Origin of the sequence: Rhizobium sp. WCS2018Hpa-16 (assembly GCF_031843705.1) — a bacterium.
GTDB classification, from domain to species: domain Bacteria; phylum Pseudomonadota; class Alphaproteobacteria; order Rhizobiales; family Rhizobiaceae; genus Agrobacterium; species Agrobacterium tumefaciens_C.
The window spans coordinates 1-57,671 of record NZ_JAVTIX010000014.1 but is presented as its reverse complement, the minus strand read 5'-3'; the positions used below and the strand labels follow the sequence as shown (position 1 = coordinate 57,671).

General features: G+C 55.2%; 43 protein-coding genes and 6 pseudogenes (1 of these 49 running past the window's edge). 31 read left to right on the top strand and 18 right to left on the bottom strand.

The features are described from left to right. Positions 1 to 1,308, bottom strand: the 5' portion of a protein-coding gene (locus RQI55_RS23655) for a hypothetical protein (protein WP_311273706.1). It extends 213 nt beyond the left edge of the window; the window shows 1,308 of its 1,521 coding nt (coding positions 1-1,308); its start codon is at positions 1,306 to 1,308; its stop codon lies beyond the left edge, outside the window. Positions 1,309 to 2,271: 963 nt separating this feature from the next. Between RQI55_RS23655 and RQI55_RS23650 the strand changes: the two genes are divergently transcribed. The 4 genes and pseudogenes from RQI55_RS23650 to RQI55_RS23635 all read left to right on the top strand — a co-directional run bounded on the left by RQI55_RS23650 (position 2,272) and on the right by RQI55_RS23635 (position 6,141). Further along, the gene (locus RQI55_RS23650) at positions 2,272 to 2,667 is read left to right on the top strand and encodes a hypothetical protein (RefSeq protein WP_311273707.1); all 396 of its coding nucleotides are present in this window, start codon (positions 2,272 to 2,274) and stop codon (positions 2,665 to 2,667) included. A 189-nt stretch (positions 2,668 to 2,856) separates the two neighbouring features. Beyond that, on the top strand, positions 2,857 to 3,294 hold the full coding sequence (locus RQI55_RS23645; RefSeq protein ID WP_311273708.1) for a hypothetical protein: 438 nt from the start codon (positions 2,857 to 2,859) through the stop codon (positions 3,292 to 3,294). Continuing rightward, complete coding sequence (locus tag RQI55_RS23640; protein WP_311273709.1) at positions 3,294 to 4,721, top strand: ImmA/IrrE family metallo-endopeptidase; 1,428 nt, start codon at positions 3,294 to 3,296, stop codon at positions 4,719 to 4,721. The genes RQI55_RS23645 and RQI55_RS23640 overlap by 1 nt, the downstream gene beginning before the upstream one ends. Positions 4,722 to 4,951: 230 nt before the next feature. Continuing rightward, positions 4,952 to 6,141: pseudogene (locus RQI55_RS23635) on the top strand (IS3 family transposase). On the opposite strand, the gene RQI55_RS23630 reads toward RQI55_RS23635, so the two are convergent. From RQI55_RS23630 to RQI55_RS23620, 3 genes are read right to left on the bottom strand one after another with little or no spacing between them, the layout of a single operon-like run. Then, positions 6,128 to 7,294, bottom strand: coding sequence for a tyrosine-type recombinase/integrase (locus tag RQI55_RS23630; RefSeq protein WP_311273661.1), 1,167 nt, complete (start codon positions 7,292 to 7,294; stop codon positions 6,128 to 6,130). The pseudogene RQI55_RS23635 and the gene RQI55_RS23630 sit on opposite strands and share 14 nt — an antisense overlap. Continuing rightward, the gene (locus RQI55_RS23625; RefSeq protein WP_311273662.1) at positions 7,291 to 7,695 is read right to left on the bottom strand and encodes a type II toxin-antitoxin system VapC family toxin; all 405 of its coding nucleotides are present in this window, start codon (positions 7,693 to 7,695) and stop codon (positions 7,291 to 7,293) included. Before RQI55_RS23625 ends, RQI55_RS23630 begins: the two co-directional genes overlap by 4 nt. Next, entirely contained in the window at positions 7,692 to 7,949 is a 258-nt protein-coding gene (locus RQI55_RS23620; RefSeq protein ID WP_311273663.1) for a type II toxin-antitoxin system VapB family antitoxin, read from the bottom strand. Before RQI55_RS23620 ends, RQI55_RS23625 begins: the two co-directional genes overlap by 4 nt. 180 nt (positions 7,950 to 8,129) lie before the next feature. Between RQI55_RS23620 and RQI55_RS23615 the strand changes: the two are divergent. Beyond that, positions 8,130 to 9,284, top strand: a pseudogene (locus tag RQI55_RS23615) (RHE_PE00001 family protein). A 13-nt stretch (positions 9,285 to 9,297) separates the two neighbouring features. Here RQI55_RS23615 and RQI55_RS23610 read toward each other — a convergent pair. Then, a pseudogene (locus tag RQI55_RS23610) lies at positions 9,298 to 9,495 on the bottom strand (hypothetical protein); the annotation flags it as partial. A 357-nt stretch (positions 9,496 to 9,852) separates the two neighbouring features. On the opposite strand from RQI55_RS23610, the gene RQI55_RS23605 reads away from it, so the two are divergent. From RQI55_RS23605 to brxL, 8 genes are read left to right on the top strand one after another with little or no spacing between them, the layout of a single operon-like run. Further along, positions 9,853 to 10,416, top strand: coding sequence for a BrxE family protein (locus tag RQI55_RS23605; protein WP_311273664.1), 564 nt, complete (start codon positions 9,853 to 9,855; stop codon positions 10,414 to 10,416). Further along, on the top strand, positions 10,413 to 11,186 hold the full coding sequence (locus tag RQI55_RS23600; RefSeq protein WP_311273665.1) for a hypothetical protein: 774 nt from the start codon (positions 10,413 to 10,415) through the stop codon (positions 11,184 to 11,186). The genes RQI55_RS23605 and RQI55_RS23600 overlap by 4 nt, the downstream gene beginning before the upstream one ends. Beyond that, entirely contained in the window at positions 11,183 to 11,758 is a 576-nt protein-coding gene (locus RQI55_RS23595; protein WP_311273666.1) for a BREX protein BrxB domain-containing protein, read from the top strand. Before RQI55_RS23600 ends, RQI55_RS23595 begins: the two co-directional genes overlap by 4 nt. 9 nt (positions 11,759 to 11,767) lie before the next feature. Continuing rightward, positions 11,768 to 15,304 carry a BREX system P-loop protein BrxC gene (gene brxC / locus RQI55_RS23590; protein WP_311273667.1) on the top strand — a complete coding sequence of 1,179 codons (3,537 nt, stop codon included), beginning with the start codon at positions 11,768 to 11,770 and terminating at the stop codon, positions 15,302 to 15,304. Beyond that, positions 15,304 to 17,271 (top strand): Eco57I restriction-modification methylase domain-containing protein, encoded by a 1,968-nt coding sequence (locus tag RQI55_RS23585; protein ID WP_311273668.1) that lies wholly within the window; start codon positions 15,304 to 15,306, stop codon positions 17,269 to 17,271. Before brxC ends, RQI55_RS23585 begins: the two co-directional genes overlap by 1 nt. Next, positions 17,268 to 19,277: a hypothetical protein gene (locus tag RQI55_RS23580; protein ID WP_311273669.1), complete on the top strand. Its 2,010-nt coding sequence runs from the start codon at positions 17,268 to 17,270 to the stop codon at positions 19,275 to 19,277. Before RQI55_RS23585 ends, RQI55_RS23580 begins: the two co-directional genes overlap by 4 nt. After that, positions 19,274 to 21,835, top strand: coding sequence for a PglZ domain-containing protein (locus RQI55_RS23575; RefSeq protein WP_311273670.1), 2,562 nt, complete (start codon positions 19,274 to 19,276; stop codon positions 21,833 to 21,835). Before RQI55_RS23580 ends, RQI55_RS23575 begins: the two co-directional genes overlap by 4 nt. Positions 21,836 to 21,837: 2 nt before the next feature. Beyond that, complete coding sequence (gene brxL, locus RQI55_RS23570) at positions 21,838 to 23,871, top strand: protease Lon-related BREX system protein BrxL (protein WP_311273671.1); 2,034 nt, start codon at positions 21,838 to 21,840, stop codon at positions 23,869 to 23,871. Between the two features lie 58 nt (positions 23,872 to 23,929). Here the strand turns inward: brxL and RQI55_RS23565 are convergent, their stop codons facing one another. Continuing rightward, entirely contained in the window at positions 23,930 to 24,838 is a 909-nt protein-coding gene (locus tag RQI55_RS23565; protein ID WP_311273672.1) for a hypothetical protein, read from the bottom strand. A gap of 143 nt (positions 24,839 to 24,981) precedes the next feature. On the opposite strand from RQI55_RS23565, the gene RQI55_RS23560 reads away from it, so the two are divergent. The 7 genes from RQI55_RS23560 to RQI55_RS23530 all read left to right on the top strand — a co-directional run bounded on the left by RQI55_RS23560 (position 24,982) and on the right by RQI55_RS23530 (position 36,108). Beyond that, positions 24,982 to 26,754 carry a DUF262 domain-containing protein gene (locus tag RQI55_RS23560; RefSeq protein ID WP_311273673.1) on the top strand — a complete coding sequence of 591 codons (1,773 nt, stop codon included), beginning with the start codon at positions 24,982 to 24,984 and terminating at the stop codon, positions 26,752 to 26,754. Further along, a complete protein-coding gene (locus RQI55_RS23555) occupies positions 26,751 to 29,078 on the top strand; it encodes a DUF262 domain-containing protein (RefSeq protein ID WP_311273674.1) in 2,328 nt (775 codons plus the stop codon). The genes RQI55_RS23560 and RQI55_RS23555 overlap by 4 nt, the downstream gene beginning before the upstream one ends. 346 nt (positions 29,079 to 29,424) lie before the next feature. Further along, on the top strand, positions 29,425 to 29,901 hold the full coding sequence (locus tag RQI55_RS23550; protein ID WP_311273675.1) for a hypothetical protein: 477 nt from the start codon (positions 29,425 to 29,427) through the stop codon (positions 29,899 to 29,901). Positions 29,902 to 30,013: 112 nt separating this feature from the next. Beyond that, positions 30,014 to 30,697: a hypothetical protein gene (locus RQI55_RS23545; RefSeq protein ID WP_311273676.1), complete on the top strand. Its 684-nt coding sequence runs from the start codon at positions 30,014 to 30,016 to the stop codon at positions 30,695 to 30,697. A gap of 545 nt (positions 30,698 to 31,242) precedes the next feature. Beyond that, a complete protein-coding gene (locus RQI55_RS23540) occupies positions 31,243 to 33,216 on the top strand; it encodes a hypothetical protein (RefSeq protein ID WP_311273677.1) in 1,974 nt (657 codons plus the stop codon). Position 33,217: 1 nt separating this feature from the next. Next, positions 33,218 to 33,589 (top strand): hypothetical protein, encoded by a 372-nt coding sequence (locus tag RQI55_RS23535; RefSeq protein WP_311273678.1) that lies wholly within the window; start codon positions 33,218 to 33,220, stop codon positions 33,587 to 33,589. A 2-nt stretch (positions 33,590 to 33,591) separates the two neighbouring features. Continuing rightward, positions 33,592 to 36,108, top strand: coding sequence for an Hsp70 family protein (locus RQI55_RS23530; protein WP_311273679.1), 2,517 nt, complete (start codon positions 33,592 to 33,594; stop codon positions 36,106 to 36,108). A gap of 40 nt (positions 36,109 to 36,148) precedes the next feature. Here RQI55_RS23530 and RQI55_RS23525 read toward each other — a convergent pair. The 4 genes and pseudogenes from RQI55_RS23525 to traA all read right to left on the bottom strand — a co-directional run. Then, a pseudogene (locus RQI55_RS23525) lies at positions 36,149 to 36,427 on the bottom strand (IS21 family transposase); the annotation flags it as partial. 170 nt (positions 36,428 to 36,597) lie between these two features. Then, positions 36,598 to 37,443, bottom strand: coding sequence for a hypothetical protein (locus tag RQI55_RS23520; RefSeq protein ID WP_311273680.1), 846 nt, complete (start codon positions 37,441 to 37,443; stop codon positions 36,598 to 36,600). Positions 37,444 to 38,264: 821 nt separating this feature from the next. Continuing rightward, the gene (gene ligD, locus RQI55_RS23515) at positions 38,265 to 39,317 is read right to left on the bottom strand and encodes a non-homologous end-joining DNA ligase (protein ID WP_311273681.1); all 1,053 of its coding nucleotides are present in this window, start codon (positions 39,315 to 39,317) and stop codon (positions 38,265 to 38,267) included. A 166-nt stretch (positions 39,318 to 39,483) separates the two neighbouring features. After that, a complete protein-coding gene (gene traA, locus RQI55_RS23510; RefSeq protein WP_311273682.1) occupies positions 39,484 to 43,113 on the bottom strand; it encodes a Ti-type conjugative transfer relaxase TraA in 3,630 nt (1,209 codons plus the stop codon). A 574-nt stretch (positions 43,114 to 43,687) separates the two neighbouring features. On the opposite strand from traA, the gene RQI55_RS23505 reads away from it, so the two are divergent. The 6 genes from RQI55_RS23505 to RQI55_RS23480 all read left to right on the top strand — a co-directional run bounded on the left by RQI55_RS23505 (position 43,688) and on the right by RQI55_RS23480 (position 48,506). Next, positions 43,688 to 44,506: an NYN domain-containing protein gene (locus RQI55_RS23505; protein ID WP_311273683.1), complete on the top strand. Its 819-nt coding sequence runs from the start codon at positions 43,688 to 43,690 to the stop codon at positions 44,504 to 44,506. A gap of 11 nt (positions 44,507 to 44,517) precedes the next feature. Further along, entirely contained in the window at positions 44,518 to 44,826 is a 309-nt protein-coding gene (locus tag RQI55_RS23500; protein WP_311273684.1) for a mobilization protein, read from the top strand. Continuing rightward, positions 44,823 to 46,487: a type IV secretory system conjugative DNA transfer family protein gene (locus RQI55_RS23495; RefSeq protein WP_311273685.1), complete on the top strand. Its 1,665-nt coding sequence runs from the start codon at positions 44,823 to 44,825 to the stop codon at positions 46,485 to 46,487. The genes RQI55_RS23500 and RQI55_RS23495 overlap by 4 nt, the downstream gene beginning before the upstream one ends. Continuing rightward, the gene (locus RQI55_RS23490; protein ID WP_311273686.1) at positions 46,484 to 46,843 is read left to right on the top strand and encodes a hypothetical protein; all 360 of its coding nucleotides are present in this window, start codon (positions 46,484 to 46,486) and stop codon (positions 46,841 to 46,843) included. Before RQI55_RS23495 ends, RQI55_RS23490 begins: the two co-directional genes overlap by 4 nt. 407 nt (positions 46,844 to 47,250) lie before the next feature. After that, positions 47,251 to 47,970 carry a hypothetical protein gene (locus RQI55_RS23485; RefSeq protein ID WP_311273687.1) on the top strand — a complete coding sequence of 240 codons (720 nt, stop codon included), beginning with the start codon at positions 47,251 to 47,253 and terminating at the stop codon, positions 47,968 to 47,970. 233 nt (positions 47,971 to 48,203) lie between these two features. Continuing rightward, positions 48,204 to 48,506, top strand: coding sequence for a hypothetical protein (locus RQI55_RS23480; RefSeq protein ID WP_311273688.1), 303 nt, complete (start codon positions 48,204 to 48,206; stop codon positions 48,504 to 48,506). 346 nt (positions 48,507 to 48,852) lie between these two features. Here RQI55_RS23480 and RQI55_RS23475 read toward each other — a convergent pair whose 3' ends face one another. Then, entirely contained in the window at positions 48,853 to 49,305 is a 453-nt protein-coding gene (locus RQI55_RS23475) for a hypothetical protein (RefSeq protein WP_311273689.1), read from the bottom strand. A 509-nt stretch (positions 49,306 to 49,814) separates the two neighbouring features. Between RQI55_RS23475 and RQI55_RS23470 the strand changes: the two genes are divergently transcribed. The 3 genes from RQI55_RS23470 to RQI55_RS23460 all read left to right on the top strand — a co-directional run bounded on the left by RQI55_RS23470 (position 49,815) and on the right by RQI55_RS23460 (position 51,923). Continuing rightward, entirely contained in the window at positions 49,815 to 50,522 is a 708-nt protein-coding gene (locus tag RQI55_RS23470; RefSeq protein WP_311273690.1) for a DUF6088 family protein, read from the top strand. After that, complete coding sequence (locus RQI55_RS23465; RefSeq protein ID WP_192067648.1) at positions 50,503 to 51,594, top strand: nucleotidyl transferase AbiEii/AbiGii toxin family protein; 1,092 nt, start codon at positions 50,503 to 50,505, stop codon at positions 51,592 to 51,594. The genes RQI55_RS23470 and RQI55_RS23465 overlap by 20 nt, the downstream gene beginning before the upstream one ends. Positions 51,595 to 51,719: 125 nt before the next feature. Beyond that, positions 51,720 to 51,923 (top strand): cold-shock protein, encoded by a 204-nt coding sequence (locus RQI55_RS23460; RefSeq protein ID WP_067653483.1) that lies wholly within the window; start codon positions 51,720 to 51,722, stop codon positions 51,921 to 51,923. Positions 51,924 to 52,118: 195 nt separating this feature from the next. On the opposite strand, the pseudogene RQI55_RS23455 reads toward RQI55_RS23460, so the two are convergent. The 3 genes and pseudogenes from RQI55_RS23455 to RQI55_RS23445 form a co-directional block, all read right to left on the bottom strand. Beyond that, positions 52,119 to 52,232: pseudogene (locus RQI55_RS23455) on the bottom strand (transcriptional regulator); the annotation flags it as partial. Positions 52,233 to 52,464: 232 nt separating this feature from the next. After that, positions 52,465 to 52,908: a type II toxin-antitoxin system VapC family toxin gene (locus tag RQI55_RS23450; RefSeq protein ID WP_192067650.1), complete on the bottom strand. Its 444-nt coding sequence runs from the start codon at positions 52,906 to 52,908 to the stop codon at positions 52,465 to 52,467. Further along, on the bottom strand, positions 52,908 to 53,147 hold the full coding sequence (locus RQI55_RS23445; RefSeq protein ID WP_192067652.1) for a type II toxin-antitoxin system VapB family antitoxin: 240 nt from the start codon (positions 53,145 to 53,147) through the stop codon (positions 52,908 to 52,910). The genes RQI55_RS23450 and RQI55_RS23445 overlap by 1 nt, the downstream gene beginning before the upstream one ends. Before the next feature lie 227 nt (positions 53,148 to 53,374). Between RQI55_RS23445 and RQI55_RS23440 the strand changes: the two genes are divergently transcribed. Next, positions 53,375 to 53,653 carry a type II toxin-antitoxin system Phd/YefM family antitoxin gene (locus RQI55_RS23440; RefSeq protein ID WP_311273691.1) on the top strand — a complete coding sequence of 93 codons (279 nt, stop codon included), beginning with the start codon at positions 53,375 to 53,377 and terminating at the stop codon, positions 53,651 to 53,653. Beyond that, positions 53,640 to 54,070 (top strand): annotated as a pseudogene (locus RQI55_RS23435) (plasmid maintenance toxin (PemK-like)). The gene RQI55_RS23440 and the pseudogene RQI55_RS23435 overlap by 14 nt, the downstream one beginning before the upstream one ends. A 635-nt stretch (positions 54,071 to 54,705) precedes the next feature. Here the strand turns inward: RQI55_RS23435 and RQI55_RS23430 are convergent. The 4 genes from RQI55_RS23430 to RQI55_RS23415 all read right to left on the bottom strand — a co-directional run bounded on the left by RQI55_RS23430 (position 54,706) and on the right by RQI55_RS23415 (position 57,188). Then, positions 54,706 to 54,918 carry a hypothetical protein gene (locus tag RQI55_RS23430; protein WP_192067655.1) on the bottom strand — a complete coding sequence of 71 codons (213 nt, stop codon included), beginning with the start codon at positions 54,916 to 54,918 and terminating at the stop codon, positions 54,706 to 54,708. A 223-nt stretch (positions 54,919 to 55,141) separates the two neighbouring features. Further along, on the bottom strand, positions 55,142 to 56,089 hold the full coding sequence (locus tag RQI55_RS23425) for a YiiG family protein (protein ID WP_311273692.1): 948 nt from the start codon (positions 56,087 to 56,089) through the stop codon (positions 55,142 to 55,144). Between the two features lie 281 nt (positions 56,090 to 56,370). Beyond that, entirely contained in the window at positions 56,371 to 56,664 is a 294-nt protein-coding gene (locus RQI55_RS23420) for a hypothetical protein (RefSeq protein ID WP_311273693.1), read from the bottom strand. 2 nt (positions 56,665 to 56,666) lie between these two features. Next, on the bottom strand, positions 56,667 to 57,188 hold the full coding sequence (locus RQI55_RS23415; RefSeq protein WP_311276933.1) for an SMI1/KNR4 family protein: 522 nt from the start codon (positions 57,186 to 57,188) through the stop codon (positions 56,667 to 56,669). Positions 57,189 to 57,671: the final 483 nt, after the last annotated feature.

Below are 57,671 nucleotides of genomic sequence, written 5' to 3'. Positions count from 1 at the left end.
CTGGATCAACAAATTGGTCTTCTCACATGAGATTTTCTCCCGGAGGCAGCTCGGGCAAAGCGATGACACTCCATCTGGTGCGCGGCTTTTGTTCTTGCGCAGCTTTTGCATGAATGGTCCGATATGGACTTTGCTCCTATGGCCGCAACCGAGGTACCGCACTTCGAACTTGTTTGTCCTAATGTTACCTAGCGGGTCTCGATAGGTTGTAGGCCTGTTCTGCCCTGGGAGCAGGAGGATGCCGTAGGTTTTTAAAAACATTCGGTATTTATCGAGGGTACAGGCGACCTGTGCCCGACGCCTTTCATACTCGACTTTCTTAGCGTCGATGATCGGGAGACCATCTAGAATGCGTTTCGCGAGATAGTGACGCGAACCCGAAATAGTCTGCCCTGTCGCCTCTGCTCTGATAGAGACGTCCACGTTACCGGGGCCGGACGTTGGCCTCAACAATGTGTAGCCGTTGTCCAAGCAGAGCTCTCGGAAGGACGCCCAACCAGCTTCACTGCGGCTGGCCGAGAGCTGATCGAACGCAGTGCCCCAGCACTTCGCACAACCCGATCTCCCCCGAGACCATCCACGTCGAAGTTGGCTGAGCGAACTCGTCCACTCATGCATGCAAGTTCTGCATGTCACTGGAAGAGCAGACACGCCAAGCCACACGTCAGGTCGCAACAGCAAGCCACGCTCTCTGAGTATCCCCGCAGTTCGTCGCGCCTCGCTAAAGCCTGAGAATAGCTCATCAAGCCTCGGAATTGGCCTCACCGGGAGTGCAACGCCCGCGTCAGAAAGGGAGTTTGCAAAACGATTGACGATAACCTCAACCGGATCGCCACCCTCGCTTACCGCATTTGCAACGATCTTACTGACCTCAGCCAACTCAAGCCATAGTTCAACATGCTTGAAGTCTGCAAACCGATCATGCGTCGAATGAAGGTTCCGCTTGAGGGCGTCGCGCCGCAGCATCTCGTCGATTGGTATCTTAGTCGCCAGACCTTGCTTTGAAACGTTAGGATCATGCAACGAGCTTTGGCACTCGACGGTGATCTGGTGTTCGTCCGATACAAGGTCAATCTCAAGTCTTAGGCCAGGATTCGTAGGGTCAAAGCCGATATCACGGACTTTGCGCCACTCTCCATCGGGGAAGTAAAGGTCGAAGAGCGAACGCGCGAGCTTCTCTCCATAGCTCAACGCCGGGCATTGAGGGCACCGCGAGTTTCTTTGTTTGCGCCATGATGCCGAAAACTCATGTCCCTCGCTGCAACGCCACGAGATCGTATCGCTCGCCGTAACATCGCGGTTGATCATAGGGAATATGCCTAAAGGCGCCGACTTCGAAATGAGGGTGCTAACAGGAATTGCGTATCTCGTGGGAAATCCGCTATTCATATTTTCTTCAGCGTCGTCTTCGAAAACCCTATCGAACAATACTTTGCTCCTTTTGCTGATCAGCGGCATGACGCACCGTTAACGCGGATTGTATTTCTAGACTTTTAAGACAACTCCTCTCGCAGCTCGCCCGTTAGGCAATCATCTGCGTACTACACCCGCCGGTCGCTCTCGCATCTGATCTTGTTGAATGGCAATCACTGAACATGCTTGCGCAGCCTGGTCGGGCCAAATGCCCATGCTACTCGAACTCGTGCAGTAGAGATAAAGTGCGGCACGTCATACGCTCCCGGCACCAGGACATTGAAGCTTTTGGCGGGTAACCTTCGCGGGGGCCATCGGAAAAAACCGACCGAACAGAAGCTTTCGATCCGTTAAACTGATACCTATTCCTCAGCCATGGAGAAGCCAACGATTTGGTCTCTTTCCTCGGAGATCCTTTACGGACGCAAAGCTACCCAAGAATTCGGAATATCCAAAGGAGGGATGATCGTCGAGCCACTATCCAAAAAACGTGGTGCGATTTCCCAACGTATAGATGCCGAATTTCCCGATGCAGTCATCGAGAATCTCACCGGAATAGTAGTTCACAACGTTCGGACTGTCGTCCTTCGTGAGAGCGTATATCCTAATCGAATCGCGATCTACCCGGACGGATCAGGGTCTGGCCATTGACAATCGCCATGCATATTGGAATTGCGGTAGAACTGTTTTTTGCTGGAGGCAAAAATGGGAACTTGGGAAACTGATAAATTCAACGCCGGAGCATGTCCTTGCGGCACTGGCCACATTAACCGCATAGTCGAGTCGCCTGACAATGCTTGGTCTAGAGCCCACACGTCATACGAACTGTCTTGCGCGGACTGTGAGGCTGGTTGGGACATGAGCTATAGCGGAACTTTGACAGAGCGAGCGTCCGAGGGCGAATACGAAGTGGCGTCTGAGAAAAGTTCAAAGGCCACTCAAGGTTTACAAAACTACCTCAACTCGCTGCTTGCCTCTTTCACGTTTCCGACCTTCAAACGTATGGCCGATGAGTTCGAGTTCCTATTTGCGCGTGGTTTGTATAGGGGGACTATAGGCCAATACCGATATGCCCGTCGAACTGGCGATATGAGTGCCATCGCGGAGATTCGGCCGAATTCCGCCTTTGTATCCAATTTGGTAAAGACACACGGTGACGGAGCTCAGTACCAGGGACTCGTCGATGCCGCAAAAAAAGCTTCGGACGTAGCCGAGGCCAAATACAAGTCCGTAAAGCGTTTTCGCTACTCGTGAATGTGGAAATGAGCCGCTCCATCTCTGAACACTGTCTTGCAGAGTTCCACTTCAAAGCCATGATAAAATTTGATATCTGTCGCAGGATGAGGCAACTTATCGCATGCGAGACTCAGGTCGTTAACTTGCGATCACGAGCCACCGGAATTAAGTGCGCAGTAGCATGGATTAACTTCGGCTCTATCGGCGATGAGTGACCAGGAAGACATCGGTGTTACCGTGAAAACTAGCGTTGCCCGTTCGTATGATAAGGGGGAACGACGCTTTAAGCATGTCGGCAACCAACCATATCCTGAAATAGTCTTCGAGCGTGATAATCCCCGTCGAGCGATCGGCAAATGCCCGAACAATCTGAGCGACGACGATCGTCACAACCTCGTCAACGAGGCCATTGAGGGCGATAACGGCGATGCAGAGTTGCCGTATCCGAAATGCGTCTATAATGTTCATGAAGGTGCGATCTATGAGGCACAGACATCAGATCGCGGAAAACATTACCACGGGTATCCGTATCGCGGTCATCTATCTAGCGATCTAGTTGCGGAACTTCGCGAATTAGCCACTCAGAAAAAATGCCTACGCGAGTTCGAGCGCTGGGTTAAAGACCATATCCAGGAGCACGGATAATGCAGTCTCATCAGGATCGCCTGCGGTTCGATATACGCCCCATCCCAAACCGTCAAACGACGTGCAATCTCACGGTTTGGGTCGATGACACCGTTGTCTGGCCGGTTCATGGGGACGACCGTGCACCGCTAGACATCCAGATAGATGATCTTCTTGCATTCCTAACCGATTACTGGAAGCCACTGCTTTTGCGGCAGGTCTTCCCGATTGACGTAGATGTCACACGCCCATCGGGTCTGCGTATAGCTGCAGAGAAGCGCTGGGAGGGAATGCAAACCGAAGCAGTGAAGGGAGAGAGCCGCGCGGTAGCGAATTTCGAGCGCGCACATAATCTTGCCATCGCTTTCGGCGGCATTTCAGGGATCTCGCATTTTTGGTTGATGCGCGCCAAGGATTCATATCTTGTCGAAACAGATAAACGTTATTGGTACATTGAATTCGACGAAGCTCGACGCGCGCTAAACGAGGCCGGTGACTGGATTTGCGATCGGCTGGCTAAAGTAGACGCCAGCCGCTGGAGCCTTGCATTGGAGGCTTGGCGCTCTCGTAACGATGGCGACGGTGTTGCTCTCCTTGCATGGTCGGCCGGCCTCGACCGCACGGTTGCAAAGGACTTGATTGAGTCAGGAGCTCTTGAGGCTCCGCAAAACTTCAATGATGCCGCGAACGACAATGACGAACTGAGGATAGCCGCCCGAATGGCTGGCGCGCTGCCCGAAGATCAAATTAGAGAGATTATCGAGCTCGCTAAAGTGTTCGATAATCATGACGCGCCTTTGATGGAGAAATTCTCACGCGAGTGCCGACATCAGATTAATTCCCAAACCGCAAGGCTTGCACCATTTGCGCAGGGCGAATTTGCGGCCCGGTTTGTCCGCCAACAGCTTGGCCTTGATGTCACGGCAATGGCAGAAGTCTTCGAAATAGCCAAACTACTGGGAATTGAGGTTCGACATGAACGTGTTGAGCCACCCAGTCTCGTCGGGCTAGCCATTTGGGGGAAAAAATTTGGTCCAGGCGTTTTCTTGAATGAAATGAGCACAAGAATACTGCGCAACCACGAAAATGATGTTGCTATTAGTCCGGGAGCTCGGGTGACCTTAGCCCATGAGATTTGTCACCTATTGCTAGACGGAGATAACGCTTTGTCAGCTGTCGAGATCCTAAAGGCGCGAATGCCAGCTGGCGTCGAACAACGTGCTAAGTCATTCGCTGGGGAGTTTCTGCTACCTACTTCCGCAGCAGCGGAGCGATGGTATAAAGCGGAGCGTCCGCAAGATCGCAAGGGTTTGGAGGAACTCGTACAGTTGCTGGCTGAGGAGTACGGGGTTACACGCAGTGTGGCCGCCTGGAAAATCCAACACGCTGCGCAGCTTTCAAATATTGATTTGCAGGCTATATTGGATTCGGTGGCGCCCCAACGCTAACGTCGATGAATGCACGACCCAGTGACAAGTGCGACGCACAGCGGTCAGCACTCGAGAAAATGCTCCATGTCGTCGTAGACTTCCAACAGAGCTGCCTCATTTGGTCGGTCTCCCCGACAAATCGTTGCTCGATTACTCGGGCCGGGTCCAGCCATCATAGAAGTCGTGACCTTGCCCCGTTGAAATAATCCATTTTGAAGTAAGCTCTGGCCCATTGAGAGGACCAGGGAATGAAGCGCAACCGTTTTACAGACGAACAGATCATCAGCATTCTGAAGGAGCACGAGGCGGGCACGCCGGTCTCGGAGCTTTGCCGCAAGCACGGTGTCAGTGATGCGAGCATCTACAAGTGGAAGGCCAAGTTCGGCGGCATGGACGTATCCGAAGCCAAGCGGCTAAAGACGCTGGAGGACGAGAACGCGAAGCTGAAGCGGCTTCTTGCGGATGCCATGCTCGACAATGCAGCTTTGAAAGACCTTTTGGGAAAGAAGTGGTGACGCCCGCGGCAAAGCGGCGAGCTGTCGCTCATCTGATGGATCACCACCAGATGAGCGGACGGCGGGCGTGTAAAGCCATCGGCTTTTGCCGGATGACGATCCGTTACGAAACCAGGCGCAGCGATGATCATGACCTTCGCGAGCGAATGAAGGCGCTGGCGCATGAACGCCGCCGCTTTGGATATCGACGCCTTCATGTGCTGCTTAGACGCGAGGGTCATCTTGTGAACCACAAGAAACTCTTCCGGCTCTATCGGGAAGAGAAGCTGACGGTACGCAAGCGTGGCGGGCGTAAGCGGGCGATAGGCACCCGAGCGCCGATGTTGATCCCGACGGCTGCCAATGATCGCTGGTCGCTGGACTTCGTGTCAGATCAGCTCACCGATGGCCGCAGGTTCCGGGTGCTTACGGTCGTCGATGATTGCACAAGAGAATGCTTGGGCCTCGTCGCCGATACGTCCCTTTCCGGCTTGCGGGTTACCCGTGAGTTGGACCGGATCATCGAAAGACGTGGCAAGCCGAAGATGATCGTCAGTGACAACGGCAGTGAGTTAACCAGTAACGCAATCCTGCATTGGGCGGGTCGGACCAAAGTGGAATGGCACTATATAGCGCCTGGCAAACCGATCCAGAACGCCTTCATCGAAAGCTTCAATGGACGGCTACGAGACGAGCTCCTGAATGAAACGCTCTTCTCGTCACTGACCCACGCACGATAAGCGCTTTTAAACTGGCGCAGCGATTACAACGAACATCGACCACACTCTGGACTCGGCTGGATGACGCCTGCCGAGTTCGCTCAGACAATCAACCCGCGACGTGATGCGGTGCTGCGCAGCCGGAATGGCTCCGCACCGCAACCCGCCGCTACCGCCCCGAATACAGCAACCCAAAACCGCTGGAGCGAACTCAAAACTGGATAAAACTTGGGGGCAACGTCAGTCGTGTTGCTCGACCGCTCCTCCTTGTAATATTGTTGTAATAACTGGACGCCTGCTGCACCGACCGATGTTTTGACTGCTCCATCGCCTCTGGTAGCGGGATGCCGCGATTTGCAGCCTCGGTCAGATATCCCGACCTTAGGCCGTGCGCCGAAAACTCCCCACTGTCCAACCCCGCAATCTCCGCACGCTGTTTGAGAATGGCATTGATCGACTGCGGATCGAGTGCCCGCTTCGACACGGTGCCCCAGCGCCCTATCCCGCGAAAGACGCTTCCTTTGTCTATTTTAGCGACCTTGATCCAGGTGTTCAGCGCCTCGACCGGCCGCCCGGTGAGATAAACGACATCGTCTTCCTCGCCCGTCGTCGTTTTGGTGCGGCCGAGATGTATAGCGACAGAGGGGAGGGGAGGGCCGTCACTCACCTCGATGGGCGCCTCGATAGAAAGCTGTTCGAGACGAAGCCCAGCGATTTCGCTGCGGCGACGACCACCGGACGCAAATGCGACCATCAGGATCGCTCGGTCCCGCACATCGCGCAGACTTTCCGATCCGCAGGTCGCGAGCAGCTTGGCCAAAATGTCACCGGTCACCGCCTTAGCGCTTTTTCTCTTGCGGGTCCGCGGGACGGCCCGCACTGCGAGGCGAATGGCCTGCTTGAGGGCAGGGGAGGAGAAGGCGCCGGAGAACCCACGCCATTTCGTCAGTGTCGACCAAGACGCAAGCCGGCGGCGTACTGTATCAGGCGCATGAGGCCCAACAGATTTCAAAAAACATTGGTCGCGCAATAACCGGTCGACTTTTTCAGGCATGCCATGATCAGGATCGGTCATGCGTTTTTCCGGATCCCAGAGATGATGCGCAACAAATTTCAGCAGCAGAGCTTCAGCTGCGGGCCAGGAAAGAGAAGAGCCGGTTGCCGCGATCGACCAAGCTTGCAGGTAAGCGAGGTCCGACGTCAGCGCCCGCAGGGTGTTTGCACCCATCCCCTCGTTGACCAAGTGGCGTATAGTTTCGACATCTTGGTCAGTCAGCATCTCGGCGAGTTCGTCGCGCCGATCAAGCGGAAGGACGGCTGCAATCGTATCGAGCTCCTCGGCCCGACGCGTGACAGGGTTTCGGCCAACACCTGTCATTCCATTGACGACGCGGGATGGAGTTTCAGATCAGTCTGGCCGAAATCACGGCCCTTGAACAGGAGGGGTGCCTTGGCAACAGCAGCGACCGCGTAGGAAAAGCAATCGCCCATGTTCAGGCTGGCCGGGTGGCGTCCTTTGCCGTATCGGTCTAGCGCGGCTTCAGCCTCACGATAGTGCTTCTCGTTGAAGGCGACTGGCATGATGTTTGGTGCGTCAAAGAACCGGGAGACGATATCTGCTGGATTGGAAAAACCTTTGGCCGTCAAAACCGTTCTTGTTTCAAACAGAGTGGGCCAACCGATAACAATCTCTTCCTGCCGTAGGACCGACTTGAAGGTTTCGGCTTCCAGCTCCTCAAGGACGATTGCAACAATCACCGAGGTATCTACAGCAATCATATCGGTAGGCCATTTTCGTCATAAAGATCATCGTGGGCGGAGGTGGTGCCAGCCGGAACATTGCGGCGGCCTTCGGCTGCAAGCTCCCATACGGCATCAAGTGGATGCTTTTTATCCTGCTGCCGCAATTCCACATCGTAGCGCTCAAGCGCCAGTTCGACGAGCTTGTTGAGCGGCTGGCCGGTGCGGCGCGCAAGCGCATGCGCCAGATCTCTCGCTTTGGTGCTACGGATTGAAAGCTGTGGTTCGGACATGGTGTTCCTCGTCAAATTTAGGCTCAAACATAGCGATTGCCGCGCGAGATAGCAAGAAATTACCAGAAGATGGCTAACCATCGATAAGGGGTACTTATCGATGGTTACGCGCCTAACTCTAGACCACACCATGTAGCGAAACTGAAGCCCTGTATAGCTTTCATTATATAATTATTAACCATGATTTCAATGGTTTACGCTCTAGCCAAATTGTCCACTTCGACGTTGTTGCGATGCGGTGAGCTTTCGACGCGCCTTCATAATTGTCGCGTCTCGACGAGCAGGTCGCCGGCTCGCTAGTCGGCGAGGGCTTTGTTGAGCGCTTCCAAATTTGTCGACGCCTGCGCCTCGCTGTGGATCGACCGCGAACTCGTCCACCCCGAAGAGCTCGTTCTCCATGACGCCACCCGCGATATTCGCACACCCACCCATGAACTGACGATCGCCCGCGACGTGCTGCGCACCCGCCGGCGCATTGCCGCCCATCTCCCCGGCTGGGCGTTTTCGGCAGAGGGTATCCGAACTTTGCGACAGACGTCGGACATCAATCCGGTCGGCGCTGAAGCAGTGAAGCCAGCCGACGTCATTCGGCCCGCAGTCGCCATCGGTAGGGAAGGGGAGGGGAACGATGGTGATGACGCGGAAAATCTACCCGGCGTCGATTATGCCGCCATCGATGCGGTGTTGGCCCGCTCGGAGACTGCGATCGAAAACGCAACACGTCCCGGCTGCGCCGGCGGTAACCGTAGCGCCGAAAAGGACCCGCTGGTCTACGATCTTGACTGGGACGAGGATGCCCGGCTCGACGAATGGCGCGGCGTGCTGTGGCAGGCAGAAAACCTGCCGGCGGTAGTGCAGGCGATCGTCATCCTCGATGCCTGGAACGAACTATCAGTCCTTCAGCACGCGCCTTGGCTCGGTCGGCTGCTGGCCGCGTCGATATTGCGCCAAGCCGGCGTTACCACAGGTGCCCATCTCGCCGCCATCAATACCGGCCTCAGGACGATTCCGGTGAATCGGCGCCGACATCGCCATCGCGAAACCCGGTTGCTCGCCATCGCGGACGGTATGATCGCGGCCGCCGAGATGGGGATAAGGGAGCACGACCGGCTGGCCCTCGCTAAGACCATGATGGATCGAAAACTGGAGGGGCGGCGGACGTCGTCAAAACTGCCGGAATTGGTCGAGCTCGTCATGGCAAAACCGTTGGTGTCAGCAAAAATGGTAGCGAAGACGCTGGAGATGACGCCGCAGGCGGCGCGGCGGATTCTGTTGGAGCTGGGCTTGAGAGAGATGACGGGGAGGGGGAGGTTTCGGGCATGGGGCGTTCTGTAACCTACCCTTTCGGCTATGCCGCTTCCCACACCTGATTCAATATTTTCCCGGCTAAGACTGGTTTGTCTTGTGGCAGACGGCCATAAAGCGACTGAACCACATCTGGAGCGTCCTGAATGGCATAGCTCGCTTGCTCGTAGGAGCCGGTCCGCTTGACGATATGAATTGCTAGGATAGCCAGGATGTTGTGCGACCCGCGCGGCAACAGACCCGACGACTTCCGCAGCTACGTCATATACCAACAGGTGTAAGCATGTTGGCAGACTGTTGTAGTTTCGATATAACGTCATTGTATGGGGCCGGGTAACGCGTGGTTTTTCAAACACCTATCAAAATCGTATCAAAAAGAGAACTTCTTAATATCAGTGCCTTACCAAAACCCATGCAACGAAGCTTGTGAAACCGATTCGAAAATGTGCGGATGGCCGGAAAGCCCTGCTCGTCTACCTCGACGAGGATATCATCAAGCGCCTCAAAAAGTTAGTCGTGGACGACGACTGCAACGTGTACGACCTCGTTGAGGAGGCCGCACAGAAATGGCTCCGAAAACAAGAGCTGGGATGAAGAGATGAGCGAACTGGATCTGGCTTGGGTTTGCAAAGTTCGTGTTGCAATTGGCCGTCTGGGTGAAATGGACCTGCACCGTTGGTGGAATACTGACGGGCAGCTCGGTCCGTATGGGGCCAGGATGTTGAGCCGTGGTCTCCCCCGAACCCACTACTTCGCCCAAGCGAAATCCGTATTCGCAGTGGCGTCCCATCGCAGTTCGCAGGTTTTCAATCCGCCCAACTGCTCGACCCTTTGGCACCTGACTGGGGCCGTAGAGGATGAGTTCGACTCTAAGTGGGAGTCTTGGTTAGATGATGCGGTCAACTGGCGCCCGTTTTTCGAGCAGGTCGCAGCAGTCGGTGTGGCAACTGTACCATCCGTGTTGGCAAGTCTCGGCCTTGTTTCCGACGAGGAGATAAGGGAATCCGAAGAGCTTTTACGACGCTCGGGCTCCAACAACGCGGTCCCGCTCCCGAACGTTTTCACTCGGACACGCCAGTGCGTTTCGCTGTTGGCGCTCGGACATAGGCTATCCGATACTGGAGATCTTCGCGTGCCGTATATCATGCGGAACAGCGCATGATTGGCTTTCCGTCGATCTTATCCCAACGCCTGCTTCGAAAGGGGCCTCTAGTCGAAGAGACCTTTCGCCTGTTTTCGGGCTGGGACTTCGATGAGTCGGTAGAGACTAACCTGAGCGCTAGGCTCCATGGGAATTTTCGGACCCAGGGCTGGGAACGCGAGGTCATTGCGACAATTGGGCGCCGACTGAAGAATTTTGTTCTCATGAAGCCACTGGTCGTCTTGGCTAGCAACGGAATGGGCCTGGCCGACTGGCGAGATTGTTGGCGCCTGTGGGTCGGCATCACCGAAGCGCCGTTTGGCGCATTCGTTCGGGACTGGCTGTATGAAGAATATATCGCGGGCCGGTACAACGTCCGTTCAGAGGATGCGAGAGAATTTGCCTCGTCGGCTTGGGCAGCGCACTCGCAAGACGGCAAGGTGCTCTCCGACTACGGATTGTTACGCGCGGCACGCGATCTAGTGAGGACCGCTGTGGATTTCAAGCTGTTGACGGGAAAGGGGCCGGCCAAGACGTTCTCGCCGGCGCAGATGGGGGACGATGCTCTCCTGTTTCACATCCACCTGATCGCTGCCGTCGAGGGTTCATATGTCAAGGTGCCCGCTAGCGTGCACTGGCGTCTCGCCTTGATGTATCCCGATGATGTACATCGGACATTGCTCAGGCTCCACCAGTACCGCAAAGTTGACTATCAGGTGGCCGGATCCTTCGTGCAGTTGACCCTTCCCCATTCCACTCCACTTGCTTTCGCGAAGGCGCTCAAGCCATGACCGATTTCATCCAGAGGCTCACGCGCGACTTGGAACCTGTACTTTTGCTGCAGGATCCGAGCCAGAAGATCAGCGCCTATCATGACATGCCATATGCGATCTTCCGGTACGATCCAAACGAAGAGCTCCAGTTACGCATCGCCGTATCTGGCCTACAGACTCGGTTGGAAAACAAGGGGAAACGCGTGACGAAGATTTCGCTCGCGGATTGCCTCACCCGCGCCCTGCAGACTGAGGCAGAGCTTGAGGACTGGTTCGAACTCGAGAAGCAGTTTGGGGCGGCGAAGGCTGTGGAGGACATCCATTCCCTTCTGGCCGAACGGGCCCCACTCGTTGATATGGTAGCGGATCTGATGCCAGACGATCCAGACCCCAAACGCGATGTAGCGCTTATCGTCCGCACAGGTGCGCTGTTCCCTGTCTACCGCACCTTCTCGCTGCTCGAACAATTGAAAGGGCGTGTGACGGTCCCCACGATCCTTTTCTATCCCGGCGAACTAGACGGCGCCGCTGGTCTCAGATTCATGGGCGTTCTGAATGCTGAGCATAATTATCGCCCAAAGATATTTTAAGGTTCTGAGATGACGCAGATTTCGACGCTATTCGCTGGCGATATCGATCGTAAGATCGAGGAAGTAATCAAGGTTGACCAAGTCGCCGAGGAGAGCATCGCAGCCGAAGTCGGTGAATACGTCGTCACCGATGCCATCAAACGTCACTTCCTTTACGTGATGGAACGATATCAGGAAACGCCTCAGAAGCCTCATGAGGGTATCGCGATCTGGTGCTCTGGCTTCTTTGGATCGGGTAAATCGTCATTTGCCAAGAATCTTGGCCTCGCCATAGGCAACCGTGATGTTCTTGGCAGATCAGTAGCCGACCGCTTTCTTGAACGCGCACGTGATGATAAGCTCTCAGTAGTGTTGAAGGCCATCAACGAACACATTCCGACGCACACGGTAATCTTCGACGTTTCTACCGATCGAGGCATCCGCAGCGGCAACCAGATGCTCAGCGAGATCATGTACAAGCTCTTTCTCAAGAGCCTGGGCTACTCAGAAGATCTCGACTTATCAGAGTTGGAAATCACGCTGGAGCAGGAAGGCTCGTTCGATGAATTCAAAGCCGCCTTCAAGGCCGAGACCGGACGGGAGTGGGATGATCGCAAGCGCAGCGTGATGTTCGCCTTAAACGAGGCGAGCCGGACGCTCCACAAGATGAACCCCGCGACTTTCCCCGCGGCGGACAGTTTCGCCAAGGTTGCGAACAACCGCAACGATATCTCCCCGGGTAAGTTGGCGGATCGAATCGTCGAGCTCATGGCCCGCCACAAACTAGGACAATCGCTGATGTTCGTGGTGGACGAAGTCGGTCAGTTCGTCGCCCGCGACGTGCAGAAGATGTTGGATCTCCAGGCGGTCGTGCAGCAGCTTGGTGTTAAGGGCCGCGGTAAACACTGGATCACCGTGACGTCTCAGGAGCGCTTGGACGAACTGGTTAGTGGTCTGGATAGCTCCAAAATTGAACTTGCCCGCCTTATGGATCGCTTCCCCCTTCAGGTGCATCTGGAACCATCCGACATCTCGGAGGTGACCAGCCGGCGCGTACTGTTGAAAAATGGCGTCGCGGAGAAGTTGCTGGGAGATCTTTTCGAAGCCAATCGCGGTCGGATGGTGCAGCACACCAGGCTGAGTGCGGACATCACGCTGCCGGAAATCGACCGCCAGTCGTTTATCGACCTGTATCCGCTGTTGCCGTACCAGATCGACCTGATCATCCAGATCGTGTCGGGGTTGCGAACCCAGGGTGGTGCCAGCAAGCACGTTGGCGGCGCCAACCGGACCATCATCAAGCTGGCCCAGCAGTTGCTGATCCACCCGCAGACCCGGATTGCCGATGCCGAAGTCGGCGCTTTGGTCCGCTTGGATCAGATCTATGACCTGGTCGAGGGCAATATCGCCTCTGACATTCGCGCCAAGATTGCCTCGATCCCCTCCAAGGTAAACCATCCGCTGGCACCCGCTGTCGCCAAGGTCGTCTGCCTTCTGCAGTTCGTTAAGAGCGTTCACCGGTCCGCCGAGAATATCGCCGCGGCCCTACACGAGAGCGTCCACGCGGATTCCCGTTTGAGCGAGGTTCGCGAAGCACTAGCGCAGCTGGAGAAGGAGCTCTTCGTCCGGAACAAGAAGGACGGCTACCAGATCCCAACGCCGGCAGAGGACGACTGGGACCAGACCCGAAATTCCTTCGATCCAAAGCAGGCCGATGCTAACCGCATCTACGCGCAGACCTTAAGCGGCTTCTGGTCACCAACACCGATGTTCAATCTCGGGGACACAAAACAGTTCAAGGCCGGACTGACGATCAACGGGCGGTCGGAAATTTCAGGGGACATAACGTTCAAGGTCCACTTCGCGGACGATGTCGCAGCTGCATCCGGAATGTCCAAGGAATATCGTGTCAGGAGCCAGACGGAGCCATCAAGCCTGTTCTGGATCATCACGCTAAACGACGCCATCCGCCGAGAGGCCAGGGAGGCTTTCCGGTCACAACAGATGATCGAAAAGAAGGGCCGGGAGACAGGCACGGCTGATGCTGCTACGCTGATCGGAGAGGAAAAAATCCGTCTGCGTCGGCATGAAGATGAAGTCCGTCGCTTGATGAAGTCAGCCTCACTGTCCGGGCAGATCTTTTTCCGAGGCAATGACCGAAGTCCAGACAGCAATTCCACTGATGTCGGCAAGACGGCATCCTCGACGCTCGGGATCGTATTGCCACTGGTCTATGAGCGTTTCGAGGAAGCTTCGGCCAAGGCAGCAGAGGTTAAAAAGGGGCTCGACGCCCTTTTCATCGCCGACAACCTCAATGGCCTTCCCTCTGTTTTCTCGCAGCTCGGGCTCTTGCGGGACGAGAAAGGGAAACCTGCTTTCAAGACGGATACTACCCCCTTGTCCGAGTTGTTGGCCCAGATCGAGGCTCGCGCCAACTATGGCGAGCAGGCCACCGGAAAGTGGCTTGAAGACGAGTTTTCGAAGGCTCCGTACGGCTGGGATTTCGACATCATCCGGCTGCTGAGCCTATCGCTGCTACGCGCCGGGGTAATCGAGGCCGTATCCAAGGGTGTCACCATCGATAGCGCTACTAGCGCTCAGGCCAAGGAAGCATTCGCCGGCAACAACCTGTTCCGAGCCACGAATTTCCGTCCGAAAAAGAGCATCGACAAGCGCGTGCTCATTGAAGCCGACGACAACTTCAAGGCGACTTTCGGCAATGGGTTCAAGGAAATCACCCAAGGCGCGATCGCTGCCGAACTTAGGTCCGAAGTCGAACGGCACGAAGATGCGATCAGCAGCGTCGTTAGCACGCTTCGGGTGAACCAGCTTCCCGGCGCCGAATTGCTGGAGACCGCGGTCAACGAGATCAAGGCGATTCGCCGTGGAAGCGAAGAAAACGCCATCACGACGTTTAATGCCAGCCATCGCTCCATCAAGGATGCCATCAAACGGGCCGCTGACCTCTCCAATGCACTCGACGTTGTGGCGATCAAAAATCTGGATCGGGCCAAGAAGGTCGTGGCAAACGATTTACGGGTTTTGCGGGACGAGTCCGATCTCGATCCGGATATCCTGGCGAAAGGCTCCGCTCTCGAAGACAACCTGTCGAAGGAAACGTTCTTCAGGGAAATCGCGGCCATCGAGCAGGACGCCACGTCGATCCAGGTCGAGTACAAGAAGCGGTACGATGCCGCCCTTGATGGACGGGTTCGGACCTACCTGAGTGCGATCCAGACGCTGCAACTGACCCCCGGCTGGGAACGGTTGACCGAAGCACAGCAGAGCGAAGTTTCCCGACATCTCCGCCAGTGTGCCGACAGGGATTTCAACAACCAGACCATTCGTCATCTTCGCTCTGAAACCGAAGCCTGTGGCGGTCGCCTCGCATCATGCATCGAACGGATTCATCAGATCCTGGAAGGCGAGCGCCTTGCAACCGTCGACGTCCAGAAGTTTTTCTCCGGCGGCGTGGACAACGAAGAGCAGCTTGAGAGCGTGCTGAGCAGCATCAGGGAAGAAGTGTCTAAGCTCCTCGGCGCCGGCAAGAAGGTAATCGTGCGCTGATGGAGAAGGAAACCCGCAGTGCCATCGAGCGTGCAACCCAGAAGGCTCGCGCTATTCTGGAGATCGATTTCGCGGAACAGTTGGCGGGCGAATACGACGTTATGATCGACGGCCAGGTTGCCGAACGCCCAGGAGCCCACCTCGGCGGCCGTCAGAAGGCGTTGCGTGCCCGGATCGTTGCCTCGGTCCGTCATAAACTAATGACTGGGATGGCACCGAAAGAGGCGGTCGCGGACTATCTCCGCGACGCCGCTTTCACGACGCTTAATCGGTTCGTGGCGCTGAAGATGCTGGAGGCCCGTGGCCTGGTTCAGGAATGCATTACCAAGGGCGAGGCTTCATCAGGGTTTGTGAATGAATACCTGGCCTTCGCTCCGGGCGCCAAGTTCTCAGACGGCAGCGGATACCAGCTGTATATCGAAAGCATCTTCGACGAGCTGTCGACCGAAATAAAGGTTTTGTTCGATCGACGGGACCCGGCGGCTGCGATGTGGCCGCGGAAGGCAACATTCGATGAGTTGCTCGCCATCCTAAACGCCTCCGAACTGCGGGAGGTTTGGGGCGAGGACGAGACGATAGGATGGGTCTACCAATACTTCAACTCAGGCGATGAACGTCGGAAAATGCGCGACGAGTCGCAGGCGCCTCGAAACAGTCGGGAGCTGGCGATCCGCAACCAGTTCTTCACACCGAGCTATGTTGTGCAGTTTCTGTCCGACAATACCCTCGGACGCATTTGGTATGAAATGCGCAAGGGCGACACTAAACTAGTGGAAGCCTGCGAATTTATGATCCGCCGCGATGGCGAGGTATTCGCCGACGTCGGCGAACTTGTGGTGGAAGGTGAAAACGTCGTAAGGCATAGACCGCTCAAGGATCCACGCGACCTCCGTATTATTGACCCCGCATGCGGTTCGGGTCACTTCCTGCTTTATTGCTTCTTCTTGCTAGTAAACATCTACCAAGAGGCATGGCATAACGATGATGGCGTGGTTAGCGAGGCCACGGGCAACACGTTGCGTGTAGACTATCCCAATGTACTGGCGCTGCGCCACGCCATTCCCTCGTTGATACTGCGACATAATCTACACGGCGTCGATATCGATCCTCGCTGTGCCCAGATCGCCCAACTTGCGCTTTGGATGCGCGCTCAGCGCGCATATCAAGATCTAGAAATTCACCGGGCCGATCGACCGATTATACGTCGTTCGAACATTGTAATTGCAGAGCCGATGCCTGGAGACTCCTCATTGGTCGATGAGTTTGCCGCCAGTTTAAACCCGCCCATCCTTGGCCACCTGTTCAAGGAGATCGTCAGGGAAATGAAATTGGCGGGCGAAATGGGGTCCCTGCTTCCCATCGAAAGGCAGGTAGCTTATTTAGTTCATAAAGCGAAAGATGCCTACGTCAATCAAGAGAGGCAGAGCGCGCAGGGTTTTCTACCTGGTCTTGCCCCGCATTTGCAACAAGCCGAACTGGACCTTTCAGGTATCGATGATGACGCATTCTTCGAGCAGGCCGAAGATAAAATCTTCGCAACGCTGAAGGTCTTTGTGGCCGACGCCGTCAATGGGGTAGGTGTCCGACGGCGTCTATTTGCCGATGATGCCGAACAGGGAATTGCTCTCATCGACATCTCTCGGAAGCGGTTCGACGCCGTTCTGATGAATCCGCCATTTGGTGCCCCAAGCACAGGGTCTAAGTCGATGTTCGAAGAGCTATATCCGCACTCAAGAAGCGATCTTCTGATGGCGTTTGTGGAACGTGGCATCGCCATGCTCCACAGTCATTCTCGCCTTGGCGCAATTACCTCAAGAACCCCGTTTTTCCTGAGTGGAGCCAAGAGGTGGCGAGAGGACATTGTGCTCGCTTTGGCCCCGCCGCTAATATTTTTAGATCTTGGTGCCGGAGTTTTAGATAGCGCCATGGTCGAAACTTCGGCTTATTGCCTCGAGGCCGCAAAATGACTGTTTTCCTTCGCTTGACTGCCGTTGCTTTAGAACAAAAGGCAATATCGTTAAAGAATATGGTGCAGACGGGCCAAGGTGATTTGTTCATCGCGGACGCCGAGGATTTTCGGAAGATTCCAGGTTCGCCGTTTGCGTACTGGCTGTCGGACACCGTTCGCAGTTTGTTTAGCAATGGACTCACAGTTTCATCGTCTCTGCTTGTTGCCAGTGGTACTGGCAGCCTTTCAGATGCTCGCTTTCTCCGCTTATGGACCGAGGTGCCTCATGGCATTCCCATTAAGTGGTTTCCTTACGCGAAGGGCGGTTCGTACGCGCCGGTGTATTTCGATCACCACCTGGCGGTGAACTGGGAAGACGATGGGGCCGAAATGAAGGCGTCCGTCATTCACAGGTATGGAGGGGGGCATTGGGCGAGGAACATCCGTTCCACCGAGCACTACTTTCGCCCTGGTCTGACTTGGCCCCGCAGAACGAACGGGCTTTCATTCCGGCTACTTCCCGCAGGGTGTATATTTGCAGATAAGGGGCCAGCAGCGTTCGCAGCTGAAAATGATCCAGAGACGCTCTTGGCAATGTCTTGCATTATGAACTCCAAGACATTTGCATATCTGGTGGCCGCGCAGCTCGCTAGGACCGAACTGGCTCAGTCTTATGAAGTGGGGATAATTCAGACCACCCCAATCCCCGATATCCCGCCTTCAGTTCGGGGCGAATTAGCAAGTATCGCTCGCGAAATCTGGGATATCGGTAGGAAGCTCGACGCGTCCAACGAGCTGTCGCATGTCTTCATGGGGCCCCGTCCTCTAATTTCGAATATTATAGGGCATGAAGGTTACCATCGTCAGCGCATGCGAGACCTGACCAACCTAGCTGAAGAAATAACCATGAATCTCTACAACCTGAGTCTCGAGGATCGGGAGCTCGTTGCCGCTATCGGGAAACCTTCGAACTCAGATGACGAGGAGAACGAAGACGAAGAACCCGCACTATCTCCAAATGAGGATATGGCCCTTCTTTCTTGGGCGGTCGGCGTGGCATTCGGGCGATTCCACCAACGTTTGATAGCTAGAGAAGACAAAGCATCACTTGCTCTGCAACCGTTTGAACGGCTTCCCGAAAGAAGTCCCGCGATGGTTTCGGAAAATGACCTTTTAACTACATCAGCTAAGCCCATTTTGGTGGAAGATGCGGGTCATGGTGATGACCTGGCCAACAAGGTTTTGAGCGTACTGAACGGCAGCGGCGCAACTTCCAAATTCAACACTAGGTCCGAAGTTGCAGATATAATAAGTCGGAAGTTTTTCGACTATCATCTCGCAATTTATTCCAAGAGCCGCCGAAAGGCGCCTATTTGGTGGAGGCTTTCGCCGGAAGGTAGCCAATATGCGCTTTGGTTATCCTATCATCAACTAAACCGAGACACCATTTTTCGAGCGTTGAACGAGTATGTTACTCCCAGGCTTCTGTACGAACGCACTCAACTGGATGCGATAGAAGCTGCTGGCGACGATGAACTCGCCAATCCTCTAAAGCGTGAAGCTAGGGTTTCCACGGTAGCCGATATGGAGACATTGGCTCAGGAGCTACGACTACTAGCGCCAATATGGAGCCCAGAACTGTCGGACGGTGTTCTGCTGAATTTCGCGCCTCTATGGAGATTAGCGTCTCACAACAAAAATTGGCAGCGACAGCTCAGGGCAGCATGGGAAGATCTCGCCAACGGTACCTACGATTGGGCCCGTCTCGCAATGCACTTGTGGCCAGAGCGCGTCATCCCCAAGTGTGTAACAGATCGTAGCCTCGCAATTGCACATGACCTTGTGGAAGTATTCTGGCTTGTAGGCGAAGGTGAGAAGTGGGTACCTCGGAAGTTGCAAGCCTCGGCTGTGGAGGACCTCATCGCCGAACGAACCTCATTAGCGGTGAAGGCGGCCCTCAAGCAATTTTCGGAGGCGCCCGAACCGGTCGCTGCAAAGCGCCCTCGTAAGAATAAAGGGCGATGAGTATGCATCCACTCCACGACTATATTGCCGGCCAGATTGAGGACAAGATCAAGGATCGGCACGTCGTCGTCATGTATGACGAGCGGCAGGAATACGTGCCCTTCTTCGACGAAATTCTAGCTGCCTCGGAGGTGGGCGATCTGCAGATGTGCAATTTCGGAAGCCGCAGGGCCGCAGTGGTGCGTTACAACGGGTCATTCCTTGAACTCCGGTATGCCGTAGAATCGATCACCGGAGGGGATAGTATTGAAGACGTGCTGATCTACCTACCGGGAGTTCGCCGGGACGAGGAAGGTTCGCTCCTCCTCGAGCTTGAGAAGCTCGGCACCCACTACGCCCAGCCGGAACTCCAGCAGATGGCGCGTCTCACGTTAAGGAAGCGCTTCACCGACGTCGCCATCGACGGCCTGGTGAAGAACCAGGCCCTCAGCTACAGCGACTTCGCCGCGCTAGCCAACGACCCTGGCACTGCGGAGGGCGCCTCCATCCTCAAGGGCATATTCGGACAATCCGATTCGATCGCTCTGATCGCGAGCTGGATTGTCGATGATGGCCACGACGGGGAAATTCAAGCCAAGGGTGCTGTTGACGAGCTCCAGCGCACCCTTGAGGCTAGACTTGGCCTCCGCCTCCCAGCTGAACCCGTGTTAGCTCGGCTAAGAAGGAACGTCTCCCGTTTTGTCTTGGCCAATGAATTCCGAATGGACCTGACAGGCGCAGCCCCGTCGTCCGTCACTTCCGTACAGGTCACAACGACTGACAGCCATGAAAAGAGCGTCCGGAAGATCGCCGAGAGTCTCCGGGAAACCAAGCACGCCGACGCTTACGAGAAGCTGGCCGACCAGATCCAATTGGAACTTGGGCTCGATGAGCTCAGCGTGGCTGGTGGTGGGCTTTGCTCCAGCGATACTTTCCGGTTCGAGGAACGTGCCGTCGTTCGCGAGTGCTTCAGTCTGATAGCGTCGGGAAACGCGGCGCTCGCAAAGGCACTTTCCGACGCGCGGTCAAATAGTTTCTGGATCGAACGCGATCCGGCCCGCAAGGCCGTATGGGAAGCTTGCAGTCTCATGTTGGAGATGGATGATCTGGCTCGTCGTGTCGAAGGAACCATTTCTAAGGTCAACGGGAGGGCCGAGACGTGGGTTGATCGCTACACTAGGGACCAGAGTGACGAGCGGGGCTGGTATCGCCTCGATCAGGCGCAACGACAGCTCGAAACACTGTTGGCCGTTATCGACCACGACGACATACAAGAGAAAGCCGTGGCGGCGATCCGATCCGCATACGATCGTGTCGCGAGGAAAATGGCGGAGGGTTTCATCAAGGTCTACGCCGATGGTGGCTGGACCGTTCTTGGTGTCACGCACCAAACGGCAATCTGGTCCGAGTTTGTGGCCAAGCAACGCAAGCCGGTTGCGGTAATTATCGTTGATGCCATGCGCTATGAGATTGGCCTAGAGTTGGCAACTCGGCTGGAAAAGCTCGGCGAAGTAAAGCTAGTGCCGGCCATTGCTGCACTGCCATCCATTACTCCCGTCGGCATGGCCGCATTGCTGCCAGGGGCATCATCCAGCTTTTCGGTGGTCGAGAAGAACGGGAAGCTTGGGGTGCAGATCGACGGCAGCTTCATGCATAACCGCGAATCCCGTTTGCAGTACTTACAGGCCAAGATCCCGGGTGTCGTCACTGCGCGGCTTAGCGATGTGGTTGCGTGGTCGTCAGCGACCAAAAAGAAGTTGGCCGGCGCCCAGGTCGTTGTTGTCCTGTCATCAGAGATCGACGAGGCCGGTGAATCCACAGAGAATCGCTACGCCCGCAGCATAATGGGCGGTGTCGTAGCCGACGTGGCCCGCGCCCTGCAGAAATTGGCATCCGTCGGCGTAGAAAATGCTGTGATTACAGCAGATCACGGGCATCTCTTCTTCGGTTCCGAACGAGAGGATGCAATGCGCCTTGAGGCCCCTGGTGGCGACAAGGTCGAATTACATCGACGTTGCTGGATAGGCAGAGGTGGTGCAACACCACCGGGCAGCGTGCGCGTAAGTGGCGCGAAATTGGGATATGCCTGCGACCTCGACGTCGTCCTCCCGGCTAGCGTTTCCGTTTTCAAATCCGGCGGTGATCTCGCGTACCATCATGGCGGTGCATCGCTGCAGGAACTGGTGATTCCGCTGATAACCGTTCACCTTCGAGGCGATGTCATGCAAAAAGTGGAAAAGAACGCCGTGTCCGTGAAGCTTGGTTTCGATGCCGTGACCAACCGTATCTTCTCGGTGGAGATCTCGCTGGGTGGAGGCAGTGGCGGCATGTTCGCAGAGGCACGCCGAATTAGACCGGTAGCGATCTGTGAAGGGCGCGAGGTCGGATCTGCCAAGATGACGTCGAATGGCGCTGTGGAAGACGGCGTGGTAATTGTGGAGCCTGGCAAGGCTATCAACGTTGCCTTCCTACTTAGCGACGACCAGATCAAGACATTGAAAATCCAAATGTTAGACGCCGATACTGACGCTGTTCTCTACGCATCCCCGGATGCCATACCTGTTCGTCTGGGAGTATAGTGATGAGTGTTCCGCTGCGCGACGAGTTGGATGACAAGGCCAACCGGCTGTTCGCCGGCAAGGTGGTTCGCAAGGACTTGGTCCGCAAGGTGAAGACCGGTGCTAACGTGCCTGTCTTTGTCCTCGAGTTCCTGCTGGGGAAATATTGTGCCTCGTCCGACGAGATGGCGATTCAGATGGGATTGGGTGTCGTGAACGATACACTGGCCAATAACTACATCCGTGCCGACGAGTCCATGAAGGCGCAGAGCAGGGTCAAGGAGAAGGGCCAGTGGACCTTCATCGACAAGGTGAAGGTGCGCCTGGTCGACTCCGACTATTGGGCAGAGCTCAGCAATTTCGGAAACAAGTTTGTTCGCATCCCGACCGAGTACGTCAGGGACTACGAACGCCTTCTGACCGGCGGCATCTGGGCCCAGGTGGAGATGAAGTTCGAGTACGACGAGGACAACAAGGGCAAGAACCCTTTTCGAATCGAGAAGCTCACGCCTATCCAGATTGCGGCCTTCGACCTGGGCGAATACCAGCGGGTCCGGCGGGAGTTCACCACTGACGAATGGATTGACCTGATATTACGAAGCATGGGCTATGAGCCGTGCGATATGTCGCGCCGGCTGAAGCTACTCTTCCTGACACGACTGGTCCCGTTGGCAGAGCGTAACTTTAACCTGGTGGAGCTGGGACCGCGCGGCACCGGCAAGAGCTATGTAACGCAAGAAGTTTCGCCCTACACAGCCTTGATGACCGGTTCAACCACAGTCGCGAACCTGTTTGGCCACATGGGCGGCAAGTCCAAGGGTCTGGTCCAGATTTGGGATGTCGTCGGCTTTGACGAGGTTGCCGACCTCGAGAAGATGCCGAAGGAAGTCATCACCACGATGAAGACCTACTGCGAGTCAGGCACCTACCAACGTGGTCAGGATGCCGCCGCGGGCGAAGCCAGCATCGCCATGTACGGGAATACGAACCAGCCTATCGACGTCATGGTCCAGACCGGCCATCTGTTCGAGCCTATGCCCGCGGTCATCCGAGACGATATGGCATTCATCGACAGGCTACACTTCTACCTTCCAGGATGGGAGATTCCAAAGATGCGGAACGACCTATTCACTGACCACTACGGCTTTGTCGTCGACTACCTGGCAGAGGCTCTCCGCGACTTGCGCAGGCACAACTTCACCGAGATCGTCGATAGACATTTTTCCATGGGTACGCACCTGGTCACTCGGGACCGCAAGGCCGTGAAGAAGACGGTTTCCGGGCTGATGAAGATCATCCATCCGCATGGTGAGGCCATTAAGGAGGAGATCGCCGAGCTACTGGATTTTGCGATGGAGGGCCGCCGTCGAGTTAAAGAGCAGCTAAAGAAGATGGGCTCCTTCGAATATTATCAGACGTCGTTCAGTTACACAGACATCGATAGCGGCGAGGAGCGGTTTGTAGGCGTGCCCGAGCAGGGCGGCAAGAACATGATCTCTTCTGACCCGCTGGCCCCAGGAAGCGTTTACAGCGCCTCCGTTGGAGCGGACGGGACAGTCGGGATGTTTCGTATTGAAGTCTCGTTGGCGACGGGTTCTGGAAAGCTAAGACTGGCGGGTGGCATCAATGGTGCGACCAAGGAATCCATTAACCGAGCCTTTAGCTATATGCTCACGCGCAAGGGTGAACTCGCTATCGCCCGCGAGATGGATGAGTCTGACCTGCACGTGGAAGTCATCGACCTGATGCACAACCGCGCCGAGGGCGAGATCGGTTTGGCATTCTTCGTCGCTGCATTCTCGGCACTCAAGAAGGCGCCGGCGATCGCTGCTACCCTCATCATGGGAGACCTAAGTGTTCAGGGCAACATCAAGGGTGTTCGGTCTCTTGTTGAGCCACTTCAGGTCGGAATGGACAACGGTGCAAAACGTGCCCTCATCCCAATAGAGAACAAGCGAAACTTCATGGAGGTCACCGCAGACGTCATGGAGCACGTCGATCCCGTGTTCTTCGGAGATCCGAAGACGGCTGCGTTAAAGGCGTTAGGGCTAAACTAATTTCGGTTTAGACAACATTGAACGAATGAAAGACCCGTGACACTTCAAGCACTGCAGCCTACGTCCTCGGTTGCTCACCATCATAGGATCCGCTCACTACCCAGATAAAGCTTTGCACATCGATGTTGTCGCGCGGTTGTAGGTCTGCAAGGTTCGACTTTACTGTGTCTGTCAGCGCCAGGAGAGTTTCGTATACGCGCGCATCCAATTCTGGCCGATAAACGTTCGCGAAGCGGTGACCCACCCGTTCGGCAAAATCCTTCGTTGCTTCAGGCTTAAGGAACATGTGCTCGGATGGCTTCCAGAGAAACGGAAGGTATGTGACGATGGTCCATTTGTTTGCCTGAAATGGCGATAGGATCCGGTCCAGCTCTCTTAGCGATTTCGTTCTATCTCCTTCCGCGAAACAAGAGGCCGCTTGAATGAAACTCTTTGCCTCTACACTCCGAAGGACTTCCTGAACTCGCGCCTGCTCGATCGAAAACAGCATGTTTGTGGAGCGGAACGCTGAAAGGACGGTTTCGGGATCAGCGTCCCCAACCAATGCCTTCTGAAGCGAGCTAGACTTTTCTAAGCTCTGCTTGGCCTTGATCTTATAGGGGCGCTCACTGAACGCATCGCTGTGGAACCCGCTCGGATAATAGTGCAGGAAGAGCTTCTTAGCGCCGTCCATCCCGACATATCGGCCCATGGCCTCACCAACGCTGTGAAGCAACACACGCCATGCTTCATCACGATCAGTTTCCTCAGATACCCGCTTTCTGTTGGCGAGGCCGAAAAACCGGCCGTCTTGTTCGACTAAGTCGAACGTCACCTTTCCAATTTTTTCGGATCGGATGGTCCTGGGTGGTGCCATCTGCTGCTCGTCACTTTCGCTGTCGTTTGTTTGTGTATTTTCAGACGTATTATAGTGACCGCTTCTGCCGCGCCCGCATGTTGTTGCACGATAGTTCGTCGCGACAAACAAGGAAAGCCCGGTCTCATGACTACCATCAAACCCAGTCAGAACCTACCTCGGCTATCTTAACGGTATAACCATTGAAATCGGGCCGCTTGACCGTATGGTTGGAGGACCCACCCGATTCGAGCTCACGCCGCCCGAGGTTTTCAGTGCCAGCCGACAGATACGAAATTACGCGAACCGCCGCACGAAGCCCGCGCCTTCAGAAGGTTGGAGGAAAAGACGGGATCGCAGGAGAATTTTTCGTTCCCGCCTATCAACGTGGCTATCGGTGGGGGCGGCATGAAGTTGACGCTCTACTGAGCGACATTTACGCCGACGGCAGCCGTGCGCCAACGGACAACTACTGCCTCCAGCCCATAGTGGTGAAGCGGCGCGCTGGCGAAGGGGCCTATGAGCTGATCGATGGCCAGCAACGTCTTACGACACTTTACCTGATCTACCGCTATCTTAACACCGAAGTCGGGGTGGAATCAGGTAACCGGTTTTCCCTCATGTACGAAACGAGGCCAGCAAGTCAGGCGTACCTGCGGTCTCTCGATGCGGAGCGAATGAACGACAACATTGATTTCTACCACATGCACGAAGCCTATGAGTGCATACGGCGCTGGTTCGCCGAGACGGCGGCTCGTCTAGCTACGGCCTCCAAACTCATCGCGTTCAAGGTCCTCGATTATCTCGAAAACCTAGTATACGTCATTTGGTATGAACCCAATAACATAGATGCGACCACGCTCTTTATTCGACTGAATGTCGGGCGTATTCCTCTTACAAATGCAGAACTAGTCAAGGCGCTGTTGCTTTCAAAGGACCTCGACGCTCACAGTTTTCAGCGTCGCATAGAAATTGGGTCGCAGTGGGACGCTATCGAGCAGCACCTTCAGCAACCGGAGTTTTGGGCCTTCCTTAGCAATAGCGATGGTGCGGACTATCCGACTCGCATCGAACTTCTGTTCGATCTAATGGCAAAACGCCGGCCAGATGAAAAAGACCGCTTTTTTACCTTCCTTCATTTCAAGCACGAATTGGACGCGCGGGTTACAGCGAACTCGTCGAGCGTGTGGGCGGCGATCGTCCAGTGTTACCAAGTCCTCCGAGAATGGTTCGAGGAGCGGGATCTCTATCACAAGCTGGGCTATTTGATAACAACCGGCACCACTCTGCGCCAGCTGCTCGATCTCTATGAGCTAGAGAAGACGAAGTCAGCCTTCGGCTGCGCCATCGATCAATTGATAATTCGCTCGGTCGGACTGTCTTCGGCGGACGTAATGGAGCTGAACTATGAAACAGGCTCCCGGAAATGCGAGAATGTACTGCTCCTGTTCAATGTCGAGACCGTAAGGCGGCTGAAGAATTCGACCGAGCGATATCCTTTCCATGCCCATAAGACTGAAAAGTGGTCTTTGGAACACATTCACGCTCAAAATGCCGAATTGCTTACCACTGCGGAGGAATGGCGTCATTGGCTAATTGATGGCAAGGCGGCGCTGGATAAAGTGCGCTTTGACGAACAAGGTCAGGATACGGAAAGAAAAAACGTCATCTCAGAAGTGGAGAAAGCGCTGTCCGCGCAACTGACCGAAAGCAGATTCACGAGGCTTTCGCGCAGGGTGACCGCTCTGCTCAGCCCAGAGGGTGATGACGACTCGATCCACGGGATTGCCAACCTCGCTCTTCTTTCCAGGCCCATCAACAGCAGTCTCGGCAACCGAGCCTTTGCCGTGAAAAGATTGAAAGTTGTTGATCATGACCGCAAAGGAGCATTCATACCGATCTGCACAAGGCAGGTTTTTCTCAAGTATTACGTCGACGCGGGAAGTGAACAGATGCACTTGTGGAGCCGGGATGATCGGCAAAGTTATCTGGAGGCATTGATCTCGAAGGATCGGGGCGTAGGACAGTATTTGGTTGGTGCACAATGACGAAAACTTCGTTCCGCAATATGCTTCGCTCATCAGATATCAAGACCATTGAAATCCCTATAATCCAACGAGACTTCGCGCAGGGAAGGCAGAATATCGAAGTCAAGCGGATACGGCGATCTTTCCTTGATGTCCTTAAGCAGGCACTGATAGGTGACGAAGAAATCAGCTTGGACTTCGTGTACGGAGACACCAAGGATGGGCGTTTCATTCCGCTCGACGGGCAACAGCGTCTGACATCACTGTATCTTTTGCATTGGTACCTGGCAGTCCGCTGTAGTGTCTCCGAAAAAGGGCGGGATTTTCTCAAGCGGTTTACCTATCACACGCGCTTTTCGTCTCGCGACTTTTGCGCGAAGCTCGCAACGGTCTGCCCCGTGTTTAACGACCAACCGATCTCTGGATGGCTTCAGGACCAACATTGGTTCGCCGGGTCGTGGAGGAAGGATCCCACGATTCAGTCAATGCTGGTGGTACTCGACGATATCCAGACATTGTTTGCCGAAGTCAGTGATGAAGGCTGCGCTATAGCATGGGACCGCCTTACGTCCGAGGCCAATCCCAGCATCACGTTCGAAATTCTCTCGCTGGAGGAGATGGGACTTACTGATGAGCTCTACATCAAGATGAATTCGCGCGGGAAGCCGCTCACCGAATTCGAGCATTTCAAGGCGCAATTCGAGCAGGTATTGAAACAGTTCGAGGAAGCGTTGCCTGCTGAGACCAGCGACCAAGCCAGCCGTTATGCGCAATTCGCTAATAAGATCGATCAGGAATGGGCGGATCTGATCTGGCCTTTTAGAGGTGCGAACGACAATGCCGACGAAGAATTTCTGCACCTTTTTAAATTCATTACCGATGTAACGATTTGGCGTCAGGGGCTTGATGCTCGTCACGCGGACGAGGATCTGGAAACGACTGCCAAAGCCATCTACGGCGCCCCAGAAACCGAAGTTGCACTCGCTGCCCAGGAGCGCCTGTTCCTAGTATTGGACGGCCTCCATGAGGAATTTGCTTTCGCAACGACGATGGGAGAAATCGATGACTGGTTTCGAGTACTGTTCGCGAACCACGAACACAAAGCGGGCTCCGTCACGATCTTCGGCGCCGTCAATCTCTTAGACGATTGCTGCAGAACCTACGGACTAAGCCAAGGCCGCAACCGAGCCTTTAGCTTGCCGAGAACTCTCCTGCTTCATGCGGTCATAGAGTACATCGTCGCTGATTCCAGGCCTTCTCGGGATGAAATTAGCGAGAGGATGCGGTGCCTACGGAATATAATCTTCGCGTCTCAAAATGAAATCCGCGTCGAGATTTTCCGCGCACTTCTCGATGAAGTCTCGGCTTACGTTGGTGGCGGAGATCTTGCAGCGCTGAAGAGCTTTAACCGAGCACAGGTCGAAGAAGAAGTAGTAAAGGCGACTTTTTTATCGGTGAATGGACCGGGCGAACTGAGCGACTTGATGTATCAGCTTGAGGATCACGATCTTCTTCGCGGCAATCTCACAATGTTCGACATGAATGTGGAACCGCAGGCGTTCATCCGACGCGCCCGCGCGTTCGATGCTCTTTTTGCGGGCAAAACGTCGTACCAGGAGATATCCCAAGCGCTTCTAGCGTGTGGTGATTACTCGCAGAGAATCGCTGGCGACCGTTTTCAATTCGCAAGTCCATCGGTTCCGAGCGTCTGGCGCGACCTCTTCGTCACGCGAAGCAGACCGGGCGTCGATAACACCAAGGCTACGCTTACGAAGCTGTTAGACGCAGTTTACGACGAAGGCCTCGTGGATATCGAAGGGACCCTTCGCAAGATCTCGGAAGATTATCTGCGAGAAGCTGTGGCATCGAAGAAATACGATTGGCGATACTATATGACGAATTATCCGGCAATGCGCTCGGGGAAGAGCGGCATCTTCATTTCGTCGAGCTATGGAATGGGCTTCGACCTTTGTATGATGGAGCAAACGCGGCTTAGCAGTTACTACTCCGACCCCTATGTCCGCGCAGTCCTAGAACTGGCTGGGGTACCGCATGACCAATATTTCACCGTCTGGCATTACGGTTACGCCGGGTATGAGGCGGATAGTCGCTGGAGTCTTTACTCGTCTAACAACCGGCACTTCCTGCGGGTTACGCAAGCGGGTTTTGAGATCAAATCCGGTCGTAAGTCGAGGATCCAGGCGATCTTGGACGGACAAGGTGTCGACGGCGACGGAATCCTGAACGTTCGTCAATCCACTATCGCTGGTATTTTGTTTGACAAAAAGGACCGCGTTGCGATGGCCGCCGATTTAGTCAGAGAAATAGTCAAAGGCGAAGACTAGACACAGCGCGAGAGCTACAACGACGAAGTTTTGTAGCAGCGGCGCGGCCTTCGGACGCCAGCGTTTACGGATCTGCGAAACTTAACACATTTAAAAGGCTGGTTTATATTGTGTGGGGATCTCGAGTTCGAGTCGGCATTAAGGCGCGAGAACCGCGCCAAAGACTTACCGAATTTTGGACATGTGATTTCCGCACGCAATCCGGACAGTCGCTGCCTTGGATCGAGTAGCGTGTGAGCTGGAATTTTCGGCATGGCGCGGCGTCTAGGACTCGATCATTTTCCGAACGCATGGAATATACCTAACCGCTTTGCTATCCTGTAACTCAGACAAGGTGAGGGAAACGGTGGAAGAAGAAATCTCGCATTACATGCTTCGGGTAGCGAAGTTCGAGTTTTTCCTTGTCATTACGGATATAAATCTCGCTCACGTGAGCGGGGCGAACCGAGCCATCTTGGGCGTAAACTGGACACGGCTCGCCCAGCATGTCGAAAACCATTACCCGTTCGCACAATTCAATTTCGATGATCCTCCCATCCGGATTTTCAAGGAAACCGCACCCCAGTTTCTCGTGAAGTCCGACCATGGCGGGGTGAAATGGGACAGTGACGACGTGGTCATCGACTCGTGGGATAGGCTGTTTACGAGAAGCTTCGCTCAGCTGCGAAACAATATCGCGCACGGCAACAAGGCTTTAATGCCCACTGCATTTACTTATGATAGAACCGGCCAATTCATCGCCGCTGGCCACGCACTTATGGATTTCGTAGGGCAGACCATCTTTAGTCGCGGTAATTGGGACGGCCCGATTGCGTTCAGCTGATCCGACGAGGATATGTGAAACTAGCGCTGACATGTTAGTCGCGGCCGCGGCATTGCGAGAACTATCCATATATTGACATGTTATGGAGCATAGCGAAACGGGAGAGATATCGTTGAAAGAGCAGATCCAAAGCAACTATGAAAACCGGCTTCGAAGTTACGTCGCGCTTATTCACGGAAATGAGCCACCGGGCCTCGTTGCTAAGCTTGCTATATATTCGTCGTTACTGGTCCAGCAACATACACGTGGTGAGAGATTTCTGCGGATTGAACCGCTTCTTTATCCGCTATCTCAGGCGGTAGAAGTCGATCTTCATTTGGCAACCGCGAAACTGCTTGAACCCAACGGTAATCGAAGCGAGCGCAGCTTGTTTGCATTTCTCGACTTTTGCGAAAAAAACCGGACAAACATCACATGGAAGTCGGGTGCTATACCCGCTGATGTCATTCATAAGCAGAGCGCCGACCTCGAAGCTCATCGAGACACCATTCAAACTATTCTGGCGCGGCGCGACAAGTTTTTCGCTCATCTGGATAAGCAGTACTTCAACGATCCGACTGCGATCTATCGCGACTACCCGCTAGAAGAGCAATCCGTTATTTCGCTAGTGAATTGCATCATCGCTATCATTTCTGGACATCAGATCGCGCTTGAAAACAAAGTAAATTTTCACATTGCAGAATTCTACGAAATAGCGGTCGACAATATGCTGCGTAATCTGGAGGAAGGCCGGATGAGGAATTTTCCTGGTCAGCTTGACCGGCATGTCCCGGCTAGTCAAAGCCTCAAACCGTGATCTGACAATTTGGCACCACGGGGTCAATTAAAGGACATTATCTCGGATAATCAACGTCGTGGCTTCTTCCAAAACCTGAGGTCGCGGGTTCGAATCCGTTCAAGGCGATCTTAGGATTGGAACGCTTAGATCCCAGCACTATCGGCGCATATCGTCGCAGTGTGTCGAAGTCGACTCCAGCCTAACTTCGAAGACATCAGGATTACAGCCTCTCGCTGCGCTCACAATGGAGGCGTCTTTCCACTCTGTCGTCTCCGTTAGACCGCCACGTCCAACGCCGGTCCCCGCTATCAGATCAGCAGTGCCCAAAGAGCATCGAGATGCGGACCATCGTGAACCGTAAACGCCCGGAACGCTGAGAGAGTCCAAACGATCAGATAGAACGCCTTGCTTCGACGTATTCGCTGCTTCCCAAGTTTTGGTATGTCAGGCTTTGCCGATATCGCCATTAATCTTAACATGTAACTGGAGCTACCAAAAACCCGCCCGCTATGTAAGGTTGCGAACGTGACCTCGATTCTAAGGGGCTAGGGGAAGTAATACTGATGCAGAGTGAACATTTCTCTCTGGCGACGAATGCGTTTCGCATGCTTGGGGCCACATACTCGACAACACCGACCGAAATCGCAAATCTCGTCGATGACGGCGGCTATTCCGGTGACATTTCGGAGGAAGTACTTCATAAGGCACAGCAGGAACTTATAACACCGCGCTTGCGGATGACGGCCGAGCTGGCTTGGCTTCCTGAACTCAGTGCCGCGCAGGCGGCGTCAGTGCTTGGCCCCCAATCTAAACTCAACACGTCAGCGATGTTGTCCAAGGTGTCACTGCTTCCGGAACTAGCCAGAGCGAATATCCTGGCGGATTATGCATCGTCGAATGTAATCGATCCAGACTTTGCGATCGCGCTTTTCGACGCTTGGCAAGCTCTGACACCCGACGATATCCTCGAGTTTCTGAGGGAAACTCGGCGGGCGGCCGGCCAACCCGTTCCGGACGAGAAACTTGTCCTCTCCGGACTTCAGGAGCTGCGTTCCAAGCATGCTGGGAGTTTGATATCAGGGCTCACACGGGGGGCAAGTCCCGCAGCAAGCATCAAGGAGGTCATCGCGCATGAGCTCCGAAAGGGTGACACTGACCCGCTTCTAGGTATGATGGTGCGCGAGTATGAGAGGCGCAGCGAGCGCGACACAGCGCGCATATCGGACGCAATTGGCGAGGTTCTGCGGTCAATCCGTAGCGGAGGCGACGCCATCAGCCCATTCGTAGTGACGCTTTCGGAGCAACTGGATAAGTGGCTGATATTTACGAAACCTCTGCAGGGTTTTTATGAATGGCGGGGCCATCCCGAACCGCGCTCGAAAGCCATTTTCAACAGCGTAAGAGAGGTCGCTCTCTGGCTGGCGAACGAGCGGGAGCTTCATTCCGCGTCTAGTCAGCTCAGCGCTGTTCTAGCAGACAAGTTTGCTGGTCTTGAAGAGCTGCGTCGAGTGGCCGCCAAGGACGTCGAAGACCTCAAAGGAATCATTGCGGAGCTCAAGGAGGTCGAGCGCTTTCAGCCTCTATATGAGGCCACGGAGAACGCGAAGGCGTCACCTGCTGAGTTCGCACGCGTGAGCGAAATTTCAGGGATGAGGAAGGAGGCGACGGCACCAGTCGGACCGTTCGTTCTTGCCGTTGCTCGCTTCCTCGAAGATGGCGGCAACGTGGATATGGCTGCCGCTGTTGCGCGCGAGCTTTCTCTGTCTTTTAACAACGATGCCGACCGACCTGATGTGGCGTATCTGGTTCTCGACTATATGGACCGATTGGCGAGACCTCGAATGTCAGCTCAAACGATGCAGAATTACGACGAGGACCTCGCGACTATCTTCCGGAACTGGAAGTTTCCCCAGCTAGAAAAGCATAAGGGCAACATTCCAGAGTTGATTGCTGCATTAGAAATTATCGTTGAGAGTGCGCCCGCTTCGGTCAAGCCGGAGTTCGCGGCTTTTCTGACAGGCTTGAAAGGGAAGCAGAGAGCAAAAAGAATTAAGTGGCTCGTATGGGCAACCATCGTGGGTTTCGTTATAATCGTCTCGATCGCTTCTAACTCTGAGAAGCGGTCCTCGTACGGTTCGTCGAGCTATGGAACAAGCGGTGGGTCTTCTAGGTACTCGACGGAGACCAGGAATTACGGATCCTCTGGAAACTCTAGCTACACCCCAGCGCCCAAGCCAACCCCGGTGCAGCCCGTGGACTTGAAGCTTGAGACAAAGCCATCATTTGGGTCGGGAAAGACGCTCTCCCGAAACGAAATTAGATATTGCATCTTCCAGGGTAAGCGCTTGGATTTACTGCGAGATGTGCCTACAACAAATGCACAGGTCGCAAAATTCAATGCGATGGTCGGAGATTTCAACAATCGCTGCGAAAGCTATCGGTACATGCAGGTCGACATGACCGCGGTCCAAAGTGAAGCGGCGTTGAGAACATCGGCGTTCCTCGAAGAAACGTCTACGATCGCGAGGAATTGGTAGCATGGCTCATGGAATCGATGTGACTCTTTTCGCGAAGCTTTGCGTCGATCACTGGAAGCTTATTCAGCGCTTCGCCAAGGCGCTTGAGCTCGTGCCTGAAAGCGAGCGGGCCAGGCTATCGTCCCAGTTACGATACTCTGAGCTCCATCTGACCGCGCTCGCGTCCGAGGTCGGCTTGAAAATCGTCACGTTTGACGGGGAGCTATATGGTCCGGGCTGCCCTGCTTCTGCCGACAATCTTGGCGATTTCGACACCGAAGAGAATCTATTTGTGGAAAAGACCCTCGAGCCTACAGTCGTACACGACATGCGGACCATACTTGCGGGGCGGGTACTTCTCGCTAGCACCGCAACACCATCAACCGGAAGATAATCATGTATCTAGGCATCGATCTTGGAACTTCGAATTCTGCCATCGTCGGCTACATCGGCGGCCAACTCCGCCTCTTCAAAGCTTCCGATGGCAGCGATGTCCTTCCGAGCGTTATATACGTGGATCGGCGTGGGCATAGGTTTGTGGGCAAAAGCGCTTATGATCGGACAGTGTCGTCACCACATAGCGTCGCGTCCGGCTTCAAGCGGTTGATGGGTACAAATAGTCTGCTCAAGATCAATGGCGAAGAATGGACGCCGGAAGAGTGCAGTGCCGAAGTCATCAGGACCTTGGTCGCGCAGGCCGCGACGGAGTCAGGTGCGCAGAACATCGAAGGCGCAGTGATCACGATCCCGGCGGCATTCAACCAGATGCAAAGCGAGGCTACGATCCAAGCAGCCAAAGCAGCTGGCCTCGAGAAGGTCAGCCTGGTTCAAGAACCTGTAGCCGCGGCGATTGCTGCGATCGCAAACTCACCCGTGAAGGATGGCGTCTTCCTGATCTATGATCTAGGCGGCGGGACTTTCGATGTGGCGCTTGTGATCAGTACCGCGGGATCGGTCAACGTGGTCGCTCACGAGGGCATTAACATGCTCGGTGGGCGCGACTTCGACCGGCGGATTTTTGACAGCATTGTTAGGCCGTGGTTGATGCAGAACTTCAATTTGCCGAATAACTTCGAGGGAGACGACGCTTATCGTCACCTTAGAACGATTTCCCACCACGCGATTGAGCGCGCGAAGATCCAGCTATCAGCGTCGACCTCTGCATCGATTTTTGCCAGCGAAGATGACGTCCGGATGAAGGATCTAGATGGGGCCGAGATATTCTTGGGAATCGATACGACCCGTGAGGCCATTGCTGCGATTTTACGCGACTTGATCGACAGGACGGTCACGCTCTGCCGAAGAATGATCGCGGATAATGGATATCGTGCAGAAGACATCTCCAGGATCGTGCCGATAGGCGGTCCATCGAAAATGCCCTTGATCCGTGACCTGCTACAGAGCGAGTTGGCGATTGAGGTTGACCAGACGCTTGATCCCATGACGGCCGTTGCGAAAGGTGCCGCCATTTTTGCGGAGAGCCGTGTCTGGGGCGAGAAGCAATCGACTAAGAAGGCCTCGCGGACACGGGAAGAGGTGAAGGGGGCGATTAACTTTACATTCGACTACGCAGCCCGCGTATCCACCCCCACCGCACGGCTGAGCGTCAAACCTGAAGATGGGGTGTCTGGGAACCATTGGATTGAGGTGATCGACGAGACCGGTTCAACGACGGGTCGCTCCGTTATCAACGGCCCCCTGCGCCTCCAGCTTGATCTTCGCAATGATGGCGACAACCGTTTCAAAATCGTTGTTTCTGGTAACGATGGTGTGCCGATGCGGGGGTTGTCCCGGGAGATCACGATCACGAAAGCCTTGGCAAGCGCGTCGAGCATCCCAATGACGTATACCCTTGCGGTGAAGACGCAGACGGGAACCGTTGGCTATGAACGCAACCAGCTTGTACCGCTCCTGACGAAAGGGACTGCGTTACCGGCCGAAGGCAAGCAACCTTTCCGGGCCGGCAAGACGCTGCGGGGAGGGACTGCCGACAAGCTCAATATCGAGCTGTATGATATGGCCTTGGGAGTGACTGACCCGGAACGCAACCTTCACATCGGAGACTTTCGATTGGACGCCGAGACAGATCTCGAACGAGGTGAGATGATTTCCCGCGGAAATGACGTTATCGTTCATTGGCGCATGAGCGACAACGGCGCACTCACGCTGGCCGTAGAGCTACCGGAACTCGGGCGGCTCATCGACAGCAGAAATTTTTACTATGTGGAAGGCGGCTACATCAATTTCGAAGGCGAGCGAGGATCGCAGATTGCCTCCTCTCTTCTCGAAAGGGCGGAAAAAGATCTGAATTCGCTGTCTGAAGCGTTGCCGGAAGTCGCGACCGAAATCGATTCCCTTAGAGAAAAGATTGAGGGTCAGCATGCGGCGCTTTCGACATCGGTTGAGGCTGACGTTCATCGCTCGGTCACCGAGGAGGCGCGCCGGATCCGACAGGAAGTCGCGCTTCTTAGCGTTAACCCTGAAAATGTAGTTCGGGTCATGTCCCGCGACCTTAAGGACGCTGAGTCAGACTTCGATGACTTGCGAACGCTAGCTAGTGCCGCCGACGCTGAGCGGCACGATAAACTGCTTGTCTCTGCGCGACGGTCATTAAGGGACAACGATGTCGAGGCAACGCAACTAGCTCTCGACGAAATGAAAGCGATACGGTTCAAGATTTTCGCGAGCCAACCCGAGTTCTTGGCAAGCATCTTCCGAGACATCGCAGAGGAAGCATATCTTGCTGTCGACGCGACATTGCACGAGGCCCTGGTCAGGGAAGGAATGGAGCGCATCAGCGAGCGCGATATCGACGGCCTCAGATTTGTACTGGGGCGGATGTTCCGAAATCGCCTCTCTGTAGGCACAGGTGGTGCCAACATCGTTGAACTCGCGCATCTTCTAGGTGGCTAGGGCGATTTCGCGGACAAAACAGAACCTCAACGTGGTCGGCGCAGAACCATGTGTAGCCGTAGCCGTCGGGATGGCTCGCCCTGTATTCCTGCCAGAGCAGCGTCAGCGTTACACCCTTGCGCTTCAGCTCGGCAGAAACGGACCGCCAATCCGGCTCGACTAGGTCTTGTGGCGGTCGATCAACGCGCCGGAAGAGATGTCGCTCCAGCGCGGCATCGTCATTGAGACCCGCAGATAGCGGCCAGACCGACAGGCCGGTCTCCTTCGCTCGCAGCAGATACGTCGCCACGGAGGTTTTGCTGATCTTCAGGCGTTCCGACGGGCGAGCGTTGGCTTCTAGGGATGGGGAAGTTCGAACAAGCAATTCTGAGATTGAACGCATCCTCTGCCAGCCCGCGGAAGCGCCTTCGGTCGTGGAAATACGACTTGCAACCCCACTCTCCAAATCCGGCGATATAGCTTAGTGTAAGGAGTGGGAGCGTGAGATGGCTAAGGGCGAGTCGGTAGGAACGTGTCAGGCCTGCTGATGGGGTCGAACGGTTTTACCCCTGCGTGATCTCCGAGAAAGTGGAGCTGTTCTTTCAACTCGTCCAGTTCCAGCGTTCTCGCCTTGATCTGGTAGCTGGCCGGAAGCTCTGCGATGCTGTTAGTCGCTTCCATTGCGGCACGGTAGATCCTCTGGAAGTCATATGGATATTGCGCATGTAGCCTCGCATTTGGATTTTCGGTCTTCATCTCCCTGATTTTCGTGCGAAGTAGTTGGACCGTCTTTGCAATGACGAGCTTGTCGGTGGCGTCACCGTAAAACTTTGTTCGGATGCCCAGAACTACGCCATGTGCGATACCAGCCGGTCCTTGGCCTTCATCCAGCACCATGCTCCATGCGTTCGTGTATTGGCGCAGTCTGGTAGCGATGAGGTCAACGTTAGCAGCAAAGATATCCTCAGCGTCGGCGTTGTCTGACGATGTCTTTAGGATATCCGTCTGCGTTTTGATGAAAGAGGCCTGGTTTTTAGCCTCTGTCGCTTGTTCCTTCATCACCTTGCGATTTTCTTTAAACTCCTTCCGCGTCCACGACAGCTCCTGCCGCTGTTCCCGCAGTTCTCTCGACTGCAGAAATACCGCAACCACGAGCCAGAGGAAGGCGAGGGGCGCCGACAATCCTGCCGCGTAATCACCCCATTCGTTGATTTTAAGCGGAGCATGGGTTCCGCGATGGAAGGCCCACGCGATGATGCCAGCTGCGATGAGCCACACACCACTGAATACCGCCGCACCAATCATGATGCGCTTCGATCCAGTGGGCAGAGTTACCTTGTCATCATCGTCTTCCATGCGCCTGTCACGACCCTTCTGGCCTTCTACCACAGGTTTTGCCAAGAGCCAGGGCCTCCATGATAATCCCGTTATGAGCGCATGGCTATTATCCAAAGAAAAAGGGGCGCCTGGTGCGCCCCCTTTATTAGCTAGTGGATGAACGGCCCTACGAGTGACATGATCCAGGCTACGAATTCAGCATCAAGAACTAGGTGGAATGAGAACGATAGTGACATAGTTTTCTCCTTTGGGTTCATTTAGTCTCTGAATACGAAGTCCAATTAGGCAGAGCTTCGCCATCATGAACTATCCAGAGCAATCACTAAATGAACCAAATGCTACGTCATCGTAGTAGTCCTCTATCCCAAGTATGAGGGTGGAACCCCAATCTGGAGTACCTTCACGACTAGTTTGCCAGAGATTTTTATAATTGCAAGGTTAGTCAGGGTGTGTGACGAGTCAGCAGGGCCAGGAGCGGAGAAACGCCCTGGCGAGATGTCTCTTTGCACGCCGTTTTCCAAAGGCCATCAGGCATTCTGCTATTCGTGAAGGCGGTCCATCTGGCGTTCTGTGCGCATCCAACGCATCCTCGGTCGCGGATTGGGCCCTCCCAGTGTTAGTTATCGTGTGAGTTGGTCTATTTTCCCGCTCGCTGTGATCCATGCGCCTTATACAATTCCCGTCGGACAATTCACTACACTGGATCTGGTGGTCTTACGTCATACAACTGGCAACGGTAAATGCAGTACGTCGAGATGTGAACTGACTACGAACAGCGGAGGGTTGAAACAGGTAACTCCGTGGGCACCCACATCAAGGTTTAGCCGGTATCTTTGCAACTACCCTAACTGGTAAACGTCGGCGTTATCTTGCCGTTCTCGCAGCCCCTTATACGCCGCATGACGCAGTTTGCCGTCGGCGGTCCACGCCCTGAACTCGATTTCTGCAATCAAGGTCGGATGAACCCAGACGATATCGCTGTTTCCGACGTCATCCACTGGTGGCTGTTTCTGTTTCCAACGGAGCATGTCGAGCGTCTTTCGAAGCCGGATGGCCTCAGCTTCTTTGAAACCCGTGCCGACGTTGCCGATATAGACAAGTCCTTCACCGCTATATGCGGCGAGCGCCAGAGATGCGATGCCACCAGATGTTCCCGTTGAGGTCTCATAGCCCGCGATGAAAAATGCTTCACTCTGGACGCATTTGAGTTTCACCCAGTCCCCGGTTCGTCCTGAACGGTAGGGCTGATCGACATGCTTGCCGACGATGCCTTCGAGACCAAGGGTGCGCGCGTGCTCGAGGAGTGCGACAGGATCAGCGTCGATCGTTTCCGAGAGCCGGATGGCACCGTCCTGATCCTTCAGAGTGTCTTCGAGCAAATGCCGTCGGGACCGATATTCGATACCACGCAGATCATGCCCATCGAGGTAGAGCAGATCGAAAGCGTAGAGGATGGCGTTTGAGGCACGATTGCCCGCGGCTTTGCCGGAGGCACCAAGCGATTGCTGCAGCAGTCCGAAATCCGAGCGACCTTCCGCGTCGAGAACAACGGCCTCGCCATCGATGATCATCGTCGCCGGACCAAGCGCGCGTGCCGCTTGTTCGATTGCTGGAAACCGGTGTGTCCAGTCATGCCCACCACGGGTCAGGATACGCACGCCGCCGGGTTCAATATGGATCGCAAGCCGGTATCCGTCCCATTTCACCTCCCAGGACCATTCGGGCCCTTGGGGTGGCTTTGCCTTCAATTGCGCGAGTGTCGGCTCAACGCGGTCGGGCATGGGATCGAAGAGCAGCTGCGGCTGAGCCGGATTTCGCTTGCGGCGCGGCTTCGAGCGGATCGGGGCTTCGGTCTCACGGAGGAGCGGCTTTGATCTGGGAGGCTTCGTCATTCGTGTAGTTCACCAGAAAAACCTTAATAACATTGTGACGATGCGGATGTCGTCCCTGCTATTCACCGACCAAGGGGCCGCGCGCACGGCAACAACACCATGCTGTTCAGCCACCGCGCAAATCCGGGCCTCGGCCGATCTCGTGGTGTTCGCGACCATGTCTCTCCTAACGACCCAGCCCAAGACCCTGCGACCGGGTGAGCTGCTGTTTCAGCGTGTAGTCACGGCTCAGCTCAGCCATGCGGGTGCGCTCGACGGCACGGGCCACAGACTTGATCTGCGCGGCCTGCTTCGCCAGCTCTGGGCGCACCTCAAGCTCCCTGGCAAAGTTACGAGGATCCGAATGGCCGAAACGCTGCTGGAGAGCGTTTGCGACCAGTTTGGCTTCCTCGAGTGCGGCCAGACCATCGGGCGTCGATCGCAGCTCATCGATGAGCTGATGCCGCTCGTTCATCGACACCTTGTCGACGCGATCGAGAATCTCGGCGCTACGCGGGGTGAGGCCGGGGACCTCGACGACATCGCGTTTTTCGCGCTGCCACTGCTCGGCCTTCCGTTCCGCGCCAAGCCGGCGTTCCCAATGCTCAGACGTATGACCGATATGGGCGGCAACCGCCTTGGCGTAATGAAGCGCCGCCTTCCGTTCCTTGTTGTCACCGAACAAGCCGGATTTGCCACGCAGCGCGCCGAACTGCTCGGGCCGCTCGGCCATGGCTTTTGCCATCACCTTGCCATTGCCCTCTTGCTCGGTGATCGCGGTGCGCAATCGGCCCGCTACCTCGGCCGGATCGCGAAAGACGTGTCGCGCCACCGACTCCACCGCTTCAAATCCATGATCAATCGCCGGCATGGCCTTTTCGCGGGCCACGTCCTCAATGCTGCGGTCATGGCGCGTGATCGCCGGCACCAACGGCTCGGGCTTTTCTGCATGCTGCCGGCGCGGACGATCGCCGCCAATCTCCTGCATGAGATCCTGCGCGGTATCCTCGCGGCGAACAGGACCGGTTAGATCACCGGCACGTTCCTCGTAAACCCGCTGGCGATCGAATGGCCGGTCCTGTTGCTCCCGTACCGGAGGGGCCGCACGGGACAAAACCTCCTGACGCTGCTTTTGGGCAGGAGCAAGGTCGATCTCGCTCTTGATCCCGAATTGTTCCGCGATCCGTGGGTCGCCTGCGATCCCCCGCCGCTCGGCAAAGTCCCTGACATAATCCAGCGTCGTTTCCTTGGCACCAGATCGCGACAGGCGGTGTTCAAGCTGGCTATAGGCCAGCTCCCCACCCTCGACCACCCGCCACGAATTGCGCTGCGTCTGCGTGCCGTCCGGAAGCGTGACGGGAGTCGCCCCTTCATGCTGCAAGCCGATCCTGTCCCCGATCTGTGGCGAGGCTTCCTGCAGGGCGCGCTTGAGATCGACGCCCCAGACCGTGCGCTGCTCTCCCTTGTCGTTTTCCAGCGTCACGAAATAGCTTTCACGCGCTTTCGGATTATTCTCGTAAGGCGCGGCCCCATGGTCAACCAGCCGGCCGGCATTGGTGAACTCTTCTTGTGCAGCATAGAGCTGCACTCCGTCGCGATGGCGGGTCATGGCGACATAGGTCAGATGCTGGTCCATGGTGGTGGACGCCAGCACGAAAGCGCGATCGACTGTCGCCCCCTGATTTTTGTGGATGGTGGTCGCATAACCGTGGTCGACCGCCTGGTAACTGTCCATCGGAATGCTGACGCTATCTCCAGCTCCCTTGCCGCCTGGGCCGTCGAGCTGCGCCACGATCCTGGGGCCGGCACCCGGTGTTCCCGCCTCGACATACTCGACGGTGCCAAGCATCCCGTTCTTCACACCCAGGTCGCGACTGTTCTCAAGGAACACGATCCGGTCACCCGGCGCGAACTCTCTCGTGCCATCATTGGTCTGGAAGGTCAGCGCGATGGCGTCTGAACCCACGGCGGGCACGTTGCCCCGCGCCAATTCCCCTCTTTCCTGAAGGCCGGACCGAATGTCCTGATTGATCGCCCGCACATCCGCACGGCGATGCGCCATGGCAACCCGGGTGCCATCTGGCCGCTGCTTACGATCGGCAAGATAATCCTGCACGATCGCAGCCCGCGCCTCGTGGCCCGTCTCGGTAAAACTGATGTTCCCATTATCCCGATAGGCTGCCAGTCCCTCGGCTGTGCGATGCGTGGCAAACGCGACCGACGCCTCACGCTGCCGGCGAATCTCGGACAGTTCGACATGGCCGAGACGTTCGGCAAGGATGCGGAACGGTGCGCCGGCCGAGATCGCCTGGAGCTGCTGATGGTCACCGACAAGCACGATCTTCGCGCCGCGCTGTTCGGCCTCGCCAATGAAATAGGCAAGCTGCCGGCTTCCCACCATGCCGGCCTCGTCGATGACGAACACGTCGCCGCGGCCGATCGTCTCTCTATTGTTCTCCCAGCTGCGGGACCACGATGCCAATGTGCGGCTATGGATGCCAGAGCTTTCCTCCAGCCCCTCAGCCGCCTTGCCCGCAAGTGCTGCGCCATGAACCTTATACCCTTGAGCCTCCCAAGCCTCACGGGCGGCGGCTAACATGGTCGACTTGCCAGCACCTGCAAAGCCCACGACTGCGGCGATGCGCTCGCGACCCGTGACATACGCGATTGCCTGTCGCTGCTCGTCTGAAAGACGGGCCGAAACATCGCCGGAACTTTTTTGAATTGTCTCGTCCTGCCGTGCGATGGCGCGGGCAACATACCGCCGATCGACGCCATGGTTTCGCGCCTGGTACAGCCGCTCGGCCGCCTCCATCATGCCGCTCTCGGTATCGACCATTTCCCGCGTCGAATAGTGCGCCTTCAAAACCTCCCCGGTCTCCCGATCCTCGCGCTCGGCCTGAAGCTGCACCAGTGCTGGCGAGGCCATCACGGACGCAAAAGCATTCTGGTAGGCCAGCGCGTCATCGTTGATGTAGCGATGCAGTGTACGGGCAATGTCGTGCCGATCAAACACGCTCTTTTCGGCGGTGATCAATGTCAGAACCTGCTCGGGTTTTTCACGGATCAGCTCGGCATTGCGCTTCGCTGCATCCTCGTCCAGCCGCGCCCGCTCGACCTCCATGCCCTGCCGCTGCATCTGCGTGGTATGAACGCCCATATTCTCGGTCGGCTCGATCTCAAGTCCACGCTCGGAATGCGAACGATGGTCGATGCGGATATCCAGTCCTTCGCGCATCAACTGCCTGTTGGCGATCTGCTCCCACGACTGGCGGATGTCGCGAAGCTGCATGTCGGTTGTGGCAATCCCCTCCGCCAGCAGCCAACTGTTCTTGCGCTCAAGATTGGTCTTGTCGCCCAAACCGTCTTCGGTCACCGCCCGCGTCGTTGTCATCACATGCGCGTGGATGTTGCGAACGTCGCCCTGCTCATGCGGCGCATGCATCGCGAAATCCACCGCGACGCCATAGCGGTTTGCCAGATGCTGCGCGAACTCTCGTGTTGCCTCAAGCCGCGCATGCACCGAAAGCTCATGCGGAAGCGCAATCTCGAATTCGCGCGCGACACGCGAATTGATCTGCCGCTCCGCTCGCTCGGCTGCATTCCACAAGGCCGAACGATCTTTGGCCCAATCCGCGGATACGCCTTCGGGCAAGACAATCTCGCAATGCACAACGCCCTGCTTGCGGGTGAAGTCATGCGTCAGCCCATCGCGCTCATTGGTCAGGCGAACGGCACAGCGGTAGGCCGCCGATGCGACAGCGCTGCGGCCGGAAGAACGGGAGATAGGTTTCGAACTCAGATGGTAGATCGCCAATTCGCGAACCTCCTTTCCGTTTCCATTGCCTCGCAGATCGCCTTGACCTTGCGCAGCAAGGTCGTAAGTGCGCCCTTAGTAACCTTAATCGCTTCGCTCAATCGGCCACGGGATGGCGTGCGAGGTTGATGTTTAAGTAAAATGATTGAGCGTCAAGAAGACCACAAATCGGTATGATTTTCAACATCGCAGGTTGTATTTATGCTTGAGCAGCGTCACCGTTTTGGTATGCTGGGTCGATTGCATGGCTTCGGACACGAGCATGTTAAAGGAGACAACTCCGATGAAAGCCTACCTCCCGTTTATAACCGGTTGTTTCATCGGGGCCCTTATCGCCTTCGCCGCCACGGTCATTTTCGATATAAGGGGGCCTGTGACCGCATTGATCTTCGCTTTCGTAACGCCATTGGCGGGAGGCGTGACTGAGCGCCTTTGGCGGCGAAGGTGAAGCAGTAGTTCATCGGCTCGATATTCGAGAAAGACGATCATGAATGACAGTCATCAACCGGAAACATAGTCGCTGATCGTAGCGACTGCGGACGACAATGCGTTCACCAGATGAAAGAATTTCGCTATGAGTTCCGATACCCTCGCTCTGCTGATAGACGGTGACAACGCTACGCCCAGGATTGTCAAAGGGCTTCTGGCCGAGATCGCCAACTACGGGACATCAAGCGTCAAACGCATCTATGGCGACTGGACCAAACCCAATCTGAATGGCGGACAAGAATGCCTGCTCGAACACTCCATCCAGCCGGTCCAGCAGTTCGCCTACACAACGGTCAAGAATGCCACGGATGGCGCGATGATCATCGACGCCATGGACCTGCTTTACACCGGGCGCTTCTCCGGATTTTGCATCGTGTCCAGCGACAGCGACTTTGCAAGACTGGCGGCCCGCATCCGCGAACAGGGCGTCACGGTCTACGGTTTTGGAGAACGAAAGACCCCTCGCCCGTTCATCACTGCCTGCGACAAGTTCGTCTATTTTGACGTCCTCAATGCGTCGGTCGAAGAACCCGCAACCGCCGAACCAACGTCGGCACGAGCGGCGATCGAGAAACCCGCCACGAAGAAAATTTCAGGTCTGTCCACAGGGGCAGCAACCGTCGAGCCAGCCGTGCCCCAGAAAAGCAAAATCGACAAAGCCTTGATCGGCATGCTGAGCAAGGCCGTCATCGCCACCGCTGACGAAGACGGCTGGGTCAATCTCGGTGCGGTCGGCTCTCATGTCGCAAAGCAATCGCCGGAATTCGATTCCAGAAACTACGGCTTTGCCCGTCTCAGCGATCTCGTCGAGGCCACGGGGAAATTCGACACCGACCGATCCGGCAAGACGCAGAAAGGCGTCCTCATCCATCTCAAGACGGTGCCCACCGCGACGAAAAAATGAAAGGATCAACCGTGGCAAGAAAATCGATCGAACAGCGCCTTGCTGAGCTGGAGGCGCAGCGCTCAGCCCTCAAGGCACGTCTGTCGAAACAGGATCGCGCAAACGACACACGCCGCAAGGTTTTGCTCGGCGCGCTCGTCCTGCATCGGTTGGAAAACGCCAATGATCCGGAGTTCACCAAACGCCTGGGCGACTGGTTGCGCCGCGAGCTGCCCGGCTTTCTCACCCGCGAGAATGACAAGGCGCTCTTTGCCGATTTGCTTGGATCACAGCCGGCCAACGCACCAGAGAACAGCAACGGCACAGAGGTCGCGTCATGAGCCGAGCGACGCTTGCATGGGCTGCGTTCAAGAACATGTTGCGCGCCGCTGCCCGTGATCCGCTATGGGCGTTCGTCTCGCTTTTGACAGCACCCTTCAAAATCTGGAAGCCGCTGCTTGGCGTTCTCGTCATCCTGATCATCGTGTTTTTTGTCGTCAGCTTCGGCGGCCGGTTTGCGCTTGCGCAAATGGGCTTTGGCGTTGGCAGCGTCCCGTTCATCGCGCTCGATCTCGTGACGCTGCTGGTCCTCGTCTGGATCGTTTTCCGCGTCATTACCAATCCGCTGATTATTCACTTCGGGGATATGGCCAACGATACCCACGGCTCGGCACGCTTCGCTACAACCAAGGAAATGGCTCCCCTCATCCGGTCCGATACCGGCTTGCTCATTGGTCGCGATCCGAAGACGAAAAACCTCATCCGTTATGATGGCCCGGCGCATCTCCTGACCATGGCCCCGACGAGAACCGGCAAGGGTGTCGGAACCATCATTCCAAATCTGCTGACCACTGAGCGCTCCGTAATCTGCATCGATCCCAAGGGGGAGAATGCAAAAATCGCCGGCCGCGCGCGTGAACAGTTCGGACCGGTTCATGTTCTCGATCCCTTCGGCGTGACCGGCATGCGCTCGGCCGCGTTCAATCCCCTTGATACGCTTGATCCCGCCAGCCTCGATGTCGCAGAAGACGCCAGCACGCTTGCCGACGCCCTCGTGTTCGATGAGCCGGGCATGGCAGGTGAGGCGCATTGGAATGAGGAAGCCAAGGCCCTCATATCTGGTCTGTTGCTAAAGATCGTCGCGGTGGAATCTCCTGGCCGTCGTCACCTCGGCACGCTGCGCGAATATCTCACTGTCGCTCCAGAAACGTTTGCTGCCCTGCTCAGGCGGATGCAGGAATGCGATGAGGCGGGTGGCCTGATCGCCCGTGCCGCAAACCGTCACCTCGGCAAGTCCGATCGCGAGGCCGCAGGCGTTCTCTCTGCCGCGCAGCGCCACACCCATTTCCTCGACAGCCCGCGCATGACGACGGTCCTCGGTCGATCGGATTTCCGGTTTGCCGATCTCAAGCACGGCAACGTGACGGTGTTCCTCGTCCTGCCGCCCGATCGCCTGTCCACATATTCACGCTGGCTCCGCCTGCTTGTCAGCCAGAGCCTGCTCGATATGGCACGCGATTCCGCAAAGCCAGCCATGCCAGTCCTCTACCTGCTCGATGAGTTCGCCGCCCTTGGCCATCTGGCTCCCATAGAGCGCGCCATGGGCCTGATGGCAGGCTATGGCGTCCAGCTCTGGCCGATCTTGCAAGATGTCCACCAGCTACGCGCTACGTACGGACAACGCGCCGGCACCTTCCTGTCGAATGCTGGCGTGCTTCAGGTCTTCGGCGTCAACGATCATGACAGCGCCCGCCTCGTCTCCGATCTGCTTGGACAGGAAACGGTCGTCTTCCAGACCATGGCCCGCGCGCTCGATTCAGAAAAATCCGGGATCTCCTACAGTCAGCATCATACCGCCAGGCCCCTGCTCACCCCCGACGAGGTGCGCAACCTGCCTGCTCAAGGGCAACTGCTGTTCCTCGCGGGACAACGGCCTATCATCGCTGGCAAGCTCACCTATTACGCCGATCCCGAGTTCAAGGGAGCATTCGATCCGGTATGAATGACGATGCCATCAAAGAAGCCGAAGCCATGTTCAAAACGTTCGAATGGACCATCGGCATGATAACCCAAAGTGGTCCGGAAGAACGTCAACATATAGCCAATGCCTACCAGGAGGCACAAAAACTAATTGCCAGTATTCCAAAGGACGCTGGCGATGCACGTCCCCGGATCGTAGCCTGTTTCGAGCGCTCTGATGGCTATCGAGCAGTGAATGACAGCGCTTGCGTCGGCTGGGCGCTATCTGCGATCCAGGAAAGGGTGAATGAGCAGGATTTGCCTGACTGGAGAAAGTTTCGGAAGCTGGTCAAAATGGCAGTCAAAATGCTGTCGGTTTCGAAACCAACGCTGCATTGAACTGACTGAACATGGGTCTAGCTCTAAAACACCCTATCACTCGGAAGAGCGCGACGAACTTTGCTTCTCGACATCACGTTCCGCTTCCAACCGCGTTAGCTCCCGCTCGATCGCGCCGCGAATAAAAGCGGAGATCTGGTAGTTGCCAACCAACGATTCGATTCTCTCTCTCGTCTCAGACGAAAGGCGAATCTTTATATCTTTAAAATTGAGTGGCGGTCGTCCCATGAGCCGATCGAATAATTGCCTTTGTGAGATTTGTCAAAATCATCATGCTTCTAAATAAATGACGTCATTTATTGACGGAATAAATGGCGTCGTTTATTGTCATTATGTTAGCGGCTGGGTCTCGTGTTTGCACCACGCTCCCCAGCCTGACCACAATCTAGCTTATAGGAGCTTGGATCATGGCTGATTCTGAGAATAGCAGAACTTTGCCCAAAACAACCCGTAGAAAACGCCAAAACCCGATTGGCGGCAGGCCACAGCTTCCATCAAGGATCGACCGTAAGAACCTTCTGGGCGCTGTCGCTAAAATCTTGGTACCGCTTGTTTCTGAATTGGAAAAGGCTCCCGATCGAAAGGTGCCCGGGCCAACATCAACAGCGCGACTGTGGTTGAACTGGTACGAGGTCCATCAGCGGCTCGTTCACATTACCAGATACCAGCAGAAGACGGAGTCGAAGGTGCTCGCGATGGCAGGCGCATTCCCGGTCGTGCAAATCGAAATCTCTCCGAGTGAGAGACCAGTGACCGTTTACACCATTGCTGAACTTAACCGGCTGAAATCACGCGTGGACCCAGCTCAGTTGGCATCTGCACGATCTCTGTTGCGGAAGCGGCGCGCGAGATGGAATGAGGCAGATAGAAAACTTGGATATAGCCCTGCTCTGGCTTTCGAGCACGATCTGGCGGAGCAGGAAGGAAGGCTGTCGCGCATACTATCTTTATCAAAACCACGAACGATTGTCGAAACGACCGCAAAACTGCACTGCCTCATGAGCACACAAGATCCCGGTACCAAAGGGCAGGATGCCCCTTGGCCTCAACTGAGGAAGATACTGCTTGATCTGGTTGAGGTGGAGCTGTCCGGCAATGGCAAAAATCCCCTGAATGAAATAACTTAGCGAGACCTTGTGAAGCTGACGACCGCTCCCGGACGGCAAAGCTGAGATAAATTTTCGAGCGTAGCAGTTTTGTCTGTTGTGGATAAAACCACAGAATTGCGCTCGTTTCTCGCCGTTGTGTAGTAGAGCGTGATGCCTGTGAACTGAAGCGCATTCGGCCCCATTTCGTTACGCACGGGGCTGTTTGCCTCTTGCGGGACTGAGAATCAAACAAAAGAGAGTTGGGAAGATAAGTGTCTGCGCGCCAACAGCGCGAGATAACAAGATATCCGGCTGACTTAGAAGATTTCTTGCTACCAGAAATTTACTGGGCGTTCACTTTTGCCGTGCAATTTCGACACCAAGCGCGAAATGTATTCAGTACGCGCGTCATTCTCAACTTCGCCCGCCGACTTGGCGGGTTTTGTTTTGGTTCACGGCTGCCGATCTGGGATGATCCACCAGAACAGCTGGACGAGGTCTCGCCACGTTCTGACCATGTCGTCCCAGGCAAGGACGGCCTGCCGGTAGCCATAGATGGGGTCGGTTCAGGCTGAGGGCGAAATGACACTGTAAGCCACCGCTCTGCTGTCCCACTTGAACCATTGTGAATTTTGGTGCCGGAAAGCCTTGTTTTGCATGGCCTCGTTGCCGTCCCAAACAGGCTTCAGTTCATCTGGGACAGCTCGCATTTGGCAGCTTTGCGCCGATACTGTTGAAAAACTCCAGCAGGCGGTTTTTCCTTCGGGCCCACTGAAATAATATTGCGCATGCCATGCTCCCTCAGCACGTCAGACGCAAAGTGGTTTCATCTCTCCCGCACCGTCAGAAAACTATACCTGATGATCCGGGCAAGGCGCGGCCTTACCGATACCCAGGGGAGTTTTTCAACAGTATCCGCCATTAGCGGTCATTGAAACTGATGCTCGTGAAGTCGGCGGTCTTGCCGTCCCAGGTGCCGGACGCAAAGGCGGTTACCGAATGCCCTGTGGGCGGACCTTCATCCAGACGGCCCGCCGTTAAGCCGAGCTTTTCGAACAGTATGATCCCAACAGAAATTGCAGCTCCCCCATTTAGCTCCTCCAATGCGCGGAATACCTTTAATCCGTTCGTTTCGAAAACAGATATTCCTCGAAACATAACTACCCCAATATCGTAGAAGGCTTCGATCTCGCGAACGCGATTTCCTCGATAACGCACGATTGGCGCTTTGATACCGCGATGCTCACTGAACGCATCAGGCCGAAGGCCTCGTCTCGACCGGTCTGGTGCTCCGATATGTGTGGCGACATCCTCTGGAGTCATGCCGAATTTTATGGGCCCAATTCCTGAGAAAGAGTCGATAAGCCATGTCATATCAGTCTTCTCCATAATCGATTTAGAAGTTAGAGGATTCACAAAATTGAGCAACCTCACTGACCGCTTTGGGCCAAATGCCGTCATGGCACGGATGAGCCAAGGCGGCCATCCGGCTCCGGTTAAAGGTATTAAAACTCCTTTTCACGACAGCGAAGCGCATCCACGATTATGGAAAACACACGGAGGTTGGCTGGCGACGGCTTGGATAGTAGAGGTGATAGCCACAAAGACCCACGTTGTATCGAACGCGTGAGGGAGAACTCAGAAGGAAGCAGGCCTGCGTGCCTAGGCTTTTGCGCACCCAGCACCCCCGCCCGACAGGGCGACGTCACCCATTACTGTGGAGGCCTAGGTCTCTCCGGTGTGCAGCGGTGGAAACAACATCTGCCCCATCCTATATTCATCCTACTGACCAAAGTTTCGCTCTAAAATTTGGTCAGTACGAGAGCATCGATTGCTAGTGACCAAAATTTGTATATAATATTCGGTCAAAAGGTTGAATCACTATGCCGGACCCTACATCGAACACTCTTGAGCGCATTCACGATCGCATAGCTGCCGCGTCGCCTGGCGGCGTATGGTCGCGTGACGACTTCCTCGATATCGGAACACCTAATGCGGTGGAAAAGGCGCTACAGAGGCTCACGACACGCGGAGATATCCGGCGCCCGTATCGGGGCTTCTACGACAAGCCAGGCATTAGCCAGTTGACTGGTAAGATGGTATTCCCGCCGCGCGCCGCATTTATCGATGCAATAGCGCGACGTGACAAGTTGAGGGTTCTGGTTGACGGCATGACCGCCGCCAACGACCTTGGCTTGACGACAGCTGTGCCTGCCCGCTCGACGATCCACGCAGATACCTACCCCCGCACGATAGAGATCGAAGTCAACTCTGGCGATCCGAACGCAACGAAGCCGGTCATCTACCGGCTCGACTTCAAGAGAATTGCGGCAAAGACGGCTTTCTGGGCCGGGCGGCCTGCCATGCGGATCGTCCAGGCCCTGAGCTGGTTTCGGGATGAACGATTAAATTTCGAAACCGTCGTTGATGGTATCGTCCGACATCTTGCACAAAGCTCGCAACGGCGATCAATCGTTGAAGATTTGCGCGATAACATTCGCGCAGTTCCAGCCTGGATGTATCCAGTGGTCGAGACAATAACGCGCGACACTCGCGTCACAGAGGAAGAAAATGCGGCAGGGCTTCATTAATGTGCTTCGCAGTAGCGCGGATGAGCGCAGGGCCTTGTTTGAAACGGTGGCGTCCGACCTGCAGACTCGGGCTGAGAATATCGAAAAGGATCTCTATGTCTGCTGGGTCCTTGACTTCCTGTTCAATGGGCGAGCCGATGATCAGATCGGACTTTATTTCAAAGGTGGCACCAGCCTTAGCAAAGCCTACGGCCTGATCAATCGCTTCTCTGAGGATATCGATATCGGCATTTACAAAGCCGATCTCAAAGTGCCGACTGAGAGTGAAATCGCAGCTCTCTCTTCGGTGACCAAGCAGCAAAAAACACTTGCGGAAGTGGTCGATGAGGCCGCGCGCCAGTACATATCTGGGCCCCTGAGAGAAAGTCTTAGCCAGGAGATTGCCTCGGTTGAGACCGAGACCGGCCAAACCGGACATTTCTCTCTCCGTTTCGGCTACGACATCTACAGGAAGAAAGAGGCTCTCGACATTCTTGTGCTCCGATACGAGAGCGTTTTCGATACCAGCGGAGGCTATGTCGAGGCCGCAGTGCGCATTGAAGGCGGAGCACGCCCGGACCCATTGCCAACAGAAGCGCGCGCCATTGTTGCCTACGTCGCCAGGGAAATGGGGGAAAGCGATTTCACCGTCGAAAACGTTACGACCGTCAAGCCGGAGAGGACATTTTGGGAGAAGGTCCTCATCCTGCACGCGATGACGGAAACGACAGAAAAGCGCAGCGCTGAAGATAATCCGGAACGAAGGGTTCCCGATCTCAATCGGTATTCACGCCACTACTACGACGTCCACCAGATTTGGAGCCACCCAGACTACGGCATGGCAACGGCTTCAATGCGTGAACTCGCCGAGGCGTGCCGACAGCATAAGGAACTGATGTTCCGATCGCCGGACCACCGATACGATCGGGCCGTGCCAGGCACCTATCGCTTGGTGCCGACACTCGGTATGCGCAAGAAACTCGCCGTTGACTACAATAGAATGTCAGCGATGATCTTTGCAAACCCACCTGGTTTCGATGCGGTCATGGCGAGTATTGAAGCACTCGAGGAGGCTGTCAACGCGGCCAAGTAGTCGATCAGCGGCCTGCAAAAAATCTCGGTGCCACTATCATGGTATTGGAGGTTGCCGGTCAGGCAAACGAACGGTAAAAAGCCTACTGCGGGTCAAGTGGCTGCAGGACATTAAAAGGAATTCTTATGCCTACCGGTACAGTAAAATTTTTCAATGACGACAAGGGATTTGGCTTCATTACGCCTGAGAATGGTGGAACGGACGTGTTCGTTCACGTATCTGCCTTGCAACAAGGTGGGTCGCTGAGAGAAGGTGACAAGGTCACTTTCGAAGTTGGCCAGGACCGGAAAACCGGAAAATCGAAGGCTGAGAACGTTAGCGTGCTCTGACCTGCGGGCCGCGAGGTCAGCCTGACCGCTAAATAGCGGCAAGCTGGTCTCGCTCTCTACGGGGCTCATTGAAAATTCCGGCTTTTCACCTTGAGCGTGTCGATGTGCAGATCCCTCACTTATCCCGAGCCCTATACTATGCCGAGCGCCTTCCCCAAGGCCCGAGATTTCCGGTAAGCGCCTGTACGGACGTCAGCACGCGTCGTCGAACTCGCGCATGGTCTGCTTATCGATCGCACCGGACTCGTGGAAGCCTTCTATCATTTAATGGATCGCGGCCATCGCTTCGCTTTTGTAAGTCTTACTCATCAAATTTCACCTTTCAGCGTTCAGGCCAGAAGATATTGCGGGCCACGCTTCCTGCAATGCTCGGGTGCTTTATTGAACCGCTTTTGGGAAGTTTATTCGGACCTGCCAACAAACCGAAAAACGAAACGGAGAGGACGGTGATCCGGGCCATGATCCCGTTCGGCATCCTATTCCTGGTCGGTATGCTGGTTTTCACAATCTAAACCCGCAACGGCACGCCGCGATAAATTGCTCAATGATATTGCCATCCAATATCCGTGTGCACGAAATCTTCGCCCTTGTAAGCGATCTTCGTTCTATATGCCTTTGCGCACGCATAAGCGAAGCAGTCACCCATGTTGAGCTTTGCCGGATGATTCATGATCTTGCCGAACTGTAGGGCAGCATCGAGCGCTTTATTGCCAACGTCTGCGGAAATCATTGCGTCCTTGCAATCCAGATCGGAAGCAAATTGATCGACCATGCGACGTGCGGCTTCCATCATTTCCGGCGTGGCGGGCTTGTCTTTGCCGGTGGCCTCCGCCAGTCGGCGGGTCAATGAAAGCGTTGCTTCAACACGCACGACCGGCGAGACATAAAAGGGCCCGCCGTCCTGCTCCAGTCGGTCAATCAAAGACGATCCGTCTTCTTCTTCAGAGAGAATGGCGACGATCACCGAGGCATCAATAAGAAGCATTATTCCTCGCCCCACATTTCATCCATTTCGCGCTTGTGATCGCCGGGGGCAAAGGGGCCAGCCTCCCGCGCCATCATAAGGGACTTTGCCAAGCGCTCGCGGATCGGCAATCTCTCTTTACGATTGGCGATCTCCCGTATGAGTGCGTTCTTGACCGCATCGACCTTGCTCGTTTTCGTGAGGCCAATCAGTTCATCGGTAAGTCGGTCTACTTCGGGGTCTTTGATATAAAGCGGCATCGCATATCCTTTCGAGGATATTACAATATCCTATTTTACATATCCTTGCTACAGAAATATGGTGGGGACACAGATGTCGGAAAGGGTCGCGATCAGTCAGGTTAGGTAGAAAGTCCCGACGCGCTCGCGCTGCAAAATTGAGCGACACGGAAGATTGATAATAGAAGCTTCTACTTCCTACTGGATCTGCAAATCATGTTTCATCTCACACCGCCAATCTCTGTCGCGTGTTTGCTACTGTCACCGCTGCGGCGGTTTCGAAAAATTTCGGGGCCTATCAGGACGCTGCAGTTCGCGAGCCTGTCATTATCACTAAAAACGGTCGTCCTCGCACCGTTCTGATTGCTTACGAGGACTATGTTCGCCTGGCAAAACGCGATCGACGGGTCGAACTTTCGAGCATGCTCGGCGACGATGACCTCGCCGTCATTGAAGCATCGCGGATGGAGACGGGCCTGGATCATCTCAATGCCGAACCGCTGACAGACAAGCATGCTGCCGACTGAACCGAAGGTCGGCTGGCTGTTCCGATATTCGTATCTCTGGCATTGGCAGCATCTCGAAGGCCGGGAGGAGGACGACAAGGACCGCCCTGTGCTGGTTCTGGCGATTGTTGCCACACTGGAAGGCGGAACGCCGGCGGTGCGGGTTTTGCCTGTCACGCATTCGCCGCCATCGATCCGCAAGACGCTGTTGAAATCCCGACTGCCACCAAAAGGCGGCTGGGACTCGATGACGAGCGCTCGTGGATTGTTCTGACAGAAAGTAACCGTTTTGTATGGCCCGGACCCGACGTCAGGCCGATGGACGGTGAAACCGGCTATTACGGCGTGTTCCCACCAGCCCTGTTTGACGAAGTTAAGCGCCGGTTTGTCGAACTGGCGCGGGCGCAGCGCCATTCTGCCGCGGCACGAAGCGAGTAGCCGTCGCGCGGCAAGGCCTACATTGTACCGCTTTTGTGTCTTGCCCATTTCCCATGCTGTTTTTGGTCGCTGAGACCGTCATTTGCTACGACTTTACAGCGTCCGGAAGTCGAAATCTTTCACTATCGATACTTGAATAGAGACGCAGGATGCTCAGGCATTTTCTAAAGCCCTGTTCGGAATGCGGATGGCTGGCGAGATCGGCGATGATCAACCCCTACGTCTGCGGCCCATCGCAGGACGCTCCGGCGTCTAAGGGCAAACAGCAACCTGAAACTCCACCGCATAGCCAATTTGGGCAGGGCTCCACAAGACTTTGACTGCTTAGCGCCGATTTCGTTGAAAAACTCGCTTTATTGGCTGCTCATCCGTCTATGTCAGTCTTTCTTGGCGGAGTACCAACGCGTTTGCGCCCCGCTTCTCGGCACAGGGTCTCAATTCATGCCGCTCTCATGCGGCAATGACGCCATATGGCGTCGTTTGCGGCCTGAGTTTGACCAACCCCTTAGATTTTGTGCGGTCGCTGCAAGCAGGAATCGTCTCGTGCACCACACGGTCCCCGAAGTGTTAGCCTGACTTTCTTCAAATCTGCAAAAATCAGGATATTCGCGAGGGCCACCAAAGCTATGGGTTGCTTATAGCTTGGATCGGTCCCTGTCCCGCCGCCATTGGATGAGGTAGCCAAAACCTGGACCGATCAGCACTCCGCCGATAATCCAATGGATCAATGTCAGCGGCTTTTCGTCAGGATCATGCCCTGTCATGAAAAGGAAGAGAAAAAACGCGGCGACACCAGCTAACATCAGAGTAATCGGAAATAATATGCTTTTACGGAAGCCGTGCGTCATTGGTCTCTCCTATCGTTCGAGCCACGGATTGGCTGGCCCTGGTTCTTCAGAGGTTGGCTGACACCACGAACGTAGACCATAGCCTGTTGCAAATATCACGATTAAAATTTCGATATTGCGGATGGATATTTGCGACGCAAACACCGGCACCTTCGATCATCAGAATCCATACTCTGCTTTTGTTCGTCAAGTTGACCAAAATCCCACGTTCAAGCGACTGGGCCTAGTCCTTGGCAAAGGTTGTCGCTGTCTCGGCCGTGCTCACCATCGTATTGTAGGTTGACACCAGCCACTGCAAATCCTCGCCCGCCCCTCTGCGAGCGTCGCCTTTTGCCTTCTCCAGCTTTTCGTCGAAATCACGCAGCTTCGATAAGAGCGACGCCGGCTGTGATTCAAAAACGTGGAACGAATCGGGATGCTCCAGCGCGTAATCATCGAACTCCCGGACTGCGCCCGAATAATCATCCAGTGCTTGCTTGAAGTCGGTCATCTTCACGACTGGACGATCGTTTGTCGGCATCAGATCCATCACCGCTTCTGCTCGAAACATCACGTTGCGGACATGCCAGCGAGACTTCTTGCCCTCGCTTTGTTCCAGCGCGGCCAGTGATGCCAGATCCGCTTTTACCTTCTCCGTGCGGAGCGCAGCATCTACCGTCTTGCGACGCTCCTCAAATGCGGGAGCAAGCGCAGCTATCTCTTTATGGAAGCCCTTACCAGCCTCCATCTTATCGCTCTTATAGTCCTGTCTCTCGTAATATTTGTTGGCGCGCTCAATGACGGGCGCAAGCTGCTGGTACGTCTCGACATAGGCGGCCATTGCAGCATCAAGCTCTGGCATCTTGGGGGCTGCCTGCGTAGCGGCAACCACGGCAGAAGCTTCATCTCGGACATCATAAAGCGAGTACAGGCCGTAGATGATTCTTTCTTTGCCAGTGGGCCCTTTTTTCATATCCACCCAACTGTCGTAGCGCTCCAACGACTCCGATGCTCTGAGCGTCCGGTTCAGGAATTCAACATAGGTGTTCAGCTTGGCTGTAACTTCTTCAGATACCGCCGCTTCCGAAGTAGTCTGTGAAAATGCCGGACGGGACACGAACCCCAATGCGAGTGGATTTTGCAAAACGAAAACAAGCGCTGTAGCGGCCATGAACTTCTTGAAAATCGGCATCAAAATCTCCCTGCAATCGTGGCTTTACATTCAATTTTAAAACGCGCGAGGTCAATGGCTACTGCCCAACTCTGGCGCATATTGCGATACACGAAGCCTATAGTCGTTCTGGAGCTTTTCTATATGCCATCGCCGACACTCGTGTTGACGCCTGCCTGAAAATCCTCTCTTTTCAACACGATGTGATTTGCGTGTCATCCGGGAGGGGATTTTGCTGAAAACAAAGGTTCTTATTGTCACGGCATTTTTGTCGACGGCTGCTTTTGCGGCAGAGCAAACCTTCACAGTCTCGGGCGGTTGACGGACGATGCCTGTACGAAGCTACAGGTGCCGAGCCTTGGAAACACACCGGATGGAAACTCCTTGAGTATGCTTTCGATACCAGCGTGCAAGGAGGGGCTCAGAGATAATATCCCGGGCAACGAAAATTGTGCCCGAAAGGAGGGGCTGGTCGAGCCAATAGCAAGAAGATTGTCGCGGGAGAGTTCGATTTCCACAGTAGGCATGGATAGATCGAACAACTCGTCCGGCCAGGCCTCCATATAGGTGGCGCGGATATCTTCAGATATTGCCATCGTCAGATCTCATCAATCGTGCGGAGCCCTTCTATAAATTCTGGCAGCGAGTCCGATACCTTGGCAACACCTTGTGCATTGTCGCCTTCTCCTATCTGATGGAATGCGAGCGGCCAGAAATAGATCGCTCCGTCGTCCGTCGTTCCATCGACCATCAGGAAACTGTTTCCGCCATCTGCCGTACCAAAAACAATGTACTTCGGGTCGAGTCGGCCAGGAGTTTCTTCACTGACGACAAGCGTACGATGAAAGTCGATAACTTGATCGGCGTCGTTTATCATGATCTGGATTTCTCCGACCGTGTCAGTGCCATCGGGAAATCGGCCTCTAAAATAAAGTTCCTGATTTTCCAAGCTAATGCCACCCGACTCCAGAAACATTTCTTTCAGATCGGCAGGTATGCGCAAGCCTGTAACATCTTCCACTTCCTTGACGTCATCAGTCGACCATCTGAATTGTGGATATTCCTGAAAGACCGGCTTTTCTCTCAGATAATCGATGGCGGACGAAAGGCGTTCATTCATCATATGCTCCTCAATATTCGGGATCTGTTGTCATGCTGTTACCACCGCTGTGAGCAACGCCCCTATCGACGAGCTGCATGATGGCCCATCCCCGACATTGTGCCAAGTAAGGCCGCGTTCGGCTACAGCCTCATTCCAATTGCCATTGTTCTTGTCCCTCATCGCCTGTCTTGCTGTGTAAAATCAGTCGGAACGTCCGCCCCGCCCTTCCGCTCCCCCATATTCGGAATGTAAACCTGCTCTTTGGCAAAGGGAGAAAAATCCGGCTCACCGTTTTTGACCTTCAAAAGCTCCCGCTGATAGTGTTTGTTTGAGCAAAACCTGCGACCTAACGGTGCATAGAGGTATTTTCGGGGCTGATCCCTTAATTTTGACACAATTATTGATTGCATTCTGTGCAGATTTTGACAGCTGATTGATAATTTATCCAATCCGATCACCGGGGTTCCCCATGACCGACCAGCCATCGTCGTCCGAGTTCAT

Coding starts and splice junctions, on each gene's coding strand:
- RQI55_RS23650 (WP_311273707.1), top strand. CDS start 2,272: ATGAGCTATAGCGGAACTTTGACAGAGCGAGCGTCCGAGGGCGAATAC.
- RQI55_RS23645 (WP_311273708.1), top strand. CDS start 2,857: ATGAGTGACCAGGAAGACATCGGTGTTACCGTGAAAACTAGCGTTGCC.
- RQI55_RS23640 (WP_311273709.1), top strand. CDS start 3,294: ATGCAGTCTCATCAGGATCGCCTGCGGTTCGATATACGCCCCATCCCA.
- RQI55_RS23630 (WP_311273661.1), bottom strand. CDS start 7,294: ATGACAGGTGTTGGCCGAAACCCTGTCACGCGTCGGGCCGAGGAGCTC.
- RQI55_RS23625 (WP_311273662.1), bottom strand. CDS start 7,695: ATGATTGCTGTAGATACCTCGGTGATTGTTGCAATCGTCCTTGAGGAG.
- RQI55_RS23620 (WP_311273663.1), bottom strand. CDS start 7,949: ATGTCCGAACCACAGCTTTCAATCCGTAGCACCAAAGCGAGAGATCTG.
- RQI55_RS23605 (WP_311273664.1), top strand. CDS start 9,853: ATGAGCGAACTGGATCTGGCTTGGGTTTGCAAAGTTCGTGTTGCAATT.
- RQI55_RS23600 (WP_311273665.1), top strand. CDS start 10,413: ATGATTGGCTTTCCGTCGATCTTATCCCAACGCCTGCTTCGAAAGGGG.
- RQI55_RS23595 (WP_311273666.1), top strand. CDS start 11,183: ATGACCGATTTCATCCAGAGGCTCACGCGCGACTTGGAACCTGTACTT.
- brxC (WP_311273667.1), top strand. CDS start 11,768: ATGACGCAGATTTCGACGCTATTCGCTGGCGATATCGATCGTAAGATC.
- RQI55_RS23585 (WP_311273668.1), top strand. CDS start 15,304: ATGGAGAAGGAAACCCGCAGTGCCATCGAGCGTGCAACCCAGAAGGCT.
- RQI55_RS23580 (WP_311273669.1), top strand. CDS start 17,268: ATGACTGTTTTCCTTCGCTTGACTGCCGTTGCTTTAGAACAAAAGGCA.
- RQI55_RS23575 (WP_311273670.1), top strand. CDS start 19,274: ATGAGTATGCATCCACTCCACGACTATATTGCCGGCCAGATTGAGGAC.
- brxL (WP_311273671.1), top strand. CDS start 21,838: ATGAGTGTTCCGCTGCGCGACGAGTTGGATGACAAGGCCAACCGGCTG.
- RQI55_RS23555 (WP_311273674.1), top strand. CDS start 26,751: ATGACGAAAACTTCGTTCCGCAATATGCTTCGCTCATCAGATATCAAG.
- RQI55_RS23540 (WP_311273677.1), top strand. CDS start 31,243: ATGCAGAGTGAACATTTCTCTCTGGCGACGAATGCGTTTCGCATGCTT.
- RQI55_RS23535 (WP_311273678.1), top strand. CDS start 33,218: ATGGCTCATGGAATCGATGTGACTCTTTTCGCGAAGCTTTGCGTCGAT.
- RQI55_RS23530 (WP_311273679.1), top strand. CDS start 33,592: ATGTATCTAGGCATCGATCTTGGAACTTCGAATTCTGCCATCGTCGGC.
- RQI55_RS23520 (WP_311273680.1), bottom strand. CDS start 37,443: ATGGAAGACGATGATGACAAGGTAACTCTGCCCACTGGATCGAAGCGC.
- ligD (WP_311273681.1), bottom strand. CDS start 39,317: ATGACGAAGCCTCCCAGATCAAAGCCGCTCCTCCGTGAGACCGAAGCC.
- RQI55_RS23505 (WP_311273683.1), top strand. CDS start 43,688: ATGAGTTCCGATACCCTCGCTCTGCTGATAGACGGTGACAACGCTACG.
- RQI55_RS23495 (WP_311273685.1), top strand. CDS start 44,823: ATGAGCCGAGCGACGCTTGCATGGGCTGCGTTCAAGAACATGTTGCGC.
- RQI55_RS23490 (WP_311273686.1), top strand. CDS start 46,484: ATGAATGACGATGCCATCAAAGAAGCCGAAGCCATGTTCAAAACGTTC.
- RQI55_RS23485 (WP_311273687.1), top strand. CDS start 47,251: ATGGCTGATTCTGAGAATAGCAGAACTTTGCCCAAAACAACCCGTAGA.
- RQI55_RS23475 (WP_311273689.1), bottom strand. CDS start 49,305: ATGACATGGCTTATCGACTCTTTCTCAGGAATTGGGCCCATAAAATTC.
- RQI55_RS23470 (WP_311273690.1), top strand. CDS start 49,815: ATGCCGGACCCTACATCGAACACTCTTGAGCGCATTCACGATCGCATA.
- RQI55_RS23465 (WP_192067648.1), top strand. CDS start 50,503: ATGCGGCAGGGCTTCATTAATGTGCTTCGCAGTAGCGCGGATGAGCGC.
- RQI55_RS23460 (WP_067653483.1), top strand. CDS start 51,720: ATGCCTACCGGTACAGTAAAATTTTTCAATGACGACAAGGGATTTGGC.
- RQI55_RS23450 (WP_192067650.1), bottom strand. CDS start 52,908: ATGCTTCTTATTGATGCCTCGGTGATCGTCGCCATTCTCTCTGAAGAA.
- RQI55_RS23445 (WP_192067652.1), bottom strand. CDS start 53,147: ATGCCGCTTTATATCAAAGACCCCGAAGTAGACCGACTTACCGATGAA.
- RQI55_RS23430 (WP_192067655.1), bottom strand. CDS start 54,918: ATGACGCACGGCTTCCGTAAAAGCATATTATTTCCGATTACTCTGATG.
- RQI55_RS23425 (WP_311273692.1), bottom strand. CDS start 56,089: ATGCCGATTTTCAAGAAGTTCATGGCCGCTACAGCGCTTGTTTTCGTT.
- RQI55_RS23420 (WP_311273693.1), bottom strand. CDS start 56,664: ATGGCAATATCTGAAGATATCCGCGCCACCTATATGGAGGCCTGGCCG.
- RQI55_RS23415 (WP_311276933.1), bottom strand. CDS start 57,188: ATGAATGAACGCCTTTCGTCCGCCATCGATTATCTGAGAGAAAAGCCG.